General features: G+C 65.0%; 48 protein-coding genes and 1 tRNA gene (1 of these 49 only partly in view). 21 read left to right on the top strand and 28 right to left on the bottom strand.

What is annotated here, in order from left to right; translation table 11 throughout:
* A partial coding sequence (locus I6F28_RS32110; protein ID WP_225142893.1) for a TRAP transporter large permease subunit occupies positions 1-425 on the top strand: 425 nt, incomplete at its 5' end.
* Between the two features lie 865 nt (positions 426-1,290).
* Here the strand turns inward: I6F28_RS32110 and I6F28_RS32105 are convergent.
* Positions 1,291-4,122 (bottom strand): ATP-binding protein, encoded by a 2,832-nt coding sequence (locus I6F28_RS32105; RefSeq protein ID WP_225142891.1) that lies wholly within the window; start codon positions 4,120-4,122, stop codon positions 1,291-1,293.
* A gap of 195 nt (positions 4,123-4,317) precedes the next feature.
* Between I6F28_RS32105 and I6F28_RS32100 the strand changes: the two genes are divergently transcribed.
* From I6F28_RS32100 to I6F28_RS32085, 4 genes are read left to right on the top strand one after another with little or no spacing between them, the layout of a single operon-like run.
* On the top strand, positions 4,318-4,737 hold the full coding sequence (locus I6F28_RS32100; protein WP_225142889.1) for an organic hydroperoxide resistance protein: 420 nt from the start codon (positions 4,318-4,320) through the stop codon (positions 4,735-4,737).
* Positions 4,738-4,772: 35 nt separating this feature from the next.
* Positions 4,773-5,801, top strand: coding sequence for an alpha/beta fold hydrolase (locus I6F28_RS32095; RefSeq protein WP_225142887.1), 1,029 nt, complete (start codon positions 4,773-4,775; stop codon positions 5,799-5,801).
* Between the two features lie 52 nt (positions 5,802-5,853).
* On the top strand, positions 5,854-6,417 hold the full coding sequence (locus I6F28_RS32090; RefSeq protein WP_225142885.1) for a cytochrome P460 family protein: 564 nt from the start codon (positions 5,854-5,856) through the stop codon (positions 6,415-6,417).
* Positions 6,418-6,434: 17 nt separating this feature from the next.
* Entirely contained in the window at positions 6,435-7,256 is an 822-nt protein-coding gene (locus tag I6F28_RS32085) for an SDR family NAD(P)-dependent oxidoreductase (RefSeq protein WP_225142883.1), read from the top strand.
* 11 nt (positions 7,257-7,267) lie between these two features.
* On the opposite strand, the gene I6F28_RS32080 is transcribed toward I6F28_RS32085, so the two are convergent.
* Positions 7,268-10,777 (bottom strand): PAS domain-containing hybrid sensor histidine kinase/response regulator, encoded by a 3,510-nt coding sequence (locus tag I6F28_RS32080; RefSeq protein WP_225142881.1) that lies wholly within the window; start codon positions 10,775-10,777, stop codon positions 7,268-7,270.
* Between the two features lie 182 nt (positions 10,778-10,959).
* A complete protein-coding gene (gene hemA, locus I6F28_RS32075) occupies positions 10,960-12,189 on the bottom strand; it encodes a 5-aminolevulinate synthase (RefSeq protein WP_035996665.1) in 1,230 nt (409 codons plus the stop codon).
* A 267-nt stretch (positions 12,190-12,456) separates the two neighbouring features.
* On the opposite strand from hemA, the gene aroQ reads away from it, so the two are divergent.
* Positions 12,457-12,888, top strand: a complete 432-nt coding sequence (aroQ, locus tag I6F28_RS32070; RefSeq protein WP_035996668.1) for a type II 3-dehydroquinate dehydratase — start codon at positions 12,457-12,459, stop codon at positions 12,886-12,888.
* Positions 12,889-13,057: 169 nt separating this feature from the next.
* Here the strand turns inward: aroQ and I6F28_RS32065 are convergent, their stop codons facing one another.
* The 4 genes from I6F28_RS32065 to I6F28_RS32050 all read right to left on the bottom strand — a co-directional run bounded on the left by I6F28_RS32065 (position 13,058) and on the right by I6F28_RS32050 (position 17,846).
* Positions 13,058-14,119, bottom strand: a complete 1,062-nt coding sequence (locus tag I6F28_RS32065; protein ID WP_035996672.1) for an MBL fold metallo-hydrolase — start codon at positions 14,117-14,119, stop codon at positions 13,058-13,060.
* 137 nt (positions 14,120-14,256) lie between these two features.
* Positions 14,257-16,413 carry a methyl-accepting chemotaxis protein gene (locus I6F28_RS32060; protein ID WP_225128532.1) on the bottom strand — a complete coding sequence of 719 codons (2,157 nt, stop codon included), beginning with the start codon at positions 16,411-16,413 and terminating at the stop codon, positions 14,257-14,259.
* Positions 16,414-16,574: 161 nt separating this feature from the next.
* Complete coding sequence (locus I6F28_RS32055) at positions 16,575-17,300, bottom strand: outer membrane protein (RefSeq protein ID WP_225142879.1); 726 nt, start codon at positions 17,298-17,300, stop codon at positions 16,575-16,577.
* Positions 17,301-17,525: 225 nt separating this feature from the next.
* Positions 17,526-17,846 (bottom strand): hypothetical protein, encoded by a 321-nt coding sequence (locus tag I6F28_RS32050; RefSeq protein ID WP_035996689.1) that lies wholly within the window; start codon positions 17,844-17,846, stop codon positions 17,526-17,528.
* Between the two features lie 189 nt (positions 17,847-18,035).
* On the opposite strand from I6F28_RS32050, the gene I6F28_RS32045 reads away from it, so the two are divergent.
* On the top strand, positions 18,036-18,320 hold the full coding sequence (locus tag I6F28_RS32045) for a hypothetical protein (RefSeq protein ID WP_035996692.1): 285 nt from the start codon (positions 18,036-18,038) through the stop codon (positions 18,318-18,320).
* Between the two features lie 32 nt (positions 18,321-18,352).
* Here the strand turns inward: I6F28_RS32045 and I6F28_RS32040 are convergent, their stop codons facing one another.
* From I6F28_RS32040 to I6F28_RS32005, 8 genes are all read right to left on the bottom strand, one after another.
* Entirely contained in the window at positions 18,353-19,294 is a 942-nt protein-coding gene (locus tag I6F28_RS32040) for an AEC family transporter (RefSeq protein WP_035996694.1), read from the bottom strand.
* A 105-nt stretch (positions 19,295-19,399) separates the two neighbouring features.
* Positions 19,400-19,609 carry a hypothetical protein gene (locus tag I6F28_RS32035; protein ID WP_035996696.1) on the bottom strand — a complete coding sequence of 70 codons (210 nt, stop codon included), beginning with the start codon at positions 19,607-19,609 and terminating at the stop codon, positions 19,400-19,402.
* Complete coding sequence (locus tag I6F28_RS32030) at positions 19,606-19,782, bottom strand: hypothetical protein (protein ID WP_192893053.1); 177 nt, start codon at positions 19,780-19,782, stop codon at positions 19,606-19,608. The genes I6F28_RS32035 and I6F28_RS32030 overlap by 4 nt, the downstream gene beginning before the upstream one ends.
* Before the next feature lie 369 nt (positions 19,783-20,151).
* On the bottom strand, positions 20,152-21,771 hold the full coding sequence (locus I6F28_RS32025) for an ABC transporter ATP-binding protein (RefSeq protein ID WP_192893054.1): 1,620 nt from the start codon (positions 21,769-21,771) through the stop codon (positions 20,152-20,154).
* A 2-nt stretch (positions 21,772-21,773) separates the two neighbouring features.
* Positions 21,774-22,613 (bottom strand): ABC transporter permease, encoded by an 840-nt coding sequence (locus I6F28_RS32020; RefSeq protein WP_035996700.1) that lies wholly within the window; start codon positions 22,611-22,613, stop codon positions 21,774-21,776.
* Positions 22,610-23,581 (bottom strand): ABC transporter permease, encoded by a 972-nt coding sequence (locus I6F28_RS32015; protein WP_035996702.1) that lies wholly within the window; start codon positions 23,579-23,581, stop codon positions 22,610-22,612. The genes I6F28_RS32020 and I6F28_RS32015 overlap by 4 nt, the downstream gene beginning before the upstream one ends.
* A gap of 229 nt (positions 23,582-23,810) precedes the next feature.
* Entirely contained in the window at positions 23,811-25,361 is a 1,551-nt protein-coding gene (locus I6F28_RS32010; RefSeq protein WP_035996790.1) for an ABC transporter substrate-binding protein, read from the bottom strand.
* A gap of 301 nt (positions 25,362-25,662) precedes the next feature.
* Positions 25,663-25,974 (bottom strand): hypothetical protein, encoded by a 312-nt coding sequence (locus tag I6F28_RS32005; RefSeq protein ID WP_035996705.1) that lies wholly within the window; start codon positions 25,972-25,974, stop codon positions 25,663-25,665.
* A gap of 180 nt (positions 25,975-26,154) precedes the next feature.
* Between I6F28_RS32005 and irr the strand changes: the two genes are divergently transcribed.
* On the top strand, positions 26,155-26,640 hold the full coding sequence (irr, locus tag I6F28_RS32000) for a Fur family transcriptional regulator Irr (RefSeq protein WP_036020650.1): 486 nt from the start codon (positions 26,155-26,157) through the stop codon (positions 26,638-26,640).
* 29 nt (positions 26,641-26,669) lie between these two features.
* Here irr and I6F28_RS31995 read toward each other — a convergent pair whose 3' ends face one another.
* A complete protein-coding gene (locus I6F28_RS31995) occupies positions 26,670-28,217 on the bottom strand; it encodes a winged helix-turn-helix domain-containing tetratricopeptide repeat protein (RefSeq protein WP_225142877.1) in 1,548 nt (515 codons plus the stop codon).
* Between the two features lie 133 nt (positions 28,218-28,350).
* Between I6F28_RS31995 and mddA the strand changes: the two genes are divergently transcribed.
* Together mddA and I6F28_RS31985 are read left to right on the top strand one after the other, a co-directional pair.
* On the top strand, positions 28,351-29,139 hold the full coding sequence (gene mddA, locus I6F28_RS31990) for a methanethiol S-methyltransferase (protein WP_035996713.1): 789 nt from the start codon (positions 28,351-28,353) through the stop codon (positions 29,137-29,139).
* Between the two features lie 88 nt (positions 29,140-29,227).
* Positions 29,228-29,650 (top strand): GFA family protein, encoded by a 423-nt coding sequence (locus I6F28_RS31985; RefSeq protein WP_035996716.1) that lies wholly within the window; start codon positions 29,228-29,230, stop codon positions 29,648-29,650.
* An 80-nt stretch (positions 29,651-29,730) separates the two neighbouring features.
* On the opposite strand, the gene I6F28_RS31980 is transcribed toward I6F28_RS31985, so the two are convergent.
* Positions 29,731-29,955, bottom strand: coding sequence for a hypothetical protein (locus I6F28_RS31980; RefSeq protein WP_036020653.1), 225 nt, complete (start codon positions 29,953-29,955; stop codon positions 29,731-29,733).
* Between the two features lie 234 nt (positions 29,956-30,189).
* Here I6F28_RS31980 and I6F28_RS31975 point away from each other — a divergent pair, with 234 nt between their 5' ends.
* On the top strand, positions 30,190-30,474 hold the full coding sequence (locus I6F28_RS31975; protein WP_036020657.1) for a hypothetical protein: 285 nt from the start codon (positions 30,190-30,192) through the stop codon (positions 30,472-30,474).
* A gap of 135 nt (positions 30,475-30,609) precedes the next feature.
* Here the strand turns inward: I6F28_RS31975 and I6F28_RS31970 are convergent, their stop codons facing one another.
* The 4 genes from I6F28_RS31970 to I6F28_RS31955 all read right to left on the bottom strand — a co-directional run bounded on the left by I6F28_RS31970 (position 30,610) and on the right by I6F28_RS31955 (position 34,615).
* Positions 30,610-32,544, bottom strand: coding sequence for a sensor histidine kinase (locus I6F28_RS31970; RefSeq protein ID WP_036020659.1), 1,935 nt, complete (start codon positions 32,542-32,544; stop codon positions 30,610-30,612).
* Complete coding sequence (locus I6F28_RS31965) at positions 32,541-33,224, bottom strand: response regulator transcription factor (RefSeq protein WP_036020692.1); 684 nt, start codon at positions 33,222-33,224, stop codon at positions 32,541-32,543. Before I6F28_RS31965 ends, I6F28_RS31970 begins: the two co-directional genes overlap by 4 nt.
* Before the next feature lie 159 nt (positions 33,225-33,383).
* A complete protein-coding gene (locus I6F28_RS31960; RefSeq protein ID WP_036020661.1) occupies positions 33,384-33,611 on the bottom strand; it encodes a hypothetical protein in 228 nt (75 codons plus the stop codon).
* 137 nt (positions 33,612-33,748) lie between these two features.
* The gene (locus tag I6F28_RS31955; RefSeq protein ID WP_036020665.1) at positions 33,749-34,615 is read right to left on the bottom strand and encodes an alpha/beta fold hydrolase; all 867 of its coding nucleotides are present in this window, start codon (positions 34,613-34,615) and stop codon (positions 33,749-33,751) included.
* A 142-nt stretch (positions 34,616-34,757) separates the two neighbouring features.
* On the opposite strand from I6F28_RS31955, the gene I6F28_RS31950 reads away from it, so the two are divergent.
* Both I6F28_RS31950 and I6F28_RS31945 read left to right on the top strand, forming a co-directional pair.
* A complete protein-coding gene (locus tag I6F28_RS31950; RefSeq protein WP_035996730.1) occupies positions 34,758-35,135 on the top strand; it encodes a VOC family protein in 378 nt (125 codons plus the stop codon).
* Between the two features lie 19 nt (positions 35,136-35,154).
* A complete protein-coding gene (locus tag I6F28_RS31945) occupies positions 35,155-36,039 on the top strand; it encodes an arginase family protein (RefSeq protein ID WP_036020669.1) in 885 nt (294 codons plus the stop codon).
* Positions 36,040-36,135: 96 nt separating this feature from the next.
* Here the strand turns inward: I6F28_RS31945 and I6F28_RS31940 are convergent.
* A tRNA-Leu gene (locus I6F28_RS31940) sits at positions 36,136-36,220 on the bottom strand.
* A gap of 157 nt (positions 36,221-36,377) precedes the next feature.
* Here I6F28_RS31940 and I6F28_RS31935 point away from each other — a divergent pair.
* Positions 36,378-36,917, top strand: a complete 540-nt coding sequence (locus I6F28_RS31935) for a disulfide bond formation protein B (protein ID WP_109142230.1) — start codon at positions 36,378-36,380, stop codon at positions 36,915-36,917.
* Between the two features lie 3 nt (positions 36,918-36,920).
* Here I6F28_RS31935 and I6F28_RS31930 read toward each other — a convergent pair whose 3' ends face one another.
* Positions 36,921-38,006, bottom strand: a complete 1,086-nt coding sequence (locus I6F28_RS31930; protein WP_225142875.1) for an AbrB family protein — start codon at positions 38,004-38,006, stop codon at positions 36,921-36,923.
* Positions 38,007-38,106: 100 nt separating this feature from the next.
* On the bottom strand, positions 38,107-38,388 hold the full coding sequence (locus tag I6F28_RS31925; RefSeq protein WP_036020676.1) for a PsiF family protein: 282 nt from the start codon (positions 38,386-38,388) through the stop codon (positions 38,107-38,109).
* 200 nt (positions 38,389-38,588) lie between these two features.
* Here I6F28_RS31925 and I6F28_RS31920 point away from each other — a divergent pair, with 200 nt between their 5' ends.
* Positions 38,589-39,071 (top strand): hypothetical protein, encoded by a 483-nt coding sequence (locus I6F28_RS31920; RefSeq protein ID WP_225142873.1) that lies wholly within the window; start codon positions 38,589-38,591, stop codon positions 39,069-39,071.
* Positions 39,072-39,179: 108 nt separating this feature from the next.
* Here the strand turns inward: I6F28_RS31920 and I6F28_RS31915 are convergent, their stop codons facing one another.
* On the bottom strand, positions 39,180-39,728 hold the full coding sequence (locus I6F28_RS31915; RefSeq protein WP_035996748.1) for a TetR/AcrR family transcriptional regulator: 549 nt from the start codon (positions 39,726-39,728) through the stop codon (positions 39,180-39,182).
* A 107-nt stretch (positions 39,729-39,835) separates the two neighbouring features.
* Between I6F28_RS31915 and I6F28_RS31910 the strand changes: the two genes are divergently transcribed.
* From I6F28_RS31910 to I6F28_RS31900, 3 genes are all read left to right on the top strand, one after another.
* The gene (locus I6F28_RS31910) at positions 39,836-40,264 is read left to right on the top strand and encodes an acyl-CoA thioesterase (protein WP_035996751.1); all 429 of its coding nucleotides are present in this window, start codon (positions 39,836-39,838) and stop codon (positions 40,262-40,264) included.
* Between the two features lie 3 nt (positions 40,265-40,267).
* Complete coding sequence (locus I6F28_RS31905; protein WP_035996753.1) at positions 40,268-40,711, top strand: PaaI family thioesterase; 444 nt, start codon at positions 40,268-40,270, stop codon at positions 40,709-40,711.
* Positions 40,712-40,822: 111 nt separating this feature from the next.
* The gene (locus tag I6F28_RS31900; protein WP_225142871.1) at positions 40,823-41,482 is read left to right on the top strand and encodes a DsbA family protein; all 660 of its coding nucleotides are present in this window, start codon (positions 40,823-40,825) and stop codon (positions 41,480-41,482) included.
* Between the two features lie 80 nt (positions 41,483-41,562).
* On the opposite strand, the gene I6F28_RS31895 is transcribed toward I6F28_RS31900, so the two are convergent.
* The 3 genes from I6F28_RS31895 to I6F28_RS31885 form a co-directional block, all read right to left on the bottom strand.
* Positions 41,563-41,769 (bottom strand): hypothetical protein, encoded by a 207-nt coding sequence (locus I6F28_RS31895; protein ID WP_035996755.1) that lies wholly within the window; start codon positions 41,767-41,769, stop codon positions 41,563-41,565.
* An 81-nt stretch (positions 41,770-41,850) separates the two neighbouring features.
* Complete coding sequence (locus I6F28_RS31890; protein ID WP_225142869.1) at positions 41,851-42,921, bottom strand: carboxylesterase family protein; 1,071 nt, start codon at positions 42,919-42,921, stop codon at positions 41,851-41,853.
* Between the two features lie 26 nt (positions 42,922-42,947).
* Positions 42,948-43,919, bottom strand: a complete 972-nt coding sequence (locus tag I6F28_RS31885) for a S1C family serine protease (protein ID WP_225113025.1) — start codon at positions 43,917-43,919, stop codon at positions 42,948-42,950.
* Between the two features lie 264 nt (positions 43,920-44,183).
* Between I6F28_RS31885 and I6F28_RS31880 the strand changes: the two genes are divergently transcribed.
* The 3 genes from I6F28_RS31880 to I6F28_RS31870 form a co-directional block, all read left to right on the top strand.
* Positions 44,184-45,602, top strand: coding sequence for a M20 family metallopeptidase (locus I6F28_RS31880; RefSeq protein ID WP_035996763.1), 1,419 nt, complete (start codon positions 44,184-44,186; stop codon positions 45,600-45,602).
* 259 nt (positions 45,603-45,861) lie between these two features.
* Complete coding sequence (locus I6F28_RS31875) at positions 45,862-47,652, top strand: peptide ABC transporter substrate-binding protein (RefSeq protein WP_225142867.1); 1,791 nt, start codon at positions 45,862-45,864, stop codon at positions 47,650-47,652.
* Positions 47,653-47,678: 26 nt separating this feature from the next.
* Positions 47,679-48,492: the 5' portion of an ABC transporter permease gene (locus tag I6F28_RS31870; protein ID WP_025033623.1), read on the top strand. The gene runs 146 nt beyond the window's last position; the window shows 814 of its 960 coding nt (coding positions 1-814); its start codon is at positions 47,679-47,681; the stop codon falls past the right edge of the window.

The following is a 48,492-nucleotide window of genomic DNA, read 5'->3' as shown; positions in this document are numbered from 1 at the left end:
TCATCTTCTTTGTCGCCTTCTTCCTCGACTTCTTCGAGATTGCCTTCATTATCGTTCCCATGATCGCGCCGACCGCCCTCAAGCTCCTCACGCCTGTCGTCGGCGCGGATGCCGCCTTGATCTGGTTTGGGATCATGCTGTGCGTGAACATGCAGACCTCCTTCCTGCATCCCCCCTTCGGCTTCGCACTGTTCTATTTGCGCGGCGTGGCGCCGAGGGAAGTCAAGAGTTCAGACATCTATTGGGGCGCGGTGCCGTGGATCGGTCTGCAGGCGATCATGGTTGCGGTCGTGATCGCATTCCCGATCACTGTGACCGGGTTGCTGGACGCCCCGATCAAGGTGGATCTGGATAAGATCAAGATCGAGATTCCGGACATCGAGTTGCCGCCACCGCTGGTCGATTTCGGGCAGCCCAAGAACTAAGGGACGTCCGCCGAAGCACTTCCGCTTTTCGTCCAACCCGGGCGGTTGACGCTCTCCGCTTTTCGCGCTGCTGCTGGAGACGACGGGACATCATGTGCGCGTTCTTCGAAACATGATTTGCAGGGACGTGACCGAGCCACCCCTAGGGGTTGGGCCGTCGTCGCGCAAAACAGCAACGGCTGGGTCAACCGATCGGCGGCCATATATTCTGCTTTACAGAAATTCGGATTCAACGTAAATGTCGCCCACCCTGATCCGGCGAAAGGGGCGGTCGTACGTCGTCACGAGCCGCGGATCGGGCTGCGGTGGACGCATTTGCGCCGTCGCGGATGTGAGACGCAGGGCGGGGTGATGGATTGAGCCGAGCCCCGTGAGCGCCTCGCAAGCCGCGTTGTACGAACGGCGCTGGTTGCGTAACGGCAAAACCGTGTGGTCCTGGCCGTCGTTGCTACGGTCAAGCGCTTGCGGATGCGGCATCTGCGCCAACCGGCGCGGTGCCGGTGACTTTCGTGAGGGCGAGGGAGGCCAGAGGGAACTCGGCTCCCGGGAGAGCACGGCATAAGCCGTCCGACCATCGCGCAGGGAAGGCCGTGTGTTCGGCTCCACCTGTATGCTGCTGTGCGGTTCTTCCTGCGTGTGCATTTCGCGCAGCGGACCGCGGGTGCGATGTCAGCACCCGGCCTTCCCTGCGCCCTTTCTCCAGGAGGGCGTGACGCGAAGCGCAAAACTCGGGCGAAACGCGCCGCGAGAAGGCGAAGCCATGTCTGCGAGTCGAGACGCTGGTTTGAGGTCGATAACGGTTCACCTTGCGCCGTCATTGCGAGGAGCGCAGCGACGAAGCAGGGTACGCCGACGGGGTGATCCGCTACAGCGTGGTCAGAAGCACGCTGGCCGCTTTGATATCCGCCGTATCGGCGCCCTCGGCAAAGCCCTCGAGAGCCGATTGGAGCCATCGCTTCGCCTCGTCGCGCTGCCCGCGTCCGGCAAACAGCCCGGCGAGATCGATCGCAGCGCGCAGCTCCCAGGCCGTGGCGCCTTTCCGGCGGCTGAGATCCAGGGATTGCATGAAGTGGGCTTCTGCCTGCTCGGCGTCGGGCTCCGGCAGCGACAACAGAACTCTGCCTTTCATCCGCAGCAACTCGGGCATGTAGAGATGATCGCCGCTCTGATCGACGAGGCGGATCGCATCGTCGATCAGACGCGCACTCTGCTCGACCTGTCCAAGCGCCAACAAGCCTTGAACCAGTGCGATGTTGAAGGTCGTGGTGAGCAGTTCATAGCCGGCCTCGTGGAGCTTGCGTAGGCAAGCCATGATCGTATCGACGCCTTGCGCGGCGTCTCCCCGACGGATCGCCAGTTCGCCTTTCACGCCGCGGCCCACCACGAGATAGGGACCCATCGAGCGAGATTCGGCATGCGCGATGAATTGGTCGATGCTCTGCTCGGCGCCGTCGAGATCGCCGTCCCAGAGCGAGATCGAGACCGCCCAGATCAACGCGATGCACAGCGTGATCGGATGCTCCATCTGCGCGGCTTCAGTTACCGTCTGTTGCGCCAGCTGCCGCGCGTCCGCGGGCCGACCCTGTAACCAGAGTTCGCGCGCCAGCGTGATGCCGGCCCGGTTGCGATGATCGAAGCCATGGATGGTGCTGATTCGTTCGGCGCCCGGCCCTTGCCATGAGACCTCCAGCATCTTCAGCGCGTCGCGGTGCTCGCCGGCCAGATGCAGCGAAACCCCGAGCAGCGAATGGGCGAGGACGATCGAGCCGGGATCGCCGAGCGCCTGCGCGACCGCAAGGCTCTGCTGCGCATAGCCAAGCGCGGCATGGAACTGCCCCATCCGTTCGTGAAAGATATGCATGCGGCCGAGCAGCTGCAGCTGGTTCGGCGCGTCGCCGCGCGCCTCCGCGATCCCAAGGCTCCTGCTCAAGGCCACGCGCGCCGCCTCGCTGCCGCCGCGCGTGAACATCAGGGTCAGCCCGAGGGCAGCCTGGATGTGCATTTCATCGGCGCTGCCGCGCGCGGACGGGGTCATCGCAAGCAGTGCCCGTTCCGACCAGCGCCGGCATTCGATCAAGAGGGACATCGCGAGGAAGATCGGCGCTGCCGCGGCGGCGAGCGCAATGCCGGCGGTGGCGTCGCCGCCCGTGCCAAAGCACCAGTCCAGCGCGGCACGCACGTTGTGGAGCGCGGAGAAGTGGATCGCCCGTTCGTCGGCGTTCGGCGTTGCCGCCCATGTGCTGCCGGCCTGCTCCAGCCATCGCCGGTAGTAGGTCGCGTGGCGGGCGGCGAGCGCGGCGTCGTTCGGCTCGATCTCGAGCAGATAGGCGCGCGTGGTATCGAGCAGACGGTAGCGCATCATGGCGCCGACCGGCCGCGGCGCGACCATCGATTTGGCGACGAGACTGTCGATGGCATCGAACAAATGGGAGCGGTCGGCACGTTCATCCGGGACGACCTCGAGGGCGGCGTCGATGGTGAAGTGACCTGCGAAGACCGCCAGCCTGCGGAGCACGAGGCGCTCGATGTCGGACAGCAGCCCGTAGCTCCAGTCCAGCGTCGCCCGCAACGTCTTCTGTCGCGGGGGCGCGGTGCGCTGGCCCTGCCAGAGCAGATTGAGACGCTCATCGAGCAGCGCGGCCGTCTGCTCCAGGCCGTAAGCTTCGACCCGGCCGGCGGCGAGCTCGATCGCCAGGGCCATGCCGTCGAGCTTGCGGCAGATCCTCGCGATAGTCGCGGCGTTGGTATCGTCGAGCGCGATCTGCGCGCCGCCAGCGGTCGCCCGTTCGATGAAGAGCTGAAGCGCGGGATAGGTTTGTGCAGCCGCCGCACTCAGCCCGGCACTATCAGGCGGTACGGCGAGCGGCGCCAGTCGATAGACCTGCTCGCCCTCGACGCGCAGGGCTTCGCGGCTGGTGGCGAGGATGTGGACATCAGGCGCAGCGTGGAAGATCGCCGAAGCCAGCGGTGCCGCCGCGGCGATGACATGCTCGCAATTGTCGAGGATGAGCAGCAACCGCTTGTCCCTGACATGCGCGAGCAGCGCGGGCAGGGGATCGTCGGTCTCGGCCGGCAAGCCGAGCATCAACAGGATCGAGGTGATCACGAGATCGGGATCGCTGAGCGCGGCAAGGTCGACGAAATGCGCGGCGTCGGAGAACGTCGCGAGCAGGTCGTGGGCGATCGCCACCGCGACGGCAGTCTTGCCCACGCCGCCCGGACCGACGATCGTGACGAAGCGCGAGGTGAGAAGCTTGTCGGAGATGGTGGCGACCGCCTGGTCGCGTCCGACCATCCGTTGCAGCCGATTCGGCAGCTTGACCGGCGGCAATTCCATCGGCGGGGACGAGCGCCGCGCCGCCGGAGGCTCCGTGTGCGAGATCGGCGCCACGAAGCAATAGCCGCGCCCGGAAAGCGTCGTGATGTAGCGTGCGCCGTCATTGCCGTCGCCGAGCGCCTTGCGGAGAGCGGCGATGTGAAAGCGCAGATTGGCCTCTTCGACGGTGATGCCGGGCCACACCAGCGCCATCAGATCCCATTTGCTGACGACCTCGTTCGGCCGCGACATCAGTGCGATCAGCGCGTCGAAGGCCTTCGCACCCAGCGGCACCGCGAGGCCGTCGCGCGTCACGAGCCTTTCATGTGGCGCCACGGTGAATGGTCCGAACGAGAGTCTTGGCCCGGTCGGCGTGGTCATCGCGAAATCTTGCTCATTTGCGAACCGGATAGCCAGAGGGCAGCCATCCCGCAAGGCCTGCGTTGCATCGGCCTCAGACCTTGTTTGCAGACCTCGCATCAGCTTCTGCGCCGGCCTCACAACTTCTCACAAGTCCAAACGGGTCTCCGGAGCGCGTCGCTGCTAGTCAGTTTGCGCGACTGCAAGGAGCTCTTCATGACGCAAACGGCAAAACTGCTCTACACGGCCCGGACCCACACCAGCGGCGGCCGGCACGACGGCATATCGCGCAGTTCCGACGGTCGCCTCGACGTCAAGCTGTCGCCGCCGGGCGGGGCCGGCATCGGCACAAATCCCGAGCAATTGTTTGCGGCCGGCTGGTCGGCCTGCTTCGAAGGCGCCATGGAACTCGCCGCGCGCAAGCAGAAGGTGACCCTTCCCAGGAAAAGCGTGATCGACGCGGAGATCGATCTCGTGCTCGACGAGGGCGCCTACGCGCTGAGGGCGCGCCTCAATGTCAGCCTGCCGGGACTCGACCCCGAGATCGCACGCGGCATCATCGATGAAGCGCATCAAACCTGCCCCTACTCCAAGGCCGTCCGCGGCAACATCGACGTCACGGTCGCGCTGATCTGACGCACCATCATCAACCACGACGAGGTAACACCATCATGAAGCAGCTCATCGATCAGCACCGCCGCCAGTTTCTCGGCATCGCCACCGGAGCCGCCGCCGCGGGCATCGGCGTGATCGCGTTCGCTCGTGCCGAGACGGAACCGCAGCGATCCCAAGCATCGAATGCGTCCTTCGGCGCGATCAAGCAGATCGATGCCGGCGTTCTCAACGTCGGCTATGCCGAGGCGGGTCCCTCGAATGGTCCGGTGGCGATCCTGCTGCACGGCTGGCCCTACGACATTCACGCCTTCGTCGAGGTCGCACCGATCCTGGCGCAGGCCGGCTATCGCGTCATCATCCCTCATCTGCGCGGTTACGGCTCGACGCACTTCCTCTCCAGCGAGACGCCGCGCAATGGCGAGCCTGCCGCGATGGCCTCCGACATCATCGCGCTGATGGACAAGCTCGAGATCAAGAAGGCCGTCGTCGCCGGTTTCGATTGGGGCGCGCGTACCGCCGACATCATCGCCGCGCTGTGGCCGGAGCGGTGTCGCGCGCTGGTGTCGGTCAGCGGCTATCTGATCTCCAGCCAGGCTGCGGGCAATATGCCGCTGCCGCCGTCGGCCGAGCTGCAATGGTGGTACCAGTTCTACTTCGCGACCGAGCGCGGCCGGGCCGGCTACGAGAAGTACACGCATGATTTCGCCAAGCTGATCTGGAAGCTGGCTTCGCCGCAGTGGAAGTTCGACGACGCTACCTTCAACAGAAGCGCGGCGTCGCTCGACAACAAGGATCATGTCGCGATCACGATCCACAATTACCGCTGGCGGCTCGGGCTCGCCCAGGGCGAGGCAAAATATGAGCATCTCGAAAAGAAGCTGGCCGCAGCTCCGCAGATCGAGGTGCCGACGATCACGATGGAGGGCGATGCCAACGGCGCGCCCCATCCCGAGCCGAGCGCCTATGCCAAGAAGTTCTCAGGCCGATACGAGTTTCGCCTGATCACCGGCGGCGTCGGCCACAATCTGCCGCAGGAAGCGCCACAAGCCTTCGCCAAGGCCGTCATCGACGCCGACGGCGCCTAGGCATTCGTCGGCACCTCCGTCCAGCCTCATTGATCGAGCCCGATGAAACATCATGACGATAGCCGAACCCGAAAAGAAGAAATCTTTCTACACCACGATGATCGTGCTGACCGTGGTCCTCCTCGTCGTGCTCCTGACCTGCATGCCCTACCTCGTCACGATCGCCTTCGCGGAAGGGCCAGCGGAACAGAGCGCGGCGGACGCCTCGCCGATCTTCGGCGTCACAATTCCAGCCGGCTATAAGCGGTGGGAGCTGATCGCGCCGGCCGAAGAGGCCGCGCCGCTCGACGAGCTGCGCGCTGTTGTCGGCAACCAGACCGCCATCGATGCCTATCAGGCCGGAAAACTGCCGTTCCCGGACGGCACCATTCTGGTCAAGCGCGCCTGGAAGCGAAAGCAGTCACCGGAGTTCGCGTCCGCGACGATTCCCGGCGCCGCCACCACGGTCCAGGTGATGGTGAAGGATTCCAAGAAATACGCGGCTACCGGCGGCTGGGGCTTTGGCCGCTTCATCAACGGCAAGCCGGTGGACGAGGCGCAGCACCGCACCTGCTTCGCCTGCCACGAAGCCCGCGCCAAGAGCCGCGACTATGTCTTCACGCGGCTTGCGCCTTGAGACATACGGTGACTGGCTTGAAGACTTGGTTCATCAGCGGCAGCTCTCGCGGGCTTGGCCGTGCCATCACGGAAGCGGCACTCGCCGCGGGCGACCAGGTGGTTGCCACTGCGCGGACGCTCCAACCGCTTGAACCGTTGCGGGAACGTTTCGCTGAAAGACTGTGCCTTGCAACGCTCGACGTCACGGATGAAGCTGCCGCGCCGGCAGCCATCGCGCTTGCTGCGGAGACGTTCGGCGGACTCGACGTGGTCGTCAACAATGCCGGCTACGGCGACCTCGGATCGGTCGAGGATACTGGCCTGGACTCGTTCCGGCGGCAGATCGAGGCCAATTTGATAGGCACCATTATCGTCACCAAGGCGGCGATTCCGGTGCTGCGCCGGCAGCGCCGTGGCCACATCATGCAAGTCTCGTCCGTAGGCGGCCGGATCGGCGCCCCAGCCCGCGCCGCCTATTCGGCCGCGAAATGGGGTATCGAGGGCTTTTCGGAATCGCTGGCGCGCGAGATGGCGCTGATCGGCGTGAACGTCACGATCGTCGAGCCCGGCGGCTTTCGCACCGGCTTTGCGCGAGCCGCACATGGGACCGGCGAAGGACGCCCGGAATACGATGCGCTCGTCGGCGCTGCCGTCAGGATGCAGCGCGATTACGACGGCCGGCAGCCCGGCGATCCAGCCAAAGCCGCGGCCGTGGTTCTGAAGCTTGCCGATATGGAGCGCCCGCCTCTGCGCATTGCGCTCGGAAGCGATGCCGTCGACGCCATCGCTGCGATCGATAAGCTCCGCCTCGAAGAGCTGGAGAGGTGGCGAGCGCTCAGCGTATCGACTGACTATTGACCCCGGGGGCCTCACTCCGCCGCCACCATCTGCTGCGTGCGCCACTGCCCGAGCAGGGCACGCAGCGAAGCCGGCTTCACCGGCTTGTTGAGCACCGCGATCTTCTCGTCACGCGCGGCGACCTGCACGGCGGGGCTGCGGTCGGCCGTGATCAGGATCGCAGGGATGGTATCGCCGAAACGGCGGCGGATCTCGCGGATGGCGGCGATGCCGTTGCCGCGATCGAGGTGATAGTCGACCAGAAGGCCGGTGACGCGGCGGCCGGCGGCTTCGATCGCAGCGATCGCGCCTTCGGGATCGGCGACCGCGATCACCTCGGCATCCCAGGCCTTGAGCAGCGTGCGCATGCCGTCGAGGATCGCCGCATCGTTCTCGATGCAGACGATCAGCGCGCCCGAGATCGGTGTGCGCGCCAGCGGCGTCGCGCTGGTCACGGCCGCGGTGTGGGTGACCGCCTTCGCTGTCGGCACGGTCACCGAGAACACCGAGCCGCCGCTTCGATTGCCGTCGATGGCGATGCCGTGCTTGAGCACGCGAGCCAGGCGTTCCACGATCGAGAGGCCGAGGCCCAGACCGCGCGCGATCCGCGCGCCCTGCTCCAGGCGATGGAATTCCTTGAAGATCTCGCCGCGCTTGACCGCGGGGATACCGACGCCGGTGTCGTAGACGCAGATCTTGAGCGAGGCGCCGCGGCGGCGGCAGCCGACCAGCACGCGGCCGCGCGGGGTATACTTGATCGCGTTCGAGATCAGGTTCTGGAGCAGGCGCCGCAGCAGGAGCCGGTCCGACTCGACCGGCAGCGAGCAGGGCACGAAGGCGAGCTCCAGGCCCTTGGCGCGCGCGATCGGCGCGAACTCGATTTCCAGCGAGCGCATCAGATCGGCCATCTTGAAGCTCGAGATCGAGGTCGCCATCGCGCCGGCGTCGAGCCTGGAGATGTCGAGCAGAGCGCCGAGGATTTCCTCGATCGCCTGCAAGGATTCGTCGATGTTCTCGACCAGCCGCGTCTCCTCGCCATTGTGCTGGCGCTCGACGAGGCTCGTGACGTAGAGCCGCGCCGCGTTCAGCGGCTGCAGGATGTCATGGCTGGCGGCGGCGAGGAAACGCGTCTTGGAGATGCTGGCGTCCTCCGCCGCGCTCTTGGCGATGGCCAGCTCGGAGTTCAGCCGCGTCAGCTCCTCGGTGCGGTCGCGCACGCGCTTTTCCAGCGTCGCATTGGCGCGCTCCAGCGCTTCGGCGGCTTCGAAGGTCGGCGTGACGTCGGTGAAGGTGATGACGAAGCCCCCGCCGGGCATGCGGTTGGTGAGCACTTCGATCACCATGTGGCGTTCCGGCAGCCGCTCGAGATAAGGCTCGCTGTCGGTGGTGTAGGCCGCAAGGCGCCGTTCCAGCAGGGCCTCGCGCTCAAGCGGATCGTTCGGATCGCCGAGGCCGATGAACTCCAGGATCTCGCGCAAGGGCGTGCCGAACTGGATCAGATGCAGTGGCACATTGAGGAGGTCCCCGAACTGCCGGTTGGAGCAGATCAGTTGCAGATCGGCGTCGAACACGGCGATGCCCTGGCGCACATGGTTGAGCGCGGTCTGCAGGATCTCGCGGTTGAAATGCAGCGCGGCGTGCGAATCGTCGAGCAGCTTCAGCGCGGCCTTGGCGGAGACCGTCCGCTTGCGCAGCAGCAGCGACATCACGAGGCGGGAGGAGGCCGCGCCGATCGAGGAGGCAATCAGATGCTCGGCGTGTTGCAGCAGCTCGAAATCGGCGGGCGCACCGGGCTCCAGCCGCACGTTGCGCCGCGCCGAGAAGGCCTCGAAGGAATGTCGCGCGCGGTCGGGCCCGAGATATTGCGCCACCGTGGTCTGGATGTCCTGCACGGTGACGGTGCTGCGCCAGCGGCGGAAGCTCGGGGAGATCGGTGCGAGCGTATTGGGCACGAACAGATCGGCTTGCAGCAGCTCGATGGAGGATGGCCGGCGTGCCAGCGACAGCAGCACATAGGTCAGGATGTTGAGGGACAGCGACCAGATCACGCCGTGCATCAGGGGCGGCAGGTCGGCGCCGAACAGTGCCTGCGGCCGCAGCGCCTCGATGCCGAACGGGCCGTGCTGCAGCAGCAGGATGCCTGACGTCGAGGAATCCATGAAGCTCGGCATGAACAGCGTGTAGAGCCACACCGCAAACCCGACCAGCATGCCGCCGATCGCCCCGCGCGCGGTCGCGCGCCGCCAGAGCAGGCCGCCGAAGAAGCTCGGGGCGAGCTGGGCGATGGCGGCAAAGGAGAGCAGGCCGATCGCCGCGAGCTGGGTGCTGCCGAGCGCGCGATAGTAGAAATAGGCCATCACCATGATGGCGAAGATCGCGAGCCGGCGCGAGCGCAGCAGGAAGTTGCTGAAATCGGCCCCGCCGGCGCGCCCCTCCGGCCGACGTTTCAGCACCAGCGGCACCACGAGGTCGTTCGAGACCATGATGGAGAGCGCGACGCATTCGACGATCACCATGGCGGTTGCCGCCGACAGCCCGCCGACGAAGACGGCGACGCTGAGCAGGTTCGCGCCGCTCTCGATCGGCAGGGCCAGCACGTACATATCAGGGTCGGCCGTGCCGAACGGGAAGGTCACGAGGCCGGCGAGCGCGATCGGGATCACGAACAGGTTGATGGCGACGAGGTAGAGCGGAAACAGCCAGCGCGCGCGGCCGACCTCGGCATCCGAGGAATTCTCCACCACGCTGACGTGAAACTGGCGCGGCAGCAGCATGATCGCGCACAGCGACAGCAATGTCATGGTCAGGAAGTTGCCGATCGACGGCGAATAATTGATGGCGCGCACCGCTTCCGGCGTCCTCATCGCGCGCTCGATCAATTCATGCGGCGAGAACATCCAGAAGGTGACGAAGATGCCGGCGGCGAGGAAGGCGACCAGCTTGATGATGGATTCGGTCGCGATCGCCAGCATCAGGCCGTGCTGGTGCTCGGTCGCGTCGGTCTGTCGCGTGCCGAACAGCACAGCGAAGGCCGCCATCGTCAGCGTCACCATCAGCGCCATGTCGCCGAGGATCGGGATGTGCGAGAAGGCCTGGTCTTCGCTCAGGATTGTGCCCAGCGAAGAAGCCACCGCCTTGAGCTGGAGCGCGATATAGGGCACCGAGCCGATGATCGCGATTGCGGCGACGGTCGCCGCCACCGCCTGGCTCTTGCCGTAGCGGGCCCCGATGAAGTCGGCGATCGAGGTGATGTTGTGGGCTTTCGCCAGCTGGATCACGCGTCGGAGCACCCCGGCCCCCAACCCGATCATCAGGATCGGGCCGACATAGATCGCGAGGAAATCGGTCGAGGTGCGGGTCGCGAAGCCGACCGACCCGAAGAAGGTCCAGGACGTGCAGTAGATCGCCAGCGACAGCGGATAGATCAGCCCGGAGGCCCGGCCGCGACCGGCCGGCGAGCGGCGGTCGCCGTGGCTCGCCACCAGGAACAGGAAGCCGATATAGCCGAAGGCGGCGGCGATCACGCCCCAATCGTGCAGCATGGGTCGGGGGCTCTCTCCCTGGGCGCCGGCGGCGCCCGAGCTCATTTTCCTTGCAAACCTAGCGCGTTGAGCGAGTGCAGGCGACAGCGAAATGCCGTGCGGCGGTAGGAACTGCCGGCGTCGTTAAGCGGTGGGGCGAGCTGTCCGCCCGCTCTTACCCTCCAGGGGAGGGTAAAAGAGGCCTATTCCGCGGCCAGCGACTTCGCGCGCAGCGGCAGGCCGAGGCGGTCCCACACTTGCAGCAGCGCTTCGGCGAGCTGATCGATCAGGCCGTCGTCGTGATAGGGCGAGGGCGTGATACGCAGGCGCTCGGTGCCCTTGGCGACGGTCGGATAGTTGATCGGCTGGATGTAGATCCCGTGCTGTTCGAGCAGCAGGTCGGAAGCCTGCTTGCACTTCTCGGGATCGCCGACGAACAGCGGTACGATGTGCGTGTCGCTCGACATCACCGGCAGGCCGGCGGCATTGAGGATCGCCTTGACGCGGGCGGCACGGTCCTGGTGGCGCTCGCGCTCCCAGCTCGACGTCTTCAGGTGCCTGATCGCGGCGGTCGCGGCCGAGCAGACCGCCGGCGGCAGCGCGGTGGTGAAGATGAAGCCCGGCGCATAGGAGCGCACGGCGTCGATGATCTGGCCGTTGGCGGCGATGTAGCCGCCGAGACAGCCGAACGCCTTGGCCAGCGTGCCCTCGAGAATGTCGATGCGATGCATCACGCCGTCGCGCTCGGCGATGCCGCCGCCGCGCGGGCCGTACATGCCGACGGCGTGGACTTCGTCGACATAGGTCATCGCGCCATATTTCTCGGCGAGATCGCAGATCCTGGCGAGCGGCGCGACATCGCCGTCCATGGAATAGAGACTCTCGCAGACGATCAGCTTCGGCCGATCGGGACCGGCCGCTTTCAACAGCTCTTCGAGATGCGCAACGTCGTTGTGGCGGAACACGATCCGCTCGCAGCCGGACTGGCGGATGCCCTCGATCATCGAATTGTGGTTGAGCTCGTCCGATAGGATCAGGCAGTTCGGAATGAGCTTTGCGATGGTCGGGATGCCGGTCTGGTTCGAGACATAGCCCGAGGTGAACAGCAGCGCGGCTTCCTTGCCGTGGAGATCGGCGAGCTCGGCTTCGAGCTGCACCAGCGGATGATGCGTGCCGGCGATGTTGCGGGTGCCGCCGGCGCCGGTGCCGACGCGTGTGGCAGTCTCGACCATGGCGCCGACCACCTTCGGATGCTGGCCCATGCCGAGATAGTCGTTGGAGCACCAGATCACGACGTCGCGCTTGCCCTTGGGCGAGTGCCAGACCGCATGCGGGAACCGGCCGGCCGTGCGTTCGAGATCGGCGAACACGCGATAACGCCGCTCGGTGTGGAGACGATCGAGGGCGGAATCGAAGAATTGGGCGTAATCCATCGGCAAACCTGCAACGGAACCTGACCAAGGGGACGGGTCTACTTAGAGCTTTTCCAGCTCCAATGTCTATGCGCTATCCCACATTTGGATCTGTGGGGCATTTGGGCAAAATGCCCTATCCGGCGCGTCTCAGTTTGATCCCGATCAATCCTGCGCGACATATAATGCTGCTCTGCACCATCTGCCGGGGCGACCCAGCCTATGGTCTTCCGTCGCGGCCCGGCGCGCGCTTTCCTTGCTCAACCAGGCTCTCGAAAGGACCCTTCCATGAAGCGCGTGATGATCCTCAACGGTCCCAACCTCAACATGCTCGGCATCCGCGAGCCGCACATCTACGGCACGACGACGCTCGCGGAGGTCAACGCGAGCTGCGAGGACGCAGCCGCCAGGCTCGGCCTCAAGCTCGCCTTCCACCAGTCCAACCACGAGGGCGTGCTGGTTGATCTGATCCAGTCGGCGCGGCAGGACGCCGAGGCCATCGTCATCAATCCGGCCGGCCTCTCCTTCACCTCGGTCTCGATCATGGACGCGATCAAGACGTTCGAGGGCCCGGTGCTGGAGGTGCACATCTCCAACATCCACGCCCGTGACGAATATCACCGGCATTCCAAGATCTCGTTCGTGGCGACCGGCGTGATCTGCGGGCTCGGGCCGTTCGGCTACATCGCGGCGCTGCACGCGATCGCGAATATGAAGTGAGGCGCCAGCCGCGCCGGAGGTCTGCTCCCTCGCCCCGTTCTTACGGGGAGAGGGTTGGGGTGAGGGGCTGTTTCGGCAATGATGGTGAGAGTTAGACTCGCGGAGACTCCCCTCACCCGCCACGCTTCGCGTGTCGGCCTCTCCCCGCAGGCGGGGAGAGGCGAAGAACTCACGTCGTCCGAAACTGCAGCACGCCGTCCTGCATCTCGGGCGTGAGGCGGCCCTCGACGATCATGTAGTTGACGTGGGCGACGAGCTCGCCGGCGGCAAAGCCCATCTGGTGCTCGTCCAGCACGTGCTTGTTGAACACCACGGGCACCAGGGCGCGCGAGGTTTGCGGCACCTCACGGCAGGCTTCCGCGATCAATCGGCAGCGCTCTTCATGGTGGTCGGCGAGCTGCTTGATGCGGGTCTTCAATCCGTAGAACGGCACGCCATGGCCAGGCAGCACCAACACGTCATAGGGCAGCGTCGTGGTGAGGCTGGCGAGCGAGGCCAGATATTCGCCGAGCGAATTCTGGTCGGGCTCGACCGCCCAGACGCTGACATTCGGCGAGATCTTGCTCAGCACCTGGTCGGCGGAGAGGAACAGCTTGTCGTCGGCGCAATACAGCATCACCTGGTCGAGGGCGTGGCCGCCGCCGGTGATGACCTTGAAGCGGCGCGTGCCGATCACGACGTCATCGCCATGCGAGATGCGGCGGTAGGACGGCGGCAGCACCGAGACGCGCTTCAGATAGTCCTGGCCGCGGCCGAGCAGCTTTTCGGTGAGCGACTCGTCCATGCCATGGCGGCGGAAGAACAGCCGCTGCGCCTCGCGCCGCTCCTCGGTGCCGCGGTTCTGGTGATAGACCGATTGCAGATATTCGACCTGCGACATCACCAGCGGGCAGCCGAACCGCTCGACGATCCAACCGGCGAGACCGACATGATCCGGGTGGGAGTGGGTGACGATCAGGCGCGTGATGTTGACGCCTTTCAGCGGTCCGTCGAACAGCTTCGTCCAGGCCTCGATCGTCTCCTCGTTGCCGAAGCCGGCATCGATCATCGCATAGCCGTCGCCATCGGCGAGCAGGTAGATGTTCACGTGGTTGAGGCGGAACGGCAGCTTCAGCCGCGCCCACAACACGCCGGGCCGCACCTCGACCACCTGTTCGGGGCCGGGATGCTGTTCCCAGGGGTAGCGCAGGGCCTCGGCCGAGGACTGCGGGGTGTCGGTTTTCGAGCTCATGCTATCGGCTTAAACCCAGCGCGCGCGGGGCGCCAGCCGAAAAAGGATGCTGGGCGGCGACAGCATGGCGGTCATACCGAGGCAGTTTTCCGTAGCCCGGATTGCGCTACGCTCCATCCAGGCTACAGGACAGGGCCTTACGCCGCCCGCATATCGTTGAGGAAGGCGTCGATCTCCCCGCGCAGCATATCGGCCTCGCGGCGCAGCGCGTCCGAAGCGCCCAGCACCTCGGTGGCCGCAGCGCCGGCTTCGGCGGACGCGGTGGAGACGCCGACGATGTTGCTGGAGACCTCGCTGGTGCCGCCGGCGGCATGCTGGATGTTGCGGGCGATTTCGCGCGTCGCGGCGCCCTGTTCCTCGACCGCCGCTGCGATCGTGGTGGTGACGTCGTTGATCTCGCCGATGATCCGGCCGATGCCCTGGATGGCGCCGACCGCGGAGGTCGTGACTGACTGCATGCTGGCGATCTGGGTGCGGATCTCGTCGGTCGCCTTGGCGGTCTGGCTCGCCAGGCTCTTCACCTCGGAGGCAACCACCGCGAAGCCGCGGCCGGCCTCGCCGGCGCGCGCCGCCTCGATGGTGGCGTTGAGCGCGAGCAGATTGGTCTGCGAGGCAATGGTCTGGATCAGGTCGACGACGACGCTGATGCGGCTCGCGCTGTCGGCAAGGCTCTGCACCGTGGCGTCGGTCGCTCCCGCTTCGTCGACCGCCTTTTTGGCGATCTCGGCGGAGGTCACGACCTGGCGGCTGATCTCCTGGATCGAGGAGGACAGCTGCTCGGTGCCGGCCGAGACGGTCTGCACGTTGACCGACGTCTCTTCCGCCGCGGAGGCGACCGCGTTGACCAGCGCGTTGGACTGGTCGGCGGTGTTCGACATGCTCTGCGCGGTCGATTGCATCGAATTGGCCGATTGGGCCAGATTATCGAGCGCGGAGCGCACCGTGCTTTCGAACTGGGCGATCTTCGCCTCCATGCGCGCGGCGCGCTCGGCCTTGGCGATACGGTCCTTGTCCTGCTCGCTCGTCAGCGCGCGGGTCTCGATCATGCTCTCCCGGAACACCTGCAGCGTGTTCGCCATCACCGAGATTTCGTCGTTGTGATTCTTCGAGCGGTAGATCTCGGTTTCGAGATCCCCGTTCGCGAGCAGCTGCATCGACTGCTGCAAGGCGCCGATCCGGCGCAGGATGTTACGGCCGACATAGAGCCAGACGAACAGCGCCGAGCCGACCAGCATCAGCGCGCCCAAGCCCAGCATGACCGACGTCGCGAGCGAAATCTCCTGCCGCGCCTGGAGGGTCGAGGCGTTGGTCTCTTTCTGCACGCCGTCGACGAGCTGCTGCACGCTGATGCCGAGCCCGACATTGAGCTTGCGGGTCTCGTCCAGGATGGTCTGGCCGTAGTCGATGGAGTCGAGCTCTTTCTCGCGCAGATTGAACACGCCGGTCTTGCCGGTGCCGAGCGCGAGCAGCTTTTCCGCGGTGTCGCGCAGCATCTTGTTGCCCTGATTGTCCGGCAACAGATCGAGGTTCGACCGCAGGCGCCCCTGCGCCGTCTTGAATTCCTTCTGGATGTCATCGAGCTTGTCGCTGGTGTTCGCCGACAGCGCCGCGCTCATGTTGGCGGCGGCGAGATTACCGCTGGCGACGACGTTGCCGAGCTGACCGACGGTCTGCGCGGCGTCGGTCGCGTCTGCGGCTGACAAGTCGGCTGAACCGAGAATGGCATTGACGCGGGTCTGCGCGTCCAGCATCGCCGGACTCGCTGCGCCGACGAAGGCGCCCTGCGCGGCGCGAAGCGCGTCATATTGCTTGTCGTGCAGCGCCGCGATGTCGAGCCGTTCGCGGGCGGCTTTCGTCAGGCTCTGAGCCGCCTCGTTGATGCTCTTCATCGTCTCGCTGAGCCCGGAGACGACGCTCTTGTCGCCGCCGAGCTCGATGATCTCGTTGAGCTTCTGCTGCGTCTGCTCCTGTAATTCCCTGAGTTTCTTGGTGCGCTCGTTCAGAGCGTCCTCGCTCTGCGCCGCAAGCAGGGCCGGTCCCTGCGCCGCGAGGCTCGCACTCAGCGCCGACAATTGCAGGCTGGCGGAAAGGCGCGGAATGTCCCGTCCGCTCAGTTCAGTCATGCGTCCGCCGAGATTCTGCAGCGCAAGGCCGGCGCCGGCCGCGATCACGAGGCCCATGCCCGCGATGACCGCAAACGCCGCGAACAGGCTGCCGCGCACGCCCCATTTGGGCATTTTGAAACGCGGACGGAAACTGCCAAGGAAGCGGCCAAGGCCCAAACGGATCGGCATCGAAAATTCCCCCAATGTTCTTCTATTTGTGGCTGCAGTATCGGCAGCACCGGTTAAGGAATCGCAATGAGCCCAATCGGTTGACGTTGTTCCGCAGAGCGAAAAAAGAGGGGCCGGCAACGAGGCCGGCCCCTTCATCTTGATAAGGTCCTGGTAACCGATCAGTAGCGCGCCATGGCCGGGCTCGCCCAGTTGAAGCGGTAGTTGACGCCCGCCTTGAAGGTATGGTCGTCGGTGGTGAAGGCGCCGGTGCCGGCGAGCGGACCGGCGGTGAAGCTGGCGTCGCCGAAATTGTAGTACTGGTACTCGGCCTTGGCCGACCAGTTCGGGGCGAACATGTATTCGAGGCCGGCGCCGACGGTGTAGCCGTTGCGGTGATCGCCGGTGATGACGAAGGCGGCCGGCACGCCGCCGACGGTGACCCTCTCGTTGTTGTCCGAATAGGCGTAGCCGCCCTTCACATAGACCAGGCCGGGACCCCAGGTGTAGCCGACGCGGCCCGTGATCGAGCCGAGGCCGCGCTGGTCGTTGGTGTAGGCGATGCCGCCCGGGAACACGGCGCCGACGCTGCCGGAGAGCCAGGAATACTGGCCTTCGACGCCGACCACGAAGTTCGGGTGGAACTGCCAGTCCGCACCGACCTGCACGCCGCCGAGGAAGCGGCCGTTGCCGTTGTTGCCGGTGGAGAGGCCATTGAAATTGTTGTCGCTGGAGAACGCGCCGCCGACATGGGCGCCGAGATAGAAGCCCGTCCAATTGTAGATCGGCGCGGCGTAGGCCGGCGCGGGCGTCTTGTAATAATTGCGGTTGCCGAGATCGGCACCGACGGCCGGCGCAGCCGCGCCCAACACGAGCAGCGCCAAGGTCGCAAACAGAATCTTCTTCATCGTCTTGAACTCCAACACGTAAGGTCCCCGGCAGGCGCGTTTGCTGCGCCGCATTGGTTTTGCAGATAGCTCGCTTTTGACGAAAATGCTGTCACATCCGTGGCACAGCGACGGCCAACGTAACTTGTTGGGCCGCAAATGATTTTCGTGCTTAATGGCAACTTAAGAAGTGGTGAAGGAAGGCTTAACCTGGGCGCCTCTCGGGTAACTTGCGCGGGCATCCTGTTAACCAAGACGCCGCCGTGCCTCATCGCGCATCTGCGCGCGAAAGGCGGCGCGCTTTGCCGGCCTGTCTTCCTCACGCACGTCGTGTCGATCGAAGATGTCGAACTTCTCCAGGATCGGATAGCGCTCGCTCGCCATCGCGAGCACGCGCAGTATCCTGGTCCCCTCCGGCGTCGGGCCGCTGACCTCCCAGCGCCGGATGGTGTCGGCGCCGCCTCTTTCCGGCAGTCCGCAAAGCTTGGCCATGTCGGCCGCGCTGAGCTTGCGCTCGAGGGCATCGGAGAGGTCGTTGCGAAGCTGCTTCAGTTCGGCGCCGGTCATGCTTGCGTCCAGGGAAGTCACTGAAAGCAATGCACTAGCGCTGATTCGGGTCCATCCGAAGACGGTGTGAGTCCGCCGCGCTCCGGCACCTTCGTCCGCACACGGAGTTATGAAGGGAGAACCCATGGAAATTTGCCGATGCATGAACACTTGGCATATCGGGGCGCGCAACGGGTGAAGGGATCAGCCATGAAAACCATCAGACTCGCCATTTCCGCGCTGATCACGACGGGACTGCTTGCCGCACCATTCGCAGCTGAGGCGAAAAAGGTCCGGTCCAGCCGGCAATACAGCACTGGTGTGGTGGCTCCGACCTATGGCGGAGCCGGAGCGCCGGCCGCGCAACCGAGGGCGGCCTACGGATCGTCGGGACAGACGGTTGGCACTGTCACCGCGCCGTCGATCGGATCATACAATTGGCCCTCGGTCGGCGTGACCAACTCGGCTCCCACCTGGAGCAACACCACGAGATAGAGGGCTCCGGCAAGGTGGAGGCCACTGGCGGATCAACGCATGCCGCTCGCCGATCCCGAGAGCAGATAAAGCGCGATGAGCAATGTCGCGACCGACAGCATCGTCGTGATCGAGACCGTGGCCGCAACCAGCTTCTCCTCGACCTTGTGTTCATGTGCGAGGACGTAGACGGTTTTCGCCGTCGGCACGGCCGCGCAGATGACCGCCGCAACCGTGTAGAGAGGGGTGAGGCCGATCACGACGCAAAGCCCGTAGACGATGAGCGGCATGACCACCAGTTTCACCGCGGCGAGCGCAAACGACGCTTTCAGGTTGGACCGCAAGCCCTCGATGGACAGGCCGAGCCCGATGGCGAACAGCGCGCACGGCGTGAGCGCGGCAGCGATCATGTTGAGATAGGCCGCGACCGGTGCCGCAATCGGCAGTCCCGTCACCGCCCAGGTGAGGCCGATGAACGTCGACAGCACCATGGGATTGAGCAGGATCTGCTTTGCCAGTCCCATAGAGCGCACGGAGGCCCCGCGTGCATCGCGCTTTTCCAGCAGGATCACCGTGATCGGAAACATCACCGCGGCCACGAACACCGTTGCGACGGCCGCGGGCAGGACGGCGGGTTGGCCGTAGATCGCATGCAGGATCGGCAGCGCAACGAACCCGGTGTTGGTCATCGCCGCCGCCATCCCGTGAATGGTGCTGCTGGCGAGGTCGTGTTTGCCGCCTGCGCGGACCGGCACGAACACGAGCGCGAAGCAGATCAGCGAGCCGCCGCCGAAGGCGAGCAGAAAACGCCATTCCAGGAGATTGCGCGCCGGCTCCTGGGCGATCGTGACAATCAACAGCGCCGGCATCGCCACGTTGTAGGCGAAATGCACCAGGGCATCGGCCAGCGCCCGCGAGAGATAGCCGAGCTCGCCGGCGAGCCAGCCGGTGACGATGATCGCGAATACGGGAAGAACGAGGCTGGCGACCTCCATCCGGCTTCCCCCTCATTTTCGAACAGGGAGGGTAGACCGGCAATGGACTGGCGTCACTCCGTGATTTGTGGGTCGCCTTGATTTGTCGGAGGAGAATCCGCCTCGCTAGATTCCCCGGCGCCCCTGGTCTCCGATCACGCAGCGCCAGGCCGCCAGGCGCTCGGCCGGATGCTGGTTCATCCATTCGGCAAGCTGCGGCGCGCCCATCAGGCAGGCCTGCACCGAGATTTGCGCAAAGTCCGACGTGGTGACGATCTGCTCGTGACAATTGGAGGGAGAGGCGAGGCTACAAAGCACGGCGATGATCTTGATCACGATACGTTACCTCCGTCGCGGCCGATGAACGGGCGACGGATCGCCGGCTTTCCCTGGCCCTCGTCCGTCGGATCGACCGGCGGGAAGATGCTGTCGTAGATCGCCCGCGCTTCCTGGATGAGGCGCGTTCGCTCGCGCTCGGACTTCGAGACAAATCGAATAACTTCGCCCATGTTGGCTCCGAATAACAGTGTGAGTCCGTCATGAGATGACGTCGATCATTCAAACGTCATCTATGGTCATGCCGTTAAGCTTTGAAGCGGCCGGTCCAGTCACGACCGGATAAAAAGCGCGTGACCAGGCTGCGCAGTTCCCAGCATCCCGGTGCGTCTTGCTTGCTGGGTTGTTGAGCTGCCCATCACATCACGTTCGTTGTACGACGCCAGCCGCGACGAGCGACTATGGCGTCAAGTCACCCCTTGCCGACATGAGCAAGGATGATCTCACGAAAGCAAATGCCGCTGAATCGAATATGTTTCGCCTCGCTCGGCGTGCAAGTTTTTGGAACCATCACGGAAATCAATGAACGAGGACGAGCCGCCTCAGGCCGCCGGCGCGTGCTCCTTCCGTCCGGGCACGGCTGCGAGCAATTCGCGCGTATAGGCGTGCTCGGGCGCGGCGAAGAGTTGCGCCGTCGGCTTCAGCTCGACGATGGCGCCGCGCTGCATCACCGCGATACGGTCGCAGATCTGGGCCGCGACGCGCAGATCGTGGGTGATGAACAGCATCGACAGGCCAAGGCGCGCCTTGAGATCTTCGAGCAGCTTCAACACCTGCGCCTGCACCGAGACGTCGAGCGCGGAGACGGCCTCGTCCGCGACGATGATCTCCGGCTCGAGCGCAAGCGCGCGGGCGATGCCGATGCGCTGGCGCTGGCCGCCCGAGAATTCATGCGGATAGCGCTCGAGCGCGCCGGCGTCCAGGCCCACCATCTTGAGGAGATCGCGGGCGCGGTCGAACGCCACCTTCGGATCGGTCCCGGCTGCGATCGGCCCGTCGGCGATGATGTGGCCGATTTTGCGGCGCGGATTGAGCGAGGCGAACGGATCCTGGAAGATCATCTGGATGCGATGGCGCTCGCCGCGCAGCGCCTTGCCGGAAAGCGAGGTCAGGTCGGTCTCGCCGATCCGCACCGTGCCGCGGTCGGCTTCGATCAGTCGCATCACCAGGCGCGCTACCGACGACTTGCCCGAGCCGGATTCACCGACGAGGCCGAGCGTCTCGCCCTTGAGGATGTTGAAGTTGACCGCGCGCGCCGCATCGACGCGGCGGGCCTGGCGGAACCAGCCGCCCGACGTGACGTAGGTCTTGTCCAGCCCGATCACCTCGACGGCCTTGGCCCGATCGTCCAATGGCTCTCGCGGCGGCGGATCCATCGAGGGCACGGCGGCAAGCAATGCCTTGGTGTAGTCGTGCTGCGGCTCGTTGAAGATGGCCGCGGCCGGACCTTCCTCCACGACCTTGCCGTGGCGGAGCACCACGACCTGGTCGGCGATGTCGGCGACCACGCCGAAATCATGGGTGATGAACATCACCGCCATGTTGCGGCTCCGCTGGAGGTTGCGGATCAGCTTCAGGATCTGGGCCTGCGTGGTGACGTCGAGCGCGGTGGTCGGCTCGTCCGCGACCAGCACCGCGGGCTCGAGCGCGAGCGCCATCGCGATCATGGCGCGCTGGCGTTGGCCGCCGGAGAGCTGGTGCGGATAGGCGCGCACGATACGCTCAGGGTCGGGCAGGCCGACTTCGCTTGCCAGCGCCAGCGCCTTGGCCCGCCGCTCCTTCGGCGTGAGCAGGCCGTGCGCCTCGAACATCTCCGCCATCTGGTCGCCGATCCGCATCAACGGATTGAGCGCGGTCATCGGCTCCTGGAAGATCATCGCCAGCCGACGGCCGCGCAGATCGCGCCAGCCGTCGTCAGCGAGCTTGAGCAGGTCCCGGCCCTCGAACTGGATTTCACCGGAGGTGACCGAGACCGTATCCGGCAAAAGGCCCATCAGCGCATGCGCGCACATCGACTTGCCGGAGCCGGACTCGCCGACGACGCAGACGATCTTGCCGGGCTGCAGATCGAGCGAGACACCGTCGACCGCGAAGGGGCGCTCGGCGCCCTTGGGCAGCGCGATCCGCAAGTTCCTGATGGAGACGGCGGGCGAGGCGGTCATCGTCAGCGGCCCTCCCGCGACAGGCGCGGATTGAGCGCATCGTTGAGGCCTTCGCCGATCAGGTTCAGCCCGAGCACCGAGATCAGGATGGCGATGCCGGGAAACACGGTGATCCACCAGGCCTGCCGGATCACGGTGCGGCCGGCGCCGACCATGTAGCCCCAGGAGATCAGATTGGGATCGCCGAGGCCGAGGAAGGACAGCGAGGATTCAAGCAGGATCGCGGTGGCCACCATCAACGAGGCCAGCACGATCACGGGCGACAACGCGTTGGGCAGGATCTCGCGCAGGATGATCCAGCTGTTGCTCTGGCCGGTGACGACGGCGGCCTGGACATATTCGCGGGTGCGCAGCGACAGCACCTCGCCGCGCACGAGGCGAGCGACCGGCGGCCAGCTCACCACCGCGATCGAGGCGACGATCGAATAGATCGAGGGCTGCAGGATGGCGACCAGCACGATCGCGAGCGCGAAGCTCGGAATGGTCTGGAAGAACTCGGTGAAGCGCATCAGGGCGTCGTCGACCTTGCCGCCGAAATAACCGGCCATGGCGCCGATCGGCACGCCCACGATCAGCGCCGCCAGCGTGGAGACGAGACCGACCAGCAGCGAGACGCGGGCGCCGAAGATCATGCCGGCGAAGATGTCGCGGCCGAGCGCGTCGGTGCCGAGCGGCACGGCCCCGAGCGTGAACGGCGGCAGGAACGGCCGCTGCACCATGCGCCAGGGCGAGTTCGGGAACAGCATCGGTCCGAACACCGCGACAGAGATTGCAACCAGGAGGATGACGAGCCCGATGACGCCGCTCGGGCTCTTCAGCATCGATTTCCAGAACTGTTTCATGCGGCGTATTCGATCCGCGGATCGACCAGGCGATAGACGAGGTCGGTGATGAGGTTGAAGGTGAGGACCATGGCGGAGCAGATCACGAACACGCCGAGCAGCAGATTGTAATCCCGCTGCAGCAGCGCGTCGTACATCAGCCGCCCGATGCCGGGCCAGGCGAACACGGTCTCGGTGATGACGGCGCCGCCGATCAGCGTGCCGGAATGCACGCCGGCGAGCGTCACCACCGGCAGCAGCGCGTTGCGCAGCACGTGGCGGCGCTGGATCACGGCGTCGGAGAGCCCCTTGGCGCGCGCCGTCTTGACGAAGTCGAGGCGTTTCACCTCCAGCATCGAGGCGCGCGTCATGCGGGTGTAGGTCGCCATGAAGAACAGTCCCAGCGTCATCGCCGGCATGATCAGGTGCTTTGCGACGTCGAACGCGTGGGCAAGGCCGGTGAGGTTGGCGCCGACCGTCTCGTAACCGAAGCTCGGCAGCCAATCCATCGTGACCGAGAACAGGAGGATGCCCATCAGCGCCACCCAGAAGATCGGCATGGCGTAGAAGATCAGAGCGAACACGGTGATGGCGGTGTCGAGGAAGGTTCCGGCAAAGCGCGCGGCGAAGGTGCCGAACAGGATGCCGAGCGTGAGCGAGATCGCGAAGGCGGTCAGCGTCAACAACAGCGTCGCCGGCAGCCGCTCGCCGATCAGTTTTGCGACCGGAGCCTGCTGGCGGAAGGAAAAGCCGAGGTCGAGGCTGACGACGCCCTTGACGTAGATGAAGAGCTGCTCGGGCAGCGGCTTGTCGAGCCCGAACTTCTCCCGAAGCTGCTTGACGAAGACCTGATCGCTGGCGCCGGCCTCGCCCGCCATCACGATCGCGGGATCGCCGGGCGCCAGGCGGATCAGGAAGAAATTGAGAACGACGATCGCGAGCAGGACGATCACGCCCTTCAGGACACGCTGAGCAACGAAGGAGAGCATCTAGTGAGTCATATTGGTGATGTGACTTGGCGCCACGGAGACGGAGTGACTCCCTCGCCCCGCTCTTGTCCGCCGAAGCCTCGGCGAAGGCGGATGCGGGGAGAGGGTTGGGGTGAGGGGGACTCCCCGCGAGCGTATCAGCAGTTGGTCTCGTGGAGACTCCCCCTCACCCGAATGTGCGCTATGCGCACATTCGACCTCTCCCCGCAGGGGAGAGAGGTAAGAGGCTTCACTTGTCGAGCCATGCGTCCTTGAATCCGTCATTGACCCCGATCCCCGTGGTGATCAGGTTCTTGACCTTGCAGCGCATGATGGTCGGAAATTGCAGCTCGAGCATCCAGGCAACCGGCACGTCCTCGACCAGGATCTTCTGCGCCTTCTCGTAGATCTCCTTGCGCTTGGAATCCGGCGTTGCAACCGCGCCCTCGGCGAACAGCTTGTCGATATCCGGGTTGGAGTAACCCTCGACGTTGTTGAACATCTGGCCCTTGGCGATGTTGCTGGAGATGTAGTTGCGTCCCACTCCGAGCGCGGGGTCGCCGTACTGGTAGAGATAGGTAAAGGCGATGTCGTAATCCCACTCGGCGATCTTCTGGTTGCCGCCGGCGACGTCGGTGGCGATCGTCTCGATGGTCATGCCGACATCCTGGAGGTTCTGCTTGACGGCTTCGCCCCAGCGCTGCCAGGTCTCGCCATAGGCGAGCGGCAGCAGGCGGATCTTTTCGCCCTTGTAGCCGGCTTCCTTCAGCAGTGCCTTGGCCTTGGCCGGATCGTAGGGGTATTTCTTCACGTCATCGGTATAGAACTTGATGGTCGAGGCCGACGGGCCGGTGGCGACCTTGCCGAGCCCGTTCCAGATCACGTCCTTGGCGAAGTCGCGGTCGACCGCATACATGATCGCCTGCCGCACCCGCTTGTCGGCGAGCGGACCCTGGCGGTTGTTCAGCCACAGCCAGGCCAGCGGCGAGAAGAATTCCCAGCCGGCGCCGGTGACGCAGGTGTCCTTCAGCTTGGACAGCCGCGGCACGTCGAAATTCTCGACCGAGCCGCCGGGCAGCACGTCGACCTTGCCGGTCTCGTAAGCCACCGAGCGCGCGGCGGCGTCCGGGATGATCTGCCAGTAGATCTCGTCGAGATGGGGCTTGCCCTTTTCGTGGTAGTTCGGATTCTTGACCAGGCGGATGAACGAGCCCTTCTGCCATTCCTTGAACATGAATGGGCCGGTGCCGATGGGTGCGTTGTTGTAGGGGTTGGTCTTCCAGTCGGTGCCTGCATAGAGATGCTTCGGCACCATCGGCATCGAGCCGACCTCGAAGATGCCGAGGAACGGGCCGAACGGCTGCTTCAGCGTGAAGACCACCGTATGATCGTCCGGCGTCTCGACCTTGTCGACCTGCGCCAAATTGGTGCGGGCGCGCGCATGGGTCTGCTTCAGCATCTCGATCGAGAACAGCACGTCGGCGGCGGTGAAGGGCTTGCCGTCGTGCCAGGTCACGCCCTTCTTCAGCTTGAAGATGTAGGTCTTGGCGTCCTCGCTGACGCTCCAGCTCTCGGCGAGCTCCGGCAGGGGATCGAGCTTGGGGCTGTAGCGCAAGAGGCCTTCGAAGATGTTGCCCGAGACCATCTGGGTCGGGCCGTTCTGGACCTGCGCAAGCATCAGGCCGGGCGGCTCGGGCTGGATCACGGCATTGATCACACCCCCCGTCTTCGGCTCTTGCGCCAGCGCAGGGGCCGCAAGGCCGCAAGCCAGGAGGAGACCAAGCAACACTCGTTTTGGCATGTCGTAATCTTTCTCAAGCGAGACCAGCCGGAAACGCTTCGCACGCGCCCTCGCGCGCAAAGCGACGGTCGGTCCATCCCAGTCCCCATCCGCCATCGAGGCTCACACAGTCCCGTTCAGCGCGGCAAGATGAAAGTCGCGACAGTGCTCGCACAAAAAATGTACAGCTCGTCCTGTTTCTCCGCCTGTGCGACGGCACGGTAGATCGGCCAGCTCCGAGGGATCAGGCGGCCTTCAGAAGTGATGAGAGCATGCCGGGGCAGTGCACAAGTCCGCGCCTGCGACCAAAAGCATCAGCCCGTCATTTTGCGCCGAGCGCCCGCCGCAATTCGTCGAGCGCCTCTGCAAGCTGCTCGCGGTGCGCGATGTCGTCCTTGGGAAGCGCGGCGACGCTGCCGGCGAGCTCCCGCAGGATGCCGGCCAGCAGGCCGAAGTTGACGTGCAGATGCACCGATTTGCGTTCATCGGCCGCACCAGGATGTTGCAGCACCAGCGCAATGCCGCTGCCGTCGAGCTTCGCCTCGAAGCGGGACGAATGCTCGAAGGTGCCGACATAGAATTTGTCGGGATATTCGAGTGCGACCTCTGCCTTGTCGGGAACCGGCTTGGACATGCGAACCTCATCTATGCCCGCGCATTCTGGCCGGGAATGAGCCGGCCCGCCTTGCGCCAGGTCAGAGGCGGTCGACGCCAAATTTGATCCGGATCAAAGCCGGCCCGCCGCTTTTGCGATCGAATGGCAAGTAGCGGGACGCGGCTGCGCATCCCGTTTGCTTGAGCCGTGAGACGATGGATGGACATTCAGGCCACGACTATCCCTGCGGATGACGACGGCGGATCCGATATCGCCGGTCTTGAGCCGTCGCCGGATGCGGGCGTGCAGCACTGCCTGCAATTGCTCGGCAATGCCGGCTTGCGCCCGACACGCCAGCGCGTGGCGCTGGGCCGACTGCTGTTCCTGGGCGGCCATCGTCACGTCACCGCAGAAAGTCTCTACGCAGAAGCGATGGCTGCGAACGCATACCTGTCGCTCGCCACCGTCTACAACACGCTGAACCAGTTCACCGAAGCGGGCCTCTTGCGCCGGATCGCGGCCGACGGCATCAAGTCGTTCTTCGACACCGACACGTCCCTGCATCCGCACTTCTATCTCGAAGGCGAGGACGTGCTGGTCGACGTGGCCGAGGGCCTCGCCTTCACCAAGATGCCCGAGGCGCTTCCCGGCCACGAGATCGCGCGGCTCGATGTCGTCGTCCATTTACGCCGGAAGCGAACTTAGCGCTTGCCCTGCAGGGAGGGTAAGACGCCTCACTGCAAGCCTGCGCGGCGGAATCCCTCCAGATAGTGTTCGCGATCTCGCTCATTGGCCCACGGCAGCTGCGTCGCGATCCAGTGCAGCGAGATGCCCGGCTGGGTGCGGCGGAGCTCTCCGAGTGCCATTTCCGCAAGCGTGCCATCGCCGGTCATGCCGGCGGAGACGGCGAGCACGCGGTATGCGCCGGTAAGATCGCCGCGGTGGCGGATCGCCTCGCGCGCCAGCGCGATGGCCTCGCCATAGTGCCGTTCGGTGAAGCGCGCATAGGCGGCGATACCGTGATAGATCGCCAATGACGGATCGCGCGGCGACAGCCGGATCGCCTTTTGCGCGGCCTCGAACGAGTCGTTCGAGCGTCCGGCATAGGACAGTGCCAGCGCGTAATAGCCCTGCGCCAGTGAGAAGTTCGGATTGAGCGCGAGCGCCTGCTCGAACTCGGACAGCGCGTCTGGGAGCCTGCGGGTCGAGAAGCAGACGCTGCCGAGCGCGGCATGTGCCCAGGCGTCCTCATGGTCGCAGCGCACCGCTTTGAGCGCGGCGGCTTCCGCGGACGGCGCAACCGCGGCCAGCTCGGTCCAGCCGAGATGCACGCCGAACATGTCGTTCACGGCCAGCACCGACAACGCCTGGCCGTAATCCGGATCGATCGCGATCGCGCGCGCGAGCAGCGCCTTCGCGGCCGCATGGTCCTGCCGGGTCACGCGCCAATAATGCGACAGCGCGCGCATCAACAGGTCCCAGGCGTCGAGGCTCGCCGGCGGCTTACGACGGCTGCGGAAATTCTCGGCGGCGTGGATCTGCGGCTCGATCGCGGCGGCGATCGCGTTTGTGATCTCGTCCTGCACGGCGAAGACGTCGACGAGCTCGCGGTCATAGCGCTCGGCCCAGAGATGACCGCCCGACACGGCGTCGTTGAGCTGCGCGGTGATGCGCACCCTTTTGTCCGTCTTGCGCACGCTGCCTTCGACGATGTAGCGGACGCCGAGCTCCTCGGCGATCTGCCTGATATGGACCGCGCGTCCCTTGTAAGTGAAGGAGGAGTTACGGGCGATCACCATGAACCAGCGCTGCTTCGACAGCGCGGTGAGGATGTCCTCGCTGATCCCGTCGCCGAAATAGTCCTGCTCGGGATCCCCGCTCTTGTTCTCGAAGGCGAGCACCGCGACCGCCGGGCGGTCCGCCATGCGCGGGGGAGCGAGCCTGGCTTCGGTCCGCGCGGGCGATGCCGCCACCTCTTCCCGGACCTCGCCGACGAACCGAAAGCCCTTGCGCGGAATGGTCTTGATCAGGCGCTGGCTCGCGCCGTCGTCGCCGAGCGCCTTGCGCGCGGCGTTGATCCGGCTGTTGAGGGCGGAATCCGAGACGATGCGGTCGTTCCAGACCTGGCTGATCAGGTCATCCTTACTGACCACACGCGCCCGTTGCGTGACCAGATAAAGCAGCAGATCGAACACCTGCGGCTGCAACGGGACGGGTTTTCCGTCGCAAGTGAGCTCCCGGAGGTCGCCGTCCAGCACGTTGTTTTCAAAGCGAAATCGCACGTTCTCGTCGTCTCAAGCAAAAATCAAAGTCGTCTCAGGCGAAAATCAATCGTCCGCGAAAGCCGCGGGACGTCCGATCCGGCATGGTGCGAAGACCAAACCGTGTCGATGCCTCGGCACAACGGAGTGTTTCATGACCCAAATTGATCATCAGGTTCATTCTCTCGGCCCGGAGGTTACGGGCTCTCGTATTTTCAGGTTCATCGCCTTTCTGTACGGAATTGCGGCATATCTCGTGTTTTTCGTCACCATTCTCTACGCGATCGGCTTCGTCATGGGGGTGATGGTGCCCAAGACCATCGATACCGGTGCCGAAGCGCCCGTCGTTCGCGCGGTCGTCATCAATCTGCTGCTGATGTCGCTGTTCGCGGTTCAACACAGCGTGATGGCGCGCCAACAATTCAAGGCATGGTGGACGCAGTTCGTCCCCAAGCCGGTCGAGCGAAGCACGTATGTGCTGTTCGCGAGCCTGTCATTGCTCCTGCTGTTCTGGCAGTGGCGTCCGCTACCCGCGGTCATATGGGAGGTCGAGAACCCCGATCTTGCCGTGACACTGGTCACATTGTCCTTCGCTGGCTGGGTGCTGGTGTTCACCTCGACCTTCATCATCAACCATTTCGAACTGTTCGGCCTGCATCAGGTGACGAATCATCTCGTCGGCAAGGAAATGCAGCCGCCGCGTTTCAAGACGCCGCTGCTCTACAAATTCGTCCGCCATCCGATCTATCTCGGTTTCATCATCGCGTTCTGGGCGGCGCCAGTCATGACCGCGGGTCATCTCTTGTTCGCGGCCGTGACCACGCTCTACATCTTCGTCGGCATCGCGCTGGAGGAGAGCGATCTCGTCGATCTCTTCGGCGACGAGTACCGGCAGTACAAGCAACGCGTCTCCATGCTTATTCCCTGGCGCCGGTCGGTATAGTCTAGGTCAAGCCCCGCGCATCCAATCGAAACGGCGCGCGGGGCGCCGACGCGCGATAACGATCCATCAGAAAAAGGGAGACGTCCAAATGAAACATGTCGGAAACTGCTTCTGCGGCGCGGTCACGGTCGAGGTCACGGGCGCGCCGGAGGCGATGGGCTATTGCCATTGCCGCTCCTGCCGCTCGTGGTCGGGCGGTCCGGTCAACGCTTTCAGCCTTTGGAAGCCGGAAGCCGTGCGCATCATCGAAGGCGCTCAGAATGTCGAGACCTTCGTCAAGACGCCGCTCAGCCAGCGCAAATATTGCAGGAAGTGCGGTGGCCATCTCATGACCAACCATCCGCCGCTCGGTCTGGTCGACGTTTTCGCCGCCACCATCCCCACCCTCGCGTTCACGCCCAGCGTCCACGTCAACTATGCCGAGACCGTGCTGCCGATGCGCGATGGCCTGCCCAAGCTGAAGGATTTTCCCGCCGAGTTCGGCGGAAGCGGCGAAATGATGCAGGAATAGCGGCGCGCCTTTGGCATTTTTTCGAGAGGGCGGCAGAGCGCCGCCCTCTCTGGCTTCTTCCAAGAGAGAAGGATCAAGGACTAGCCTCCGCGCGATTCGACCACCTTGCGGCAGGAATCGGACAGCTTCGACTTGTTCTCGCGCAGGCAGGCGTTCATCTGCGGCGGCTTGCCGATATGCTCGGCGCAGAATTTGCTGGCGTCGCCGCGGCAGGCCATTTGCTCCTGCACAGATGGACCGGACTGTGCGGCAGCAGGCAGGGCGGCAGCTGCGAGCAGCAGCGCGGCAAGAACCGAAATCTTCATAGAGCACCTCTTTGGAATTCTCGTTGGTCCCGACCGGGATCAATCGGGCCGGACCATTCCGCAAAGGCCGGGCGCCGGTCCATGCCATGTTCATGGCAGCGGCCAGTCCTCCCGCCCGCGGTACCCCCATCTTCATGGCATGTATCCGCGCGCCGACTTTTGTCATTCAGGCTGCACCTCGGCTGCGAGACCCGGTGATTGCGTCGGGACGCCGAACGGAACCAGGAGAGCAAGATGTCGAAGAGAGCTGGAGCGCTGGGCGCAGGGCTGACGGTCATGGCGCTGGCGGGCGCGGCGACGGTGTCGCTGGGCACGAGCCCGGCGCAGGCCGTGGTCTATTGCAAGACCGTTGGCGTGCCCAAGGGCTGCGTGGTGCGGCCGACTGGCGCCGTGGTGGTGGGAGCGCCGGTCGCGCGGGCTGCCGTCGCGACCCCCGGTGTCGGCGCGCCCGGTGTCGGTGTGCGTGCCGGCACGCCGATGAATCGCGGCGGCCCGGTCAATCGCGTCGGCGTGCGCTGATATTTCCGCTTCATTGAATTGATGCATCGCTTCGGGCCAAGGGGCCTGCGGACGACCCCCCCGTCCTCCGCAGGCAATTTTACCCGGCCCGTCCCCTCTCTCCGTGCGCCCCACACGTTCGGGGAGGGGGCCCTTTCAGCCCGCGGCCATGTCGCTGTCGGGAAAACGTTGCGGCAATTTCAGCCGCACGCGCGTGCCGGAGGAATCAGACGTCAGGTCGAGCACCGCGCCGCAGCGCGCGGCGCGGCTTTTCATGTTGCGCAGGCCGCGCGCGGTCTGGCCGGCCCCCGCGGCCTCGCCATTGCCGGCCAGCGCAAAGCCGCCTCCGTCGTCAGTCACGCTGATCACGCCATACGGCCCCTGGCCCGCGTCGAACGTGTCGATGGTCACCGCGATGCGGCGGGCCTGCGCGTGCTTGACCGCATTGGTCACGGCTTCGTCGAGGATGCGCACGATCTGGACGACGTGCCATGGCCTGAGCTCGGGATGCAGCGGCAGGCCCTGCGGCGTCGCCACGCGCCAGTCGAGCGTGATGTCGTGCGGGCGCAATTGGGCCGTGGCGCGCTCGCGCCAGGAGCCGAGCGCCAGCATCAGGTCGCCGCCAATGTCGTCCATGGAATCGATCACGAGACGGAGATCCTTCAGCGCCGCGCGGGCGGCGTCCGTGATGCTCGCGCCCGTGCTGCCGCGTTCGGACAGCGCGACGATGCTCACCAGCTGGCCGCCGAGGCCGTCGTGCAGGTCTCGCATCAGGCGCGTGCGCTCGTTGGCGAGCGCCGCCGCGCGGGCGCGCTCCTCCTCGCGGGCAAAGCTCGCCTTCAGCCGCTCCTCGGCCTCCCGCACCCGCGTCACCAACTGGCCGGCAAAGCTGTCGACCTGGTTCAAGGCGCGGGCGAAGCGCCAGGTCAGCCCGGCGCCGATCGCGACCAGCATCGCCGAATAGGACAGGCGCGAGACGAAGATGCGATCGTTGCTCACGATGTCGAGCACCGTGAGCATGTCCTGGACCCAGCAGACCAGCACGATGGTCACCGCGCAGCCGATCGTGAAGCTCGCCGCGTCTTGCCGTCGCACCACCGCGGTTGCAGTGACGCAAGCCATCAGAAACAGGCAGAGCCCGACGGTGGGAATGCCGAGCACCAGGAACAGGATGCGCGGTAGCGGCGGGCCCCCGATCAGCCCGACCACGAACACGAGGACGCCGGGCACGAACAGCAGCGTGCCGTAGCGCGGCCAGCGCCAGCCGAAGAACAGCACGCCGAACACGACGATCAGCGCGCTCTCAATCGGTGCGGAGGCCAGCAGCACCGCGGCCAGGTGCGATACCGTAGCCGGCGGCACCGGCGGCGGCGCGAATGCCTGCACCACGCCGAGCACCATCGCCGTCGCCAGTACGCCATAGACCGGCTCGTGACGCCGCATCAGCCACATGATCGCGAGGATGACGGCCAGGATCGCCTGCCAGGCGGAAAACACCACCGGCAGGGTGACGAACAGCAGCGTGCGTGTCTCATAGGCCGGGCGCAAGGCGGCATCCGGCCCGACATAGACGGTGTCGAGGAAGCCCTTGAGCGGGCCCCATACGAACAGCCGCACCGTGATCTCGTTTCCGCCCTCGCGCAGCAGCGACGCGGGGATGGCGGCGATCTGCGGCGTGTTGCGGTCGGGCCGGTTGGCGTTGGTGTCGCGTCGGGAGTCGAGCACGACGACGCCGTTGACGGCGACCTCCACCGCGTTGCTGAAGCGCGGCAGGAACACCGACCAGCCCGAGGCCGCATCGCCGCTCCGGAACGTGAAGGTGCCGGCGTAGATCGGCGGGTCGGCCAGCGAATAGCGCGACGAGGTGAAATGGGGCAGCGTCACCGGGCGCGTCAGACCGTCCTCCCGCGCCGAGAAATCGTCCACCGCGTAGTCGTCGGGATCGCTCGGCTGCAGCAACCGAATCCCCAGGATCGTGACGATCACGATCAGCGCCTGAAGCAGCAGATAGGGCACGAGGCGCGAGGCGATTAGCCGGCGCCGCGGGCGTGTCGGTGCCTTCGTAGGTGCTTTGGCCGCGATCTCGCTCACAGCTTGATCAGGCCCTGCTGCACCGCCTCGAACACCGCCTCGCTGCGCGTATGCACCTCGAGCTTGCGATAGATGTTCTTGATATGGCCGGGGACGGTCTGTTTGGACAGGCCGAGATGGCTCGCGATCTCGGCATAGCTGAAGCCTTTGGCGATGCCCCACAGAATATCGATCTCGCGCGGGGTGAGCCTTGCCGTATTGAGCGCGGGGCCGGGCGGCGGCTCCGCCGAATTCTGCGCGGCACCTTGCGTCCTGCGCACGATGAAGCGGGCGATCGAGGCCGAGATCGGCGAATGTCCCGCGACCAGATCGCGCACCGTGGTGGCGATGTCGGTGGGGAAGGCGTCCTTGAGCAGGTAGCCGGTGGCGCCGACCGTGATCGCGGAGATCACGCTTTCCTCGTCGCCGAGCGCGGAAATCACCATGATTTCGGTGTCGGGGAAGCGCTGCCGCATCTCGCGGATCAGCTCGACGCCGTGGCCGTCGGGCAGTCGGAGGTCGGTCAGCAGCACGCGCGGCGCCCCGGCGGCGAGGGCCTGCCGCGCCTCCGCAAGCGTACCGGCGCTGCGGACCTCGTAACCGGCCTTGGCCAGCGCATCCTGCAGCCGCCAGCAGGTCGGCGCATCGTCCTCGACGAGGAGGATGGTGATGGCTTCACCCGTCTCGCCTTGTTCGGTCATGATCATGGTCCCGCGATCCGCGTGTCCCCCGCGGCGCGAGGCAAGTCTAACCGCAGCCCGAAGACGGTGACACCCATAATCATGGGGGCGGGAAAGTCACGGGACTGCCATGTGCCGACCCAACGTTGCCGCGCGACGGAGTGCCGCCGCCAATCCAGCTTACGAAAGATCAACCCGCGGCGGCGGATATCGCCGCGCCAGGACCGATAGCGACAGCGGCCGTTCGTCTTCCGGTAGCTCCAAATAGGCCAGCACGAGCGGCCGCTTCCAATCGCCGACGCCGAAATCCATCGCCGTCCATTTCTGCGGCTCGGGCCCTTCGAGCCCCCGGACCCAGACGAAATAGCGGGGAAGGTCGTCCGTGTCCGTCGTGCGTCTCCTGGCCATCGAAGCGGTCCGCTGCGTCAAGATCGTTGCCGCACGATATAGGGAATATCTGGGGGAAGTCGAACGTCCCGGGACGATCGGGGAAGCTTGCCGCCCGCGCCGGTGCCGGTTGGCGACAAAAGCGCTGTCGTTGCCCGTTAAGGTTCGATCCGTTCGAGAAATGATCGCGTCAGCGCGACAACCTCATCGAGGTTGGTTTCGAGCAGCCAATGGCCGCCATCCAGGAAATGCAGTTCGGCATCCGGCAGGTCGCGGAGATAGGCCCGCCCTGACTCCTCAGGCATGTAATGGTCCTGCGGCCCCCACAGGATCAATGTTGGCGGCTTGTGCTGCTGAAGATATCGGCGGTGCTCGGGAAACCATTGGCGGTTCGCCTTGAGGCCAAACAGAACGTCTGCGGCGGCGTCTTTCCGCCGCTCGGTCATCAGCGACCAGTGCAATCGCCAAAGGTCCGGCGCGATGAGCCCAGCCAGATCCGCACGCACGTCATTCAGGAACTCGTCGCGGAAATTCTCTTCAGTGATAGCTTCCCTCATCGCCGCACGCATCTCCTGATCGGGCAGTGACCAGAACTTCTCGATGTCGGCGTATGCCGGGCCAAGCGCATCTTCGTAAGGTATGTCGCCGTTTTGAATGATCTGGGCCACCACCCTTTCAGGCCGCATGATCGCCAGCCTGGCTCCGATCGGTGAGCCGAAATCATGAAGGTAGATCACGAAGCGTTCGATCTTCAGCTGCTTCACGAACTGGTCGAGCCACGCGGCATAGCCGTCGAAGCTGTAATCGAAGTCATCAGGTGTCCCGCTATAGCCGAACCCGGGATAGTCGGGAGCAATCAGCCGCCATTTATCGGCCAGTCGCGGCATCAGATTGCGGAATTCGTAGGATGAACAGGGATAGCCGTGCGGTAGCAGAACGACGGGCGCGCGTTCAGGACCGGCTTCTCGGTAGAAGGTATCCACGGATCCGATCCGGACCCTGCAATGTCTGACGCGTGTGTCCATGTCTTGCTTCCTTTGTAGATAAAGCAACTTCGGGGGCGGGGTTCCCGGCATCTGCTTCGTGGTGGGTAGAACCGCAGGCGGCTCTGCGGAACAACGACCGGAAGCTCACCGTTACGAAGCAACACCGGAACGGGAGGTCGTTGTGATCCATCATGTCTCCGTCGGTACGAATGATGTTCAGCGTGCGAAGCGCTTCTACGATGCGGTCTTGCCGGTCGTCGGGATCACGCCGATGGCCGAGGACGAGGGTGGACTGGGCTACGGAAGCGGGACGTTTCACTTCAGCGTTCAAGTTCCGATCGATGGAAAACCCGCGACCGTGGGTAACGGCAGTCATATCGCCTTTGCCGTCGAGAACCGCGCGATGGTCGATCGCTTCTACGCAGCAGCATTAGAGCATGGTGGCAGCGACGCTGGCGCTCCCGGGCTGCGGCCGAGTTACGACCTCAACTATTATGGGGCGTTTGTCCGCGATCCAGACGGTCACAAGATCGAGGCCGTGACCTACTCGGCACAATAGTCGCGAGCGGGAAGGCGCCATGCCGACCATGCCCTATGCAATTATCGAAGCGCCTTCGACGCTCGGCCTTGCGACCGACGGCGTGGAGCGCTTGCCCGAACAGCTGCTGAAGCTTCGACTTGCGGAGCGCATCGGCGCACGCCGCGCCGGGCGGCTGGTGGTGCCTTCGAAAGATCCGGTGCCGGATCCCGAGACCGGCATCTTGAACGCCGGCGCAATAGCGGCGTGGTCGCCCCAGCTCGCCGACGCGGTGGAAGCGGTGCTTGTCGCGGGCGAGTTTCCGCTGGTGCTGGGCGGCGATTGCACGATCTTGCTGGGCTCGATGCTCGCGCTTCGACGGCGCGGCCGCTACGGCCTGTTGTTCATCGACGGCCACGCCGATTTTTTCCAGCCCGAGGCGGAGCCCAATGGTGAGGGCGCCTCGATGGACCTTGCCTTCGTTTCCGGCTACGGCCCGTCCCTCCTGGCCGACATCGAAGGTCACGGTCCTCTGGTCCGCCCTGAAGACATTGTGGCGTTTGGATATCGCGATCACCAGGATCAGGCGGAATATGGAAGCCAGCCGCTTCCCGAAGAGCTCAAGGTGCTTGATCTTCCTGCTGTGCGGGCGCGGGGCATCGAGGCCGCTGCACGCGAAGCCGTCGATTACCTGATGCGAGCCGAGCTGGACGGCTTCTTCATCCATCTCGACGCCGATTGTCTCGACGATGCCATCATGCCGGCTGTCGATTTTCGCGTGCCGGGTGGGTTGTCGTGGGACGAGCTATCGACCGTGCTCCGGGTTGGCTTGGCGAGTGGCAAGGCGGTCGGCCTGGAGATCACCATTTACAATCCGGGCCTGGATGAAGACGGCAGCGCCGGGCGTGGCCTGGCCGATGTGCTCGCAGCAACGCTCGGGTCGTAGCTCGAGTTTGCTGAACCAGTTCGACTTCGCCAAGAGGCTTCGCCGGACACGCTTCGCCCTTCGAGCCCCGCCACGCGAAGCCCGAAGGGCGAAGCGTGGTGCCCCTGGCCGGAATCGAACCAGCACTCCTTGCGGAACTCGATTTTGAGTCGAGCGCGTCTACCAGTTCCGCCACAGGGGCCCTCGGTCGGCCCCATAGGCGGCGTCGCGAAGCCGGCGGACTATAGCCATGGACGGGACGGGGTCAACCCGCGCCAAAGTGATCCCGGCCGTTCTCGACAGCCGCATGGGCCGGGGCTAGAGGCTTAGGGCGCGCGAGAGATACGAAAGAGGCTGCCGTGACCACCCAGAGTGCCGCCATACCTGCGTTCAAGCCGGGCGCCACGAGCCCCGCGCTGACCGCCGCGGCCTTGGTCACGCTGATCGGCGCAGCCACGATTGCGGGCGCCTGGTTCTTCCAGCTCGTCCTGGAGATCCTGCCCTGCCCATTGTGCCTGGAGCAGCGCTACGCCTATTACCTTGCGATACCGCTCGGTGTGCTGACGGCGCTGGCGGCGCGAAGCGGCGCGCCGCGGCCGCTGCTGCTGGCTGGGCTGGCGATCCTCACCCTGGCCACGCTCGCCAATGCCGGCCTCGGCGCCTACCATTCCGGGGTCGAATGGGGGTTCTGGAAGGGGCCGACCGATTGCTCCGGTCCGGTCGTCAACCTCGGCAGCGCCGCCGATCTCTTGTCGAAGCTCGACACCGTGAAGGTGGTGCGCTGCGACGAGGTGCAATGGCGCTTCCTCGGCCTGTCGCTCGCCGGCTACAACGTGCTGATCTCCCTCGTGATGGCCGCGATCGCCGCGTGGGGATTCGTGCGGACCGCGAAGCGCTAAAGCTCAATCATCCACGTCGTCCTGCGTGCGCCCGAACAGGTGCACGATGCCCGGCGTTGCGATCGTCACGAAGACGAAACGCGACAGGTGGTGGGCGCAGACGAAGATCGGGTCGATGTGCAGCGTCAAGGCCAGCGCCAGCATCGCGTCCATCGCGCCCGGCGCGAAGGCGACGACGACGTCGGAGAATTTCACCGGGGTGGTCAGCGCCACGATGCCAACGAAGATGGCGGAGACGGCGATGGCCACGGCAAACGAGCCCAGCGCAGCGCGGAGGTGGCCGGCGAGCGTCTTGATCCGCATCCGCGCGAAACGGCTGCCGATCAGTGCGCCGATCCCGATCAGCGCAACGCCACGCACCCAGTCCGGCAGGCCGCCCTCGACCCATCCGGCACCATGCAGCACGCTGGAGGCGATCATCGCGCCGAACATCCAGCTCGCGGGAAACCTGATCAGCCGCAACACGAGCGCTGCGGCCAGCGACGCGGCGGCTAGCTCGAGCAGGTCGAGCGGCGAGGCGATGGTCGTCGTCAACGACGGTGCAGCGGAGGGCGTGACGCCTGCAATCGCCAGCACCATCGGCAGCGCGGCGGTCAGGATCATGACGCGCATGGTCTGCACCACCGCAATGCCCGGCAGGTCGGCGCCGCGCTCGACCGCCAGGATCGTGATCTGCGACAGCGCGCCGGGACTGCCGGCCAGGAAAGCGGAGGTGCGGTCCCAGCCATGCATGCGCTGGAGGTAATAGCTCGACCCGAACGTGGAGCAGAACGTGGCGAGCGCAAGCAGGCCGATGGTGACGGGGTAGGCGCTGACCTGCTGAAGCAAATGGCGCGAGACGACCGAGCCCAGCGAGATGCCGAGCAGCACCAGCACGGTCTGGGTCAAAATCGGCGGCAAGGTCAGCTGGCGGCCGGCGATCGCGGCGATCCCGACCGCGATCATCGAGCCGGAGATCAGCCCGCCGGGAAGGCCGGCGAGCAGAAACACAAGGCCGCCGGCGGTGCCGATGACGAGCGTCTCCACCGTGCTCAGGATCGTGGCACGGCTCGGCCATTCGAACGACAGGGAGGCGGTGATGTGCTTCACGCCACCTTATCGCAAATCAGCGCGAGGCGCACAATTGCAGGCTCATCATGCCGCAATGCGCGAGGCCTTCCGCGGAGGCTCGGAAGGAATCGTGACGGGCTTATTTCTTGTCGGCTGCGGGAGCGGCGACTGCGCTGCCGGCCTTCGCCTCCTTTTTGCATTCGCGACGGAATTTCTTGCGCTCCTTCCCCTTCAATCCCTTGGCGTCCGCCTGCCTGGAGCATTCCAGCGATTCCGCCGATCGCTCCTTCGTTGCCTTCTTGTCGTCGACGGTGGCGGCAGTGTCGGTCTTGGCGGCCGGCGCGGCGGTCTGCGCGAAAGCGGTGCCGGTGACGAGCAGGGAGGCGAGAGCAACGGCGGCGAGGCGGGACGTGAAGGTCATGTGGTGCACTCTGCTTGCGAGAATTGCGAAGGGCTGGAACGTTGGCTCGCGTTGCTGAACGCGACATGAATGAGTTGAGCGGCAGGATCACTATATTTTGCCGGCGCAACCCATCGCATCCTTGTCGCAAGCGGCCGGCACGCTAGGATAGCAATCCTCAATTCACTTCCGTCGGGGAAGATCAAGCAGGAGACCCAGGGATGACCATTCAGACGAAATTGTTGTATGCGATCGCAGCGTCCGGTGTCGCGGGATTGCTGACGAGCGCGCCGGCACAGGCACTGACAGCGCAGGAGTGCAGCGCGAAGTACCAGGCCGCCAAGAAGGACGGCTCGCTCGGCACCATGAAGTGGAATGACTTCCGCAAGGCCCAATGCGGTGCCGATGCGACGCCCGCCGCTGCGCCGACAGCGGCTGCGCCCACAGCTCCCGCGGAGCCGAAGCAGGCCAAGAAGGAAGAGGCACCCGCCGCCGCGCCGGCCCTGCCGGCCGGTCCTGCGGTCTACCCAAACGCGGTCGATCCGAAATATGCCAAGGAGACGCCCGGCAAGGCGCGCCTGCACACCTGCGTCGACCAGTACAATGCCAACAAGTCCACCAACGGCAACGGCGGCTTGAAATGGATTCAGAAAGGCGGCGGCTATTACAGCGAATGCACCAAGAAGCTGAAGGGCGCCGCCTGAGCTTCGCAGCGAAGGCCGGAGCAAGGCTCCGGCCGATTCGCCTGAATTCTCGCGCATGATCTTGGCAGAACACCTGCGCTCACCCGGCCCTGGGGGTCCGGATCATGCTTAGTCCAGCAGCTTCTCGGCAGATTTCGCCACGAGCTGCGACCGCTTGCGCGGACCGCTCTCGACGAACAACAGGCTCTGGCCGAAGATGAAGCAGTAGAACAGAAAGGCCTGCGCGTCGGCCTCCTCGGCCGCAAGACCGGTTGCGCGATAGAGGTCGCCGACGTGCCTGAGCCGCGCCGCGTCGACGCTCGCCACCGCCGCCGCGGCGTTGTCCTCCGATCGGGCCCATTGCCGGATCGCGAGCTCGATCGCCATCCCTTCTGGATTGAGCCGCTCGGAATAAAGCTGGATCACCGCCTTCAGCCGCTCGCGGGGCGCTTGTCCGTCGAGGCTCGTCTGCTGCGCGATCGCGGCGATGCGGCCCTTGCGCCAGGCTTCGAGCATGGCCTCGAGCAGTGCGGCGCGGTCGGCGAAGCGCCGGTAGAAGCCGCCCTTGGTGACGCCGAGATTCTTGGCGAGCACCTCGACCCGCACGCCCTCCACCCCCGCGCGGGCGAGCTCGGCAAACCCAGCCTCGACCCAGACGTCGCCCTTGCCGTCGCTCATGAAGAAAGCCTCACCCGGTCTTGATACGGTGCCGTATTGCTAACGTGACACGGGTTTGATACGCTACCGTATCAACGAGCAAGGACGAAATTGCGGGAGGAAATGCGATGGAGCAGGAGGCGACCTATCGCGGCACGGTCTATCCGTGGCAATGCGACCATGTCGGGCACATGAACATCATGTGGTATGTCGGCAAGTTCGACGAGGCCAATTGGAATCTGTTCGCTCGTCTCGGCCTGACGCCGAGCTATTTGCGCATCTCCGGCCGCGGCATGGCCGCGGTGCAGCAGAACATCGCCTACAAGCGCGAGCTGCTCGCCGGCGACATCGTCGAGATCCGCAGCCATCTGCTCGAGATCAGGGACAAGTCGATCCGCTTCCGGCACGACATGACGAATGCGGAGACCGGCGAGCTCGCGGCGACGTGCGAGATCACCGGCGTGCACATGGACCGTCAGCTCCGCAAGTCCGCCCCGTTCGCCGATTGCATTCGCGAAGCTGCCTTGAAGCATCTTGCCGAACCAGCCGAGGTGTGAGCCATGACTGCCTTCGAGCCGAAAAACCCGGGCTATCGCGCGGCGGCCATCGCCATGTTCGATGCCCAACCGGCCATGCGCACGCTCGGCATCGTGATCGTCCGTCTCGCGCCGGGCGAGGTCGAGCTGGCGATGCTGCATGCGCCGGCCTTCACGCAGCAGAACGGTTTCATCCATGCCGGCATCATCACGGCCGGGCTCGACAACGCCTGCGGCGTTGCGGCCTTCAGCTTGATGCCGGCGGAGGCCGGTATCCTCACGGTCGAATTCAAGACCACGCTGCTCGCGCCCGCCCGCGGCGAGCGTTTCGTCTTTAAGGCCGAAGTGGTCAAGCCCGGCCGCACGCTGACCTTCTGCGAGGCAAAGGCCTACGCCGAGCATGACGGCAAGACCACGCTGATCGCCATGATGAGCGGGACCTTGATGGCGATGCTGCCGGCGGCTTAGTCGAGCCGGACGCGATTCGCGTGGCAATCGCGCCCGCGGCATTCTATATGACCCGTAACAATGACCGGTGCGCGGGCGTATATCCGCAAGACGGGACCGGAACGGGACGATATGACAGGATTTGGGAATAATGGCCTTGGGCCGAGCCGGCGCGCAGCCTTGACGCTGATCGGAGCGGGCGCTCTCGCCGTGGGTGGGATCGTTTCGGCGCGCGCCGCCACCGGCGATGACGAGGTGCTGACCGAAGCCAAGGTGCTGCGCGATCCCGACACGCCGGTCGCAGGCAATCCCGACGGCAACATCACCATCGTCGAATGGTCCGACTACAATTGTCCCTATTGCCGCAAGCTCGAGCCCGAGCTGCGCCAGGTGGTCCAGGACGACGGCAAGGTGCGGCTGGTCATGAAGGACTGGCCGATCCTCGGGCCGGTTTCGGTCACCGCGGCGCGGAGCGCGCTGGCGGCCAAGTTCCAGGGCAAGTATCACCAGGCCCATGACGCCCTGATCGGCGTCAGCTCGCGCCTGACCGAGCCGCGCATCAACGAGCTGCTCGCGGCTGCCGGGGTCGACATGGACCGCTTGAAGCGCGATCTCACCGGCCACGCCAAGGACATCGACGCCATCCTCAAGCGCAACAACGAGCAGGCTGAAGCTTTCGGCTTCCAGGGCACCCCGTCCTTCATCGTCGGCAAGTATCGCGTGCCCGGCGCGCTCAGCATGACCGAGTTCGAGCAGGTCATCGCCGACGCCCGCAAGGCCAAGATGAACTGAGCCGGCGATATTTCAGGACGCAATACAAAGGCGCCGTCGCGGGTCTGCGACGGCGCCTCGTTCATGTCGATCGGACGAAATTACTTCGACGAGATCCGGACCCAGTCCTTGTGCGCGCGATCGCGCAGCGCATCCCAATCGGCCTTGGCGACGTCCCAGTTCACGATCGTTCGGTTGGTGGTCGCGATGTCGCCTTTGGCGACTGACGACGTCTGCATGGAATCATAGACGTAGACGCCGCCCGCAAGCAGCAACGCGCCCAGAATCATTCCGAAAAAAGTCTGCATGGCGAACCTCCGGTGACGGGCGATAACGTCGGCCCGGAGTGATGGTTCCGCGACTATGCGGCGCATCCAAGGAGAGGTTGTTCATTTTCCATTCAGCCACTCCATCAGCTCCGAATTGATCTCGCGCGGATAGGTGTGGCTGAGGTCGTCGATCTCGCGATAGGTAACTTGGGCACCGGCGGCGGACAGCGCCGCCTGCGTCTGCCGTGCGGTCTGCACCGGAAACATCCAGTCGAGCTTGCCGTGAGTGATGAAGACCGGCAAGCCTTGCAGGCGCGTTGCGTCGGCCATCTCCGCCATCAGCGGATGGAAGGTCGCCGCAACCGGGGCGAGATGCGTGAAGGGCGAGGCGCCGTCGAGGCCGGTGACGTAGCAGAAGGTGCCGCCGTCGCTCATGCCGGTCAGCAGCATGCGCGAGGGGTCGATGCGCCAGCGGCCGCGTACAGTATCGATGATGCGCATGAGGTTCGGTGTGTCGGTGTCGTCGCCCATCAGCGCCCAGGTCGGGCCGGTCGCGGTCGGCGCCACCAGGATCGACCCGAGAGTGCGGGCGTCGCGGAGCCAGCTCCACAGAAAGCCGCGTCCGTTGCCGCTGCCGCCATGCAGCGCCATCACCAGCGGCATGGCACGCTCGGGCGCATAATATTCGGGGACATAGACCGAGAAGCCGCCGCGGCTGCCAGGCTCGTTGCGGTCGTGGAAGATTCCGGTATCTTGGCTCGCGCTGGCTTGGAGCCGCAGCAACAAATCCGCATTGTCGCGATTGGCAGCGTTGAGGAAGAAGCTGCTCACCGGCGGAAACTGCGCCGCCAGCGGATAAAGCGCCTCCTGCGCGCGCGGGACATGGCGCAGCGCGCGGAACACCGCGACGAGATCGCCATGGCCACGCTCGACCTCACGAATGCCGGCAAAGGCAGCGAGCGTCTCGCCGCAGGCGCGATCGAGCCGGTCGCGCAAGCCTCCGAACTGCTCCGGCCATTCCCCGATTGCGCCGTGCGCCGTCTGCAGCGCCTCGTCCGGCGTGCCGATCGCATCCATCACCGAGGCGAAGGCCGGTGGATGCAGATGCCGCTGGAAGAAGCCGAGCGCTTCCAGCGCATTGAGCAGCGGCGGCAGCACGGCCACGATGTCGTCCACCACGGCCTCGGTCATCGCCCGCTTCCTCAAAGCCTTTTGGATCAGTGCAGCTTCGGCGCCTTCAGGAGCTTGAAGCGATCGGTCGACGTCACGGTGACGTCGAAGGTGACGCCTTCGTGATGAACGGTGAGCGGCACGTCGACGCCGGCGGCGCCGAGCGCCCACATTTTCTTGTAGAAGGCGGTCTGGCTCGTCACCCTGTCACCGTTCACGGCGAGAATGACGTCGCCGGTCTTGAGCTCGGCGCGGGCGGCCGGGCCATTGGCGGAGATCCCGATCACCACCACGCGGTTGTCGATCTCGGTCGAATAGAGTCCGAGCCAGGGTCGTGCCGGCTTGTTGACACGGCCGAACTTGCGCAAGTCCTCCAGGACCGGCTTCAGGAGGTCGATCGGCACGATCATGTTGACGTGCTCGGCCTCGCCGTCACGTTCGCGATCGAGCTGGAGCGAGCCGATGCCGATCAGCTCGCCGCGTTCGTTGAGCAGCGCCGTACCGCCCCAGTTCGGATGTGCGGGAGCGGTGAAGATGGCCTCGTCCAGCAGATATTCCCAGTAACCGGCGAATTCCTGCTTGGCCACGACCTGGCTCGCGACCGAGCGCGTGCGTCCGCCGGCGCCGCCGACCACGACGCGGTCGCCGATCCGCGTCGCCGCCGACGAGCCGAGCGGCAGCGGCGCAATGTCGAGCTGGCCGAGCGCCTGCACCAGCCCGAACCCGGTCTCGGAATCGAAGCCGAGCGCATGGCCCTCCACCACTCGTCCGTCGGCGCGGTGCAGCCAGACCGACTCTGCCTCAGTGATGAGATAACCTATCGTGAGCACCAGGCCGTCATCGATCACGACGCCGTTGCCGGCGCGTTCGGTGCCCAGCGTCTCGGCACTGAAGGCGTCCGGAGGGATGATGGCGTGCAGGCCGACGACGGAGCCGAGCGCGCGGTCGAGATCGAAACCATAGTCGCTCGCCCGCGGCTGGTTCGCCGGCGGCACTCTCCATTCGGTCAGAGCGCTCATGGAGTTCTCCTGGCTGAGAGCATCGCTCCGGCAAGGCTGGCGGAGCGACGCGCGAAGCACGCCTAATTTAGGCCGGAGCAGACCGTCTTGAAAGCCTCGTTCCCAACTATTCGGGAGAACGCCGCGTGAAATCTTGGAAAGGCCCGGAAACACATCGTCATCTGATCCGGCGCATGGCTGCTGTCCGGCGCAGTGCTAGGCGCCGTGCAGTGAAGCTGCTAACCATTGCCGCCTCGTTTGACCAAGGGATCACGGACGACAAGCATGGACAACCGCAGCGACATCTGGCGTGGCATCGACACGATCAAGGCACGCTTCATCGACCTCAGCGACAGGGTCTGGGGCATGCCTGAGGTCTGCTACACCGAGGCGCGGTCCGCCGCCGAGCATCTCGCCGAGCTGCGTCATCAGGGCTTCCGCATCACCGAGAACGTCGCCGGCATCCCGACTGCGCTGATCGGCGAGTGGGGCGAGGGCGGTCCGGTCATTGCCTTCATGGGCGAGTACGACGCGCTGCCGGGCCTCAGCCAGGAGGCGGGTGTCGCCGAGCATCGCCCGATCGAGACCGGCGGCCATGGCCATGGCTGCGGTCACAACCTGCTCGGTTCCGCAGCGCTGCTCGCCGCGACCGCGGTGAAGGACTGGCTGGCCGAGAACAAGGTGCCCGGCCGCGTGCGCTATTACGGCTGTCCGGCGGAGGAAGGCGGCGCGGCCAAGGCCTTCATGGTGCGCTCCGGCGCGTTCGAGGACGCCGACATCGCCATCACCTGGCACCCGCACAGCTTCTGGGAGGTGGCGGTAACGCCCTCGCTTGCGAATACGCGCGCGGATTTCATCTTCACCGGCCGCACTTCGCATGCGGCGGCCTCGCCGCATCTTGGCCGTTCGGCGCTCGATGCGGTGGAATTGATGAATGTCGGCGTGAACTACATGCGCGAGCACATGCCGAGCGACGCGCGCGTGCACTATGCCCTGCTCGACACCGGCGGCATCGCGCCGAACGTGGTGCAGGCCCATGCCCGCGTGCGCTATTCGATCCGCGCGCGCGATCTTCCCGGCATGAACGAGTTGGTCGAGCGTGTGTCCAAGATCGCGCAAGGCGCGGCGTTGATGACCGAGACCAAGGTCGAGATGAAGATCATCTCCGCGGTCTCCAACATCCTGCCCAACACGCCGCTGGAGCAGGCGCTGCATCAGGTCATGGAAGAGCTCGGACCGCCGCATTTCGACGATGCGGACAAGAGCTTTGCCGGCCAGATCCGTGCGACCTTGAGCGACAAGGATATCGCCTCGGTCTATTACGCGATCGGCATGGAGCCGACCGATCGGCCGCTGGCCGACTTCCTGGTGCCGCTCGATGCCAAGCGCAATCCGCTGGTCGGCTCCACCGATGTGGGCGACGTGAGCTGGGTGGTGCCGACCGTGCAGGTGCACGCACCGACGGTTGCAATCGGCACGCCCTTCCACACCTGGCAGGTGGTGGCGCAGGGCAAGAGCCCGCACGCGCACAAGGCCATGGTGCAGGCCGCCAAGGCGATGGCAGGTCTCGGCATCAAGGCGTTGACGGAACCGGAGCTGATCAAGGTTGCCAAGGCGGATCTCCAGAAGCGGACGGCCCGCACTCCTTACGTCTGTCCGTTGCCGGATCACGTCGCGCCGCCGCTCGACATGTCCGTGGCGTAGGAATTCGCCTCGATACTTCGTCTGATCCAGCGAACAAATTTTCCGCAGTGCAGCGCGCAATCCGGCAGATTTTGATGCTGGATTGCCGAACGGATGGGCTGCGGAGCGCAATTTTGCCCAACGGACAGCCAATAGACCGTTTGCATACACACGGTCCCAGTTGACGTGCACCCCATTCGGTGTGCCATCTACCGCCAGCCAAACCCGGCGGTCGCGAGCGGCCGCCTGCATCCATGTCGGAACCAGACGGGGGACAACCATGCTGGACAAAGAGCTGCGTTTGATGATCGGTCAGGTGAAGGACGGGCGGATGGACCGCCGCGCCTTCGTCAAGCGCCTCGCCGCGGTCGGTCTCACCGCTCCCCTGGCCAACCAGCTCCTCGCGCTCGGCGGCGTTGCCATGGCGCAGAGCCCCGCGGTCTACAAGCCGACCAAGCGCGGGGGCGGCGGCCCTCTCAAGGTGCTGTGGTGGCAGGGGCCGACGCTGCTCAATCCTCATTTCGCCACCGGCACCAAGGACCAGGACGGATCGCGGCTTTTCTACGAACCGCTCGCCAGCTGGGACGCCGACGGCAATCTCAACCCGATCCTCGCGGCAGAGATTCCCTCGCTTGCAAACGGCGGTCTCGCCGCCGATGCCAAATCGGTGGTCTGGAAAATCAAGCCGGGAGTCAAATGGCACGATGGCAAGCCGCTGACTGCCGACGACTTCGTGTTCACCTGGCAATACGCCAGCGATCCCGCCACGGCTGCCGTCAGCATCAGCACCTATGGTGACATCACGGTCGAGAAGGTCAGCGATCTTTCGATTCGCATCCTGTTCAAGACCCCGACGCCGTTCTGGGCCAACGCGTTCGTCGGCGCTTATGGATGCGTTCTCCCCAAGCATCTGTTTGCCGACTACAAAGGCTCGAAGTCCCGCGAGGCGCCGAACAATCTTGCCCCGGTGGGCACCGGTCCCTACAAGTTCGTCGAGTTCAAGCCGGGCGATGTGGTCCGCGGCGAGCTCAATCCCGACTATCACATGCCCAACCGTCCGCATTTCGACACGATCGAGATGAAGGGCGGCGGCGATGCCGTCTCGGCGGCGCGCGCGGTGATCCAGACCGGCGAATTCGATTTCGCCTGGAACATGCAGGTCGAAGACGACGTGCTGCTGCGTCTGGAGAAGGGCGGGAAGGGCAAGACCGTCTATGCCACCGGCGGCGACATCGAGTTCATCGCGATCAACTTCACCGATCCGAACACTGAGATCGACGGCGAACGGTCCTCGATGAAGACCAAGCACCCGATCTTCTCCGATCCGAACGTGCGCAAGGCGCTCGCCCTGCTCGTCGACCGCGACTCCGTCAAGAAGGCGATCTATGGTCGGGCCGGCCGCACCACGGCCAACTACCTCAACGGCCCCGAGAAGTTCGTCTCCAAGAACACCTCGTGGGAGTTCAACATCGAGAAGGCGTCGAAGATGCTCGATGACGCCGGCTGGAAGGTCGGCGCCGACGGCATCCGCGAGAAGGACGGCAAGAAATTCAAGCTTCTGTACCAGACCTCGACCAACGGTCCGCGCCAGAAGACCCAGGCCATCGTCAAGCAGGCCTGTCAGAAGGCCGGCATCGACGTGGAGCTGAAATCGGTCGTCGCCTCGGTCTTCTTCTCGTCTGACGTCGCCAACCCGGACACCTATCCGAAGTTCTATGCCGACATCGAGGAGTTCCAGATCCCGATGACGCAGCCCGATCCGGCCCTGCACATGCGGCGCTACATCTCCGCCAATGTGGCCACCAAGGAGAACAAATGGCAGGGGCAGAACTTCCCGCGCTACGTCAACAAGGAGTATGATGACGCCATTGCTGCGGCTGAGACCGAGACCGATCCAGTCAAGCGCGCCGCGCTCTACATCAAGTGCAACGACCTGTTGTGGCAGGACACCGTGTTCATTCCGGTGATGCATCGCCTGCTGGTGGATGCCTGCTCCAACACGTTGCGGCCGGCGCTCTCGGGCTGGGCCAATCGGACCGATAACCTTCAGGACTGGTACCGGGAGGCATGAGCGCAGGCTAGACGGGATTCTTCCCTATGAGTCAGTATGTCCTGCGTCGCCTCCTGATCGCCGTTCCGAGCCTGCTGGCGATTTCGCTGGTGCTGTTCGTCGTGCTTGCGCTCGCGCCCGGCGATCCGTTCTCCGAACTGGCCACCAATCCGAACGTGCCGCCCGAAGTGCAGGCGGCACTCCGGGCCAAGTTCGGTCTCGACGATCCGATCTACCTCCGCTACCTGCACTGGCTCAACGCCATGCTGCACGGCGACTGGGGCTTCTCCTTCGTCAGCCGGATGAACGTCGACACGCTGATCCTCCAGCGCCTGCCCGCCACGCTCTACGTGATCGGCTCGGCGCAGATCCTGGCGCTGCTGATCGCGATTCCGGTCGGCGTCTATGCCGCGACCAGGCCGTATTCGCTGTTCGACCAGATCGCGAATACGCTCGCCTTCGTCGGCTTCTCGCTGCCGACCTTCTTCACCGGCATCCTGTTCATCCTGATCTTCTCGGTCACGCTGGACTGGCTGCCTTTCGTCTACACCACCGACATCAAGGCCACCGGCATCCGCTGGGTGCTGGAGATGATCCGTCAGGCGATCATGCCGGTGGCGGTGCTCGGCCTGTTCCAAGCGGCGTCGATGACGCGCTTCGTGCGCTCGGCGATGCTCGACGTCATCCGGCTCGACTACGTCACCACGGCGCGGGCCAAGGGCCTCGGCCAGACCACGGTGATCATCAAGCACGTGATGCGCAACGCCATGATTCCCGTGGTCACGCTGATCGCGTTGCAGATGCCCGCGGTGTTCGGCGGCGCCATCGTCACCGAGCAGATCTTCCGCATTCCCGGCATCG

Source organism: Bradyrhizobium sp. NBAIM14 (assembly GCF_020193895.1).
Taxonomy (GTDB): domain Bacteria; phylum Pseudomonadota; class Alphaproteobacteria; order Rhizobiales; family Xanthobacteraceae; genus Bradyrhizobium; species Bradyrhizobium yuanmingense.
Note: the sequence above shows the minus strand (reverse complement) of the source record. Positions and strands in the feature narration are given on the sequence as shown.

Excerpts from the sequence above, each read along its gene's own strand:
- I6F28_RS31920 (WP_225142873.1), top strand. The coding sequence starts at position 38,589 with ATGACCATTCAGACGAAATTGTTGTATGCGATCGCAGCGTCCGGTGTC.
- I6F28_RS31895 (WP_035996755.1), bottom strand. The coding sequence starts at position 41,769 with ATGCAGACTTTTTTCGGAATGATTCTGGGCGCGTTGCTGCTTGCGGGC.
- I6F28_RS31885 (WP_225113025.1), bottom strand. The coding sequence starts at position 43,919 with ATGAGCGCTCTGACCGAATGGAGAGTGCCGCCGGCGAACCAGCCGCGG.
- I6F28_RS31945 (WP_036020669.1), top strand. The coding sequence starts at position 35,155 with ATGCCGACCATGCCCTATGCAATTATCGAAGCGCCTTCGACGCTCGGC.
- I6F28_RS31925 (WP_036020676.1), bottom strand. The coding sequence starts at position 38,388 with ATGACCTTCACGTCCCGCCTCGCCGCCGTTGCTCTCGCCTCCCTGCTC.
- I6F28_RS31955 (WP_036020665.1), bottom strand. The coding sequence starts at position 34,615 with ATGGACACACGCGTCAGACATTGCAGGGTCCGGATCGGATCCGTGGAT.
- I6F28_RS32105 (WP_225142891.1), bottom strand. The coding sequence starts at position 4,122 with ATGACCACGCCGACCGGGCCAAGACTCTCGTTCGGACCATTCACCGTG.
- I6F28_RS31905 (WP_035996753.1), top strand. The coding sequence starts at position 40,268 with ATGACTGCCTTCGAGCCGAAAAACCCGGGCTATCGCGCGGCGGCCATC.
- I6F28_RS32095 (WP_225142887.1), top strand. The coding sequence starts at position 4,773 with ATGAAGCAGCTCATCGATCAGCACCGCCGCCAGTTTCTCGGCATCGCC.
- I6F28_RS32025 (WP_192893054.1), bottom strand. The coding sequence starts at position 21,771 with ATGACCGCCTCGCCCGCCGTCTCCATCAGGAACTTGCGGATCGCGCTG.
- I6F28_RS31960 (WP_036020661.1), bottom strand. The coding sequence starts at position 33,611 with ATGGCCAGGAGACGCACGACGGACACGGACGACCTTCCCCGCTATTTC.
- I6F28_RS31890 (WP_225142869.1), bottom strand. The coding sequence starts at position 42,921 with ATGACCGAGGCCGTGGTGGACGACATCGTGGCCGTGCTGCCGCCGCTG.
- I6F28_RS32100 (WP_225142889.1), top strand. The coding sequence starts at position 4,318 with ATGACGCAAACGGCAAAACTGCTCTACACGGCCCGGACCCACACCAGC.
- I6F28_RS32040 (WP_035996694.1), bottom strand. The coding sequence starts at position 19,294 with ATGGAGGTCGCCAGCCTCGTTCTTCCCGTATTCGCGATCATCGTCACC.
- I6F28_RS32020 (WP_035996700.1), bottom strand. The coding sequence starts at position 22,613 with ATGAAACAGTTCTGGAAATCGATGCTGAAGAGCCCGAGCGGCGTCATC.
- I6F28_RS32050 (WP_035996689.1), bottom strand. The coding sequence starts at position 17,846 with ATGACCGGCGCCGAACTGAAGCAGCTTCGCAACGACCTCTCCGATGCC.
- I6F28_RS32030 (WP_192893053.1), bottom strand. The coding sequence starts at position 19,782 with ATGGGCGAAGTTATTCGATTTGTCTCGAAGTCCGAGCGCGAGCGAACG.
- I6F28_RS32005 (WP_035996705.1), bottom strand. The coding sequence starts at position 25,974 with ATGTCCAAGCCGGTTCCCGACAAGGCAGAGGTCGCACTCGAATATCCC.
- I6F28_RS31910 (WP_035996751.1), top strand. The coding sequence starts at position 39,836 with ATGGAGCAGGAGGCGACCTATCGCGGCACGGTCTATCCGTGGCAATGC.
- I6F28_RS31915 (WP_035996748.1), bottom strand. The coding sequence starts at position 39,728 with ATGAGCGACGGCAAGGGCGACGTCTGGGTCGAGGCTGGGTTTGCCGAG.
- aroQ (WP_035996668.1), top strand. The coding sequence starts at position 12,457 with ATGAAGCGCGTGATGATCCTCAACGGTCCCAACCTCAACATGCTCGGC.
- I6F28_RS32080 (WP_225142881.1), bottom strand. The coding sequence starts at position 10,777 with ATGCTGCACGATTGGGGCGTGATCGCCGCCGCCTTCGGCTATATCGGC.
- I6F28_RS31900 (WP_225142871.1), top strand. The coding sequence starts at position 40,823 with ATGACAGGATTTGGGAATAATGGCCTTGGGCCGAGCCGGCGCGCAGCC.
- I6F28_RS32055 (WP_225142879.1), bottom strand. The coding sequence starts at position 17,300 with ATGAAGAAGATTCTGTTTGCGACCTTGGCGCTGCTCGTGTTGGGCGCG.
- hemA (WP_035996665.1), bottom strand. The coding sequence starts at position 12,189 with ATGGATTACGCCCAATTCTTCGATTCCGCCCTCGATCGTCTCCACACC.
- I6F28_RS32015 (WP_035996702.1), bottom strand. The coding sequence starts at position 23,581 with ATGCTCTCCTTCGTTGCTCAGCGTGTCCTGAAGGGCGTGATCGTCCTG.
- I6F28_RS32090 (WP_225142885.1), top strand. The coding sequence starts at position 5,854 with ATGACGATAGCCGAACCCGAAAAGAAGAAATCTTTCTACACCACGATG.
- I6F28_RS31980 (WP_036020653.1), bottom strand. The coding sequence starts at position 29,955 with ATGAAGATTTCGGTTCTTGCCGCGCTGCTGCTCGCAGCTGCCGCCCTG.
- I6F28_RS32060 (WP_225128532.1), bottom strand. The coding sequence starts at position 16,413 with ATGCCGATCCGTTTGGGCCTTGGCCGCTTCCTTGGCAGTTTCCGTCCG.
- I6F28_RS32010 (WP_035996790.1), bottom strand. The coding sequence starts at position 25,361 with ATGCCAAAACGAGTGTTGCTTGGTCTCCTCCTGGCTTGCGGCCTTGCG.
- I6F28_RS31880 (WP_035996763.1), top strand. The coding sequence starts at position 44,184 with ATGGACAACCGCAGCGACATCTGGCGTGGCATCGACACGATCAAGGCA.
- I6F28_RS31985 (WP_035996716.1), top strand. The coding sequence starts at position 29,228 with ATGAAACATGTCGGAAACTGCTTCTGCGGCGCGGTCACGGTCGAGGTC.
- I6F28_RS32045 (WP_035996692.1), top strand. The coding sequence starts at position 18,036 with ATGAAAACCATCAGACTCGCCATTTCCGCGCTGATCACGACGGGACTG.
- irr (WP_036020650.1), top strand. The coding sequence starts at position 26,155 with ATGGACATTCAGGCCACGACTATCCCTGCGGATGACGACGGCGGATCC.
- I6F28_RS31975 (WP_036020657.1), top strand. The coding sequence starts at position 30,190 with ATGTCGAAGAGAGCTGGAGCGCTGGGCGCAGGGCTGACGGTCATGGCG.
- mddA (WP_035996713.1), top strand. The coding sequence starts at position 28,351 with ATGACCCAAATTGATCATCAGGTTCATTCTCTCGGCCCGGAGGTTACG.
- I6F28_RS31965 (WP_036020692.1), bottom strand. The coding sequence starts at position 33,224 with ATGACCGAACAAGGCGAGACGGGTGAAGCCATCACCATCCTCCTCGTC.
- I6F28_RS32065 (WP_035996672.1), bottom strand. The coding sequence starts at position 14,119 with ATGAGCTCGAAAACCGACACCCCGCAGTCCTCGGCCGAGGCCCTGCGC.
- I6F28_RS31875 (WP_225142867.1), top strand. The coding sequence starts at position 45,862 with ATGCTGGACAAAGAGCTGCGTTTGATGATCGGTCAGGTGAAGGACGGG.